Source organism: uncultured Roseobacter sp. (assembly GCF_947488185.1).
Taxonomy (GTDB): Bacteria; Pseudomonadota; Alphaproteobacteria; order Rhodobacterales; family Rhodobacteraceae; genus Roseobacter.
Map to the genome: position 1 here is coordinate 1 of NZ_CANKYM010000009.1, position 57,671 is coordinate 57,671.

The window sequence follows — 57,671 nt, forward strand, 5'->3', positions numbered from 1 at the left end:
GCGCAGGTGCGGGTGTTGGTTCCGGTGCCGGAGCAGGTGGTACTGGCGCTGGTTCCGGCGCGGGGCTTGGGGCAGGGGGTGGGGTATGCTTATCGCTATTCCCGGCGGTTGGCAGGATGTGTCCCAGACCGTTCTTATCCTCGGACCTTCCTACGCCGCCCGCGATTCCCGCGACGCCGAGCAGGCTCAGTAGTGCTGCTAACATGTTGATTTTACTTTCTTGTCCACTTTGCCGTGCTCACGGCCTATCTAGATTGCAGTTTTTGGCCAGACCGGCCGGGACATGTTACTTCTGCACTTGTTACGTTCGCCTTTATGCGGTGGCGATTTCGGATCACTCCGCGCCGCCGCCATGGTTAACGATTGGTTAATACTCATTCATAAGTGTGACTAAACTGAGAAACGATTGTGGAGGAACGGAGGCAATGCGCACGCTGATAGCGTGTGGTCGTGACGCATGATTCTCGTTCCGGATGTACCCATGAAACCCGGCTTGTATTGCCCGTGATTGAAATGATGCCTGTTCTGGTCTGTTGTTGTTGCGCGGAACCTACTGCGCAAAGAGGGGGGGTCAATCAGGCGAAAATCTGAACAAACTACAATCTAAGCGGGAATTTGCCATCGGTCAGGCAAGCTATTGAAAGTCCGTTCCAAATTTTTGCCGGCCCGTTTTTCCACAGGGGCGGAATCCTGCCAAACTCTGGGGAGCAGCCGGAATATATAAAGAAGACCCGCGCCGCGGGCGGAACGGGCCTTGGTAAAAATCGCTGGAAGAAGGTCTTATTGCCGGGCGTAAACGTCTTCGAAACGGATGATGTCATCTTCGCCGAGATAGCTGCCCGTCTGAACCTCGATCAGCACCATGGGGACCTTTCCGGGGTTCTCCATCCGGTGCTTGGCGCCCAACGGAATATAGACGGACTGGTTTTCACTGACCAGTTTCACCTCGTCGCCGACGGTGACCTTTGCCGTGCCTTCCACGACGATCCAATGCTCTGACCGGTGATGATGCGATTGCAACGACAGGGCCGCGCCGGGATGTACCAGGATGCGTTTGACCTGGAACCGGGTCCCGATCACCAGGCTTTCAAACCAGCCCCAGGGGCGGTGATCCTTGGGGAAGGCCTCCGCCTGCAGGGCAGATTTGGCCTTGAGCGCGGAGACCGCCTTTTTGACGTCCTGGGCGCGGGATTTATCGGCCACCAGCACCGCATCGGGCATGGCGATGGCAATGATGTTCTCCAGTCCGATGCCCACCAGCTCCAGATTTCCGGATTCGGACCGCAGCAATGTGTCGTGGCAGTCAATGGCCGTCGCGTTGGTGCTTGTGGCGACGCCGTCACCATCCGGGCCGGATTCGCGCCAGATGGCATCCCAACCGCCCAGATCGGACCAGCCCGCAGTATAGGGGACCACGCAGAGGTTGCCGGCCTTTTCCATGACCGCGTAGTCGATCGAGATATTCTCGGCCTGCTGCCAGCTTTCAGGCGCCAGCCTGAGAAACCCAAGATCGGCCTGCGCAGTCTCATAGGCCTTGGAAACAGGCTCTAACAAGGCCGGTGCGCTGGTCCGGAAGGCCTCCAGTATGTCACAGGCGCGGAACAGGAAGATGCCACCGTTCCATAGGTGCTTGCCGTCCTCGAACATGGCCTGCGCGCGGTCAGCATCGGGTTTCTCGACAAATCGGGTCAGGGCCGCGGGGGCCAGACCCTCTGGCGGGGCCGCCAGTTCCAGATACCCATACCCCGTTTCGGGATGCGTCGGGGTGATCCCGAAGGTGACCAGCTGGCCATTCTGCGCGGCGGGCACGCCGGCCGCGACCGCGGCGCGAAAGGCATCCGCGTCCGGGACCACGTGATCGGAAGGGGCAACCAGCATCAGCCCTTCGGGATCGCTTGCGGCGACATGCAGGGCGGCAGCCAGAATGGCGGGGGCGGTATTGCGCCCTTCGGGTTCGATCAGAATGGCACCGGGATCGATTGCCACCGCCTGCAGCTGTTCGGTGACGATGAACCGGAAGTCGGATGCGGTGACCACGACAGGGGCGTTGTAGTCCTTGCCGGACAGGCGTAGCGCAGAGGCCTGAAATAACGTTTCGTCCCCCAACAGGGCAGCAAATTGCTTGGGGTAGGATTTTCGCGACAACGGCCAGAGGCGCGTGCCAGAGCCACCACAGAGCAAAACAGGTGTTATCATTTCAGATTATCTTTCTTTGCAGAGTGCTTCTACGGATTTCAGTTTTTGGAATGCCGATCAAGGGTCAAGATCGGGTGGCCTATGACTTTCAGAGACATGGCCTGCCCGTATCGGGGATATCTGGCGCGAATTCTGGCAAAGTTTCGCTATGGAATCGTGAAGCTTCGCAAGTCTGCCTCATTGCGGCCCCATAGCAGTTGCATCAGGGGGCAGATGGCGGATAAACCGACACAGGCTTATGCCGCCCGTGCGTGGTGTTTTATATCTGTTGTTTGTTTGATTTATTGAAGGTGGGGCCGCCGTGCAGAAAGTAAGAGTTGCCGTTGTCGGGCTGGGTAAAATGGGTCTGAGCCATTTTGCGATGGTAAATGCCCATCCGGATGTCGAAGCCATCGCCTGTGACGGGGCAGGGTTCATGGTCGATGTGCTGGGCAAGAACATCGATACGCCGATCTACAAGGAATATGACCAGATGCTCGCGCAGGCCGAGCTCGACGCGGTGGTGATTGCGACACCGTCCCGGCTGCATGCGCCAATGGTCAAGGCGGCTCTGGACAAGGGGCTGCATGTGTTTTGCGAAAAACCGTTCTGTCTGGATTGGCAGGACAGCCAGCGCCTGACCGAGCAGGCCGCAGAGGCGGGACGCGTGGCGCAGGTGGGGTATCATTACCGCTATGTCGGCGCGTTCCAGGAGATGAAACGACTGGTGGAGGCCGGGGCCATTGGCCGGATTACCCATGTGCTGGCCGAGGCTTACGGCCCTGTGGTGCTGCGCCCCAAGCGCGCGACCTGGCGGACGCAAAAGGCTGAAGGCGGTGGGTGCCTTTATGACTATGCCGCGCACCCGCTGAACCTGCTGAACTGGTATTTCGGCGCCCCGGCGCAGGTCATGGGGTCGCATCTGGGGCAGGTGTTTTCGGACGGGACCGACGACGAGGTGTTCTCGACGTTGCGTTGGGACAACGGGCCGACGGCCCAGCTGTCGGTGAACTGGTCCGATGAGAGCCACCGTAAGATGTCCACCAAGATCAGCCTGATTGGCACCAACGGGCGTCTCTATGCCGACCGCCAGGAATGCCAGGCCTACTTGCGCAAACCGGTCGAGGGCCTGCCGGAATATACCGATGGCTGGACGGTGAAATACACAACCGAACTGACCGGAGATCGGTGGTTCTACCTGCGCGGCGAAGAATATTCGGCCCAGCTGGATGAATTCATTCAGGCCGTGAAGGCCGGGCAGGGGGCGGCAAGAGAGAATGATTTTGCCTCGGCCGTGCAGACCGACCGCACCATGGCGATGATCATCGAGAATGCCGAAACCGGTGTTTCCGTTGGCGAGGCTCCGATTGTCAATGCGCCTTCCAAACCGGCCAAACGTGGCTGGTTTGGGCGCAGTTAGAGACTGTTTTAAAGGAACGAGTGACGATTATGGACAGGCTTCTCTTTGGCGATAACCAGTTTTTCGGCATCAATCACATGTCCGAGGAAAAGGCCCGCGCCCAGGCCATGCGGTTTCAGAAAGCCGAGGCCATCATGGACGTGCTGGACGTGGCCTATGATGCCGGCATCCAGACCTTCATGTGCACTACCCATGACCGGATTGCCGATATCGCCAGGCGGGTGAAGGCGGATCCGGCGCGCTATGCGGATTTCACCTTCTACCCCTGCATGCCCTATGCCCATAAATACGCCAATGCGGTTACCGAACACGGCATGGTGGGGGCGCTGAAGGAATTCATGCCGAAGGATGGGCTGCTGTCCACGGCGCTTGCGGGCAGCAAGGCGCTGGCCACCAAGGAGGTGGACGGGATTGCCCGTGTGCTCATCGATATGGAAATGAAGATGTTCGAGGGCGTGCGCGCGCCGGTGGTCTTCATCCAGAACGTCTTTACCGATCTTCTGCTCGGAATGGGTTTCACCCGCGCGTTCCGGATTTTCGACGATCACATCCGGGAAAAATATCAGGCCGAGCCTGCCTATATCACGATGAACATGCCGGCTCTGCTGAACGCGCTGGAAGCGGAAGGGATCGAGCACCCGATCATCTGTTCGAACATCAACAAGATCGGTTTCCGCATGTCGGGGGGCTTTGACGCCTATCTGGATGCACTGAAATCCGGTAGAGTGCGCGCGGTTGCGATGTCCGTCTATGCCTCGGGCGCCATTCCTGCGGATGAGGCGATCCATTGGATTTCGGAACTGCCCGGCGTGGAATCGATCGTGTTCGGCGCCTCTTCGGCGGGCAATATTCGCGGGACCAAGGCGTTGGTCGATAAATACATGGCCGCCCCGGCGTGATCGCCAGGACGGCCATTCCTGAGCGAGGTGGTTATTATGAATAAGATTACCGAGATTACCGAAGACAATATTATCTGCAATCTATGCGGCTCTGAAGACGTCGATGTCGTCTTTCCCAAGGGCAAGGCGCAACCTGCGCAAATCGTGGCATGCAGCAAATGCAGGCTGATGTATTCCAGTCCGCGCGCGCGTTTCGTGGATCACGAGGATTATGAACAATGGGAAGCAGAGGGGCTTCTCAAGGGGGTGACCACGGATACATCGCACCCCTTTCGCTGGCGCTATGAAAAGGAATCTGGTCAGGTCCGGGATTTTGAACCAACCCGCCAGGTGATCCGCAAGCTCTACCCCAACGGCGGCCGCGTGGTCGAAGTGGGCAGTGGCCTGGGCTACCTGCTCCGCAGTTTCAAGGATGAGGGCTGGGATGTGCTGGGGGTCGATCCCTGGCGTGAATTACCTGCCCATACGCAGGAAATCCACGGTATAGAGACGATTCCGATGACGCTGGAAGCTGCCAAGCTGCCGGATGCGTCGGCGGATGTGGTCATCATGCTGCATGTCATCGAGCATTTGCCCGATCCGGTGGAGACGCTGCGCGAAATTCACCGGATTCTCAAACCCGGCGGTCACATGGTGATCGAAACGCCGCGCTATGACACGTTGATGTTCAAACTGCTGCGCCACCGCGAACGCAGCGTGAAATGCGAAGGCCATACCTATTTCTTTACCTTCGACACCCTGCGGCGCACCTATGAAAAGGCGGGCTTTTCCGAAGTGGATACGCGGGCGGTGGGCCGCACCCTGTCGATGGAACGGTTCCTGTGGAACGTCGGCACGATTTCGGGAAGTGAAAAACTGCGCTCTGCCCTGGGCAGCCTGTCCGCAGCCACCCGGCTCAATCGGCTGCGGTTCACCCTCAACCTGCGTGACATGCAGCGCATCGTTGCCCGAAAGGACCCCGATTGACCATGAAACATGAGCCGACCCTCAAGGCCGAGGCATCCCGCGGCGGGCTTGCTGTTGGCAAGCGCGTGCAGATGCTCAACGCCTATGTGCACGATATTGCCATGGATGATCTCGTCGCGGATTTCACCGAAGGCGCCATGCTGACCCTGCATGTGGATATGATCATGAAGTTGCAGAAGGATCGCGCCTTCTATGACATCATCGACAACTTCGATGTGATCACCTGCGACAGCCAGATCATGTATTTCGCGACCAAATTTCTGGGCACCCCGGTGCGCGAGCGGGTGTCCGGCTCCGACTACTTCCCCAAGTTCTACATGCACCACAAGGACAACCCGGATATCACCGTGTTCCTGTGCGGCGGCAAACCCGGTATTGCCGAACTGGCGCGGGACAATGTGAATGCCAAGGTCGGGCGCGAAATGATCGTGGGTGTGGATGCACCGGATTTTGATTTCGACACTAATCAGGCTGAAATTGAGCGGATGATCGAGGCAATCAATGCCTCGGGTGCGACCGTCTGCGTGGTGGGGCTTGCCGGTGGGCGGCAGGAGAAGTTCATCATGACCTACCGTGACCGGATGCCCGGCGTGAAGCTGTGGCTGCCGCTGGGAGGCACAATCGATTACGAGAGCGGCACTTTTGACCGTCCGCCCGTCTGGATCACAGAATGGGGCTTTGAATGGCTTTATCGTCTGCTCAAGGAACCACGCGCACGGTTTCACCGCTATGTCGTGCATGAGCCGCCTTTCCTATGGGCGGTGCTGAAGCAGAAGATCGGGATATATCGGGACCCGTTTGGATAACAGGATGATCTATCCCACCTTTCTGATCAATCTGGATCATCACGTCCGGCGCCGGGCTTTCATGGAAGAGCAGTTTGCAGCACTCGATCTGCCGTTGACCCGGTTAGGGGCCGCGCTGGGGCGTGATCCGGCGGTCCGCGCGCAGGCCGCAGTGGCCGGCTATGCGACGCTGACCCATGGGGAGATCGGATGCTTTGAAAGCCACAGGTGGTTCTGGCGGCACGTGGTGACCGAAAACCTGCCCGGTGCTTTCGTGATCGAAGATGATGTGGTGATCGCATCGGATTTTGGTCAGATCCGGTTTCCCGACACGCTGTTGCAGCAGGCCGATGTCATCAAGATTGATCAGGGGGTGCGGAACATATGTGCCTATGGCACGGTGCCTGTCGGTCTGGAAAACGGTCGCAACCTGTATCGTTTGTTGGGAACGGAGTATTCGACCGGGTGTTACTTCGTGACACAGCGGGGCGCGCGCCGCCTGCTGGAAGCCTCGCGCGGGTATTTCGTGCCGGTGGACCGGTTCATGTTTGATCAGGACAGCAAGGCCTTCTGGTCGTTTGATATCTGGAAGCTGGACCCCTCGGCGGCGGTTCAGTATCGCCTGTTCGACCCTGACGATGATGTCCAGACCGAAATCGATGACAGTATATCGGCCAACCGGTTGTCGGGCCGCGATGAGACACCGGGCATGAATATGATCAAGCAGACACGGCTGCGCATGCGGCGCCTCGTTGACTGGGATTTCCGCCGTATCCGCGAGGCCCGCAAAGCCCGTAAACTCGAAGAATTTGCCCGGTTAGAGCCTATTGAAACGCGTAAGGTTGCCTTCCACTCGGCCTCCAGTTCACATGTGGAGCCCGCCCGGAAGGCCCTGGGATCAGAGGTGTCGGCAGAATGAGAAACATGACATCATGACGAGCCTTTCCGCTCTGCTCAGCCCTTTCCGCGGCATGTCCACGCGCGCCCGTGCCCTGCGCGGTACGGGTTTTACCATTCTCAACGTGGGCGGGCGCGATTTCCTGCGGCTGTTGGCCAACCTGGTCCTGACGCGGTTGCTGTTTCCGGAAGCCTTTGGCCTGATGGCGCTGACACAGGTGTTTATCTACGGTCTGCAGACATTTTCGGACGTGGGCATCCACGCCATGCTGATCCAGCACAAGCGTGGCGGCGAGCGGGTGTTTCTCGATACGCTCTGGACGATGCAGATCATTCGCGGAGTGATCCTGTGGGCCGGGGCCTGTGCGCTGGCCTTTCCGGCCGCCTATATCTACGACCAGCCACTCTTGACCGTGCTGTTACCCGTCGCGGCGCTGTCGCTCTTCATCGAAGGGTTCAAGACGACCAAGGAAGCCGAGGCCAATCGCGAAATCACCATCGAACGGGTCGTGGTGCTGCGCCTGTGTACACAGTTGGCCGGTCTCATCGTCACGGCCCTGCTGGCCTATTGGCTGCGTTCCGTCTGGGCGCTGGTTGCCGGTACGCTGGTGGCGTCGGTCATGCGTGTCATCGTCATGCATATGGTGCTTCCGGGCAAGAGCAACCGGCTGCACTGGGACTGGGCAATCGTGAAAGAGACCCTGACCTTCGGATTCTTCATCTTCCTCAGCACGGGCGCCTCTTTCCTCATCAACATGGGCAACCGGATAATCCTGGGGGCTTATCTTCCGATCGCTGTTTTCGGTGTGCTGAACATCGCCATCATGCTGGGGGCCGCCCCGGGTCAGATTAGCCGGGCGATTGCACAAACGGTGATCTTCCCGCTCTACCGGATCAAACCAGCGCAGCAGAGCACGGATAACCAGCGCAACCTGTTCCGGGCCCGGCGCATGGTGGCGCTGATGTCCATGGGGATGTGCGCCGTGCTGGCAATCCTGGGGGTTTGGGTGGTCGATGTGCTTTACGATCCGCGTTATGCGCTGGCGGGACCGATGATTGTGCTGATCGCGCTGCGCGGTATTCTGATCAGCCCCTTTGTCGGGGCACAGGAGGCGCTGATCGGCAATGGCGACAGCAAGCGTCATTTCTATCTGAACGGGAGCATGGCAGCCCTTCAGCTTTCCATCATCTTTGCGGGGATCACATGGTTCGGCGTGGCCGGCGCCCTGATCGCGCCCGCTGTTGCCAACTTGCTGCTCTATCCGATGCGGGCACGGTTCATTTCCCGTTACGCGGCCTGGGATATCAAGGGAGACCTGATGCTGATGACGTTGGGCCTTGTGCTTGTGCTGGCGATCTCCTGGTTCAACTGGGACGCTCTGCTCCTTGCGTTTGACCTGAACCTCCTGCAATGAAGTAACAAGGAAACCGAGCAATATGACACCTGATACTCTGGATGCTGCTGGGTCTTTCAACAGGCTGAGCGATGTCTACCGGGACGCGGTTTCCCCCTTTATAGAGCCTGATCAGCCCTTTGCGCTGATGGACTTTCCGAACCACAGCAACGTGGGCGACAGCGCGATCTGGGTTGGGGAGATGGCGTTTTTCGATGCCTATGTGCGCCGCCCGGCCTCTTTTGTGAACACCTATGCGGAAGATCCGGCGGAGGTTGCAGAATATGTGCCCGAGGGGCCGGTGTTCATCCATGGGGGTGGTAATTTCGGGGACATCTGGCCCCAGCACCAGACCTTTCGATTGCGGGCCATGGAGGTTCTGAAGGGGCGGCCCCTGGTGCAGCTGCCGCAATCGGTACATTTCGACAATGAGAAGGGGCGGGATGAAACGGCCCGGGCCATCGCGGCCCATGGCCAAGTCACCCTGTTGGTGCGGGATCAGCCCAGCCTGGAATTTGCCCAGGCCCATTTTGACTGCGCGGTGCAGATGGCGCCGGATGCGGCGGTGAATATTCACCACCTGCCGGCAAACGACCCGGTGACCGACGTGATCAGTTTCATGCGGGGGGATCGGGAATCCGTCTGGGGGGATGCCATCACCTACCTGGAAACCCTGGGTGAGATCACCGACTGGCCTGCCCCCGATGTCTGGACCATGCCCGACAGGATCCGGCAAAAGCTCTATGCACCTTTTGCCCGCCCCGCCATGGCGCATCGGGAGGCCATGTATCGCCGCCAGGCACAGATGCGGGTGCAGGCGGGAGTGGCGCATATGGCGCCGGCCCGCCAAATCGTGAGCGACCGGCTGCATGTGCATCTGATTGCCGCGCTGATGCGGCGCCCGCATGTGGTGCTCGACAATGTCTATGGCAAGATCGGCCGCCACATCGAGGCCTGGGGCGACTTCGGCCTGGCCCGCCGGGTCGCAGATGTCGATACGTTGCGGGCGGTGATGTCCGAAAGGGCAGGGGGGTGAGATGTGCCCCAGCGCTACTGCCGCTTCAGAAGACGGAAAATGCGGCGGGGTGCGTTGCGTAATTTGCGCTGTATCTTGGTGAGAGCCATTTTCGCCTTGAAAGGCCAGGGATCAAGGATGCGCGGCTTGTGGCCGTGAAACCAGCCGTAGACCTCGTCGCGGGTCACGTTCATGCCCTGGGCCGATTTGAAAGCATCGCCACTGCCGCCTCCAAAGTGATGCAGGTAGGTTTCATGTTCGAAAAAACCCTGCACCGAATGGCCTGCCGTTAGCAGGTTGCCCTGCAGTTTGGTCACCGACCACCACCATTGGTGCGACTCGTCCAGTTCCTCAGCCCGGTAAAGCGGTGCATCTATCAGCAGGCAGTAGCCATCCACCCGCAGCGGGTCTTGCTGCATTCCGAAAGCGGTGACCCCACTGGTATGGCGCGCCAGCAGCGTGCTCAGCCAGTCAGCCTGCCTGATCTCGATGTCGCTGTTGAGAAGACAGAAATGCGTGGCCTGGGAGGCTGCGGCGCGGGCTGCGATATTGTTGCCTTCTGCAAAAAGCGTATTGCGCTCGGACAGGATAAGCGTGTCGATGTCCCCCGACGCCTCATAAGCCTTGACCAGTTCCACGGTTTCCGGGTCGGAAGCATTATCGACGACGACAAGCTCATAGGTCACGCCATCGGTTTTTGCGCGCAGCGTATCGATCGTGATGCGCACCAGATCGGGGGCGTTGTGGGTCAGCATCAGGATGCTGACGAAAGGCGGCTGCTGCATGGGTCGACGTCCTTTTTATCCGCCCTTCTGGCCGGATAGATGCGTTAAAAGACCTGTGCAGTCAACACGCATGTCCCGGGTCCAAAGTGTCCCTAATCCGTGGCTTCCGGGCGTGATATTCATGAAACATGCCACGATTTCGATGCGTTGATCCGCGCGCAGGCGCAAGCGGGCATTCCGCCCGGCGATGCAGAGGATCCCGGTTGAGGCCGCACCGTAAATTGTCACTGTCGACCGGGGCGTATCTCCTGCAGGATCTGCAGGGCGGCGTGGTGGTCGAGAAAGAGTTCTTCAGATGCCGGACCTCCACACAATTCTTTTAAGGGGGCATTGCGATATCCTTGGTCTGATATCGCATATTTCAATGATTAGACTCTTGAACTAGGGTCGCTTTACTGCACTGGATCGAATTTGATAATGAGTGCTGAATTCGTGCAATACTCTGCCGGACAGGCGCGTTGAGTGAGTGATATCTGAAATGTCTGCGCCTTCTCCCCGACCCAAGCTGACATATATCGAGACGTTGCGCGGGGCTGCCTGTTTCGGGCTGGTGATGTATCACGTGGTCGGGCCGCACCCGCAGGCGGGTATGGAACTGCCGTCAGGGCATTATCTCTTCTTGTCGATGCTCCTGTTTGTCGATTTCCGGATGCCGCTGTTCAGCTTTATCTCGGGGTATATCTTCCGGGCGCATGTCGACAGTATCGCGCAATTTTCAAATGCCGTGGTGCGCAAATTCCGCCGATTGATGGTGCCGATGATATCTGTCGGCACCGTGTATTGGCTGGTGCATTTGTCTATGGGGCGGTCGGTCCCGCCCTATGTCGAGCTGTTCTATCTGCCCTATACCTATCTGTGGTTTCTGCCCGCGACCTTCCTGATCATGACGCTGTTTTACGGCTTCAACCTGATCTCCGGGAACAGGGCGTTGCTGATTGCGGGGGCTGTCATCGTGCTGGCGGGCGGGTTCTGGGTGGCGCGGGTCATCTGGACGCCCAACCTGTTTGCCAGCCTGAACGCGCTCTATATCGCGCCCTATTTCATGTGCGGCTACCTGTGGGCCAATCAGACACACATGCAGGCGCTGGTGGACAGGGCGTATCTCGTCAAACGGGTCAGGAGGGGGCTGTGCGTACTGCTGGTCGGGCTGTTACTGGTGAAACTGGCCAGCATCCTGAACGTCTTTGAACCGAGTTTTCACCAGCAGCGTTTGCTGCGGTTGTTCATTGGCCTGTCGGGATGTTCACTGCTGCTTTTGGTGCGTCCGGAGATTTCGTTCCTGGCCCGTATCGGCCAGCATTCCTATGCCATCTTCCTTTTTCACGTGTTTTTCACCGGCGGGTTTCTGGAGGTTGTGCATCGGTTCTGGCCCACAGCCCCCGATTTACCGGTTTTTGCAGCAGGGGTCGCGGTAGGCCTGATCGGCCCAATCCTGACCTCGGCGCTGATCCTGAGGCTGCCGATTGCACCGCTGCTGTTCCTCGGGATCAGGATGAAAAAGAAAACCCCGCCTGTATCGCAAGGAAGGGTGTCCTGAAGCGGGCCGCGCCCGGATGCGGGACGGATGGATCAGTCGACCGGGATAAATCTCGGCAGCGCACCCTGCATTTCCCGCAGCATGTCCTGCAGGCGCCCTTCGGCGCTTTCATTGCTTTCGCCGGGTGTGATCAATGTGGTCAGGCGCACCAGCGCCCCATCTGTCCGGCCCGTGGTGATCCCATCCACCATCAGCCAGTATTTGGCTGCGAAGTCCCATGCGATGCGGCGGTCGCGCTGCTGGAACCAGTAGTAGACCATCATACGTGTTTCACCCTTTTGGATGATGGCACGGTTGAGGCGGAAAGGCGTGTCGCTTCCCATGATCTCGGTCACGTCGGACCGTTCCAGCCAGGCAATTTCCCAGCCCGCGCCGGGCAGGCAGACTTCGGGAGAGTGCACGCCGCCATTGCTCTGGTCATCGTACCAGGCCATGAACAGATTTACGTTCTGTTGTTCGCCAGCCTTGGTGAAGGTGACCTGATGATAATCATCAGCGCCCAGGTTGATTTCGATTGCCTTGGTCAGAAAGGCGCGTGTGCCTTTCTGTTTCCAGTCGCCCAGGGTGCGCGGGAACAATGCAAAACTGTCGCGTTCCGGCGCGCTGTTGCCCCGTTCGGGCAGCGCCTGCAGACCTGCGGCAGCGATGACGCCGCAGAGCGCTGCGACGATCAGGGCCTTGGAGGGCATGACATACTGCAACCGCATGGCCTGTGTGCCCAGGCCGTCGGTGTCGAGATCCAGTGCTTCGACCAGAGACATCCGGTCCCGCCGCAGGAACAGCATCAGCCAGGCCAGGAAAAAGAGCAGAAGGATGCAGGCGAGGAAGATCACCCAGCCCTCAAAGAAATGCGTGAACCCTTCGAGCCATTCGATGCCGTAATACTGCACGATGACGCCTGCGACCGCGATGCGCACCGAATTCATCAGGATTGCGATCGGCACCGCGGAAATCAGCAGTACCGCCTTGTGCCACATCGGCCCGCGGTAGAGCACGGCGAAGATGTAGGAGAAGCTGAGGATGGGGAACATGTAGCGCAGGCCCGAGCAGGCCTCGGCCACGTGTAGTTTGAGCACACCCAGGTCAATGATGTTGCCATCCAGGAAAACCGGGATCGACAGCAATCTCAGGAACCACACGCCCATTTCCGACGAGATGAACTGGAGCGATGTGGTGGTCTTGTAATAGATCGTATCGGGCAGGGGCAGCATGTAGACCAGGTGCAGCACCGGTGGCCAGAAGAGCTTGCCGGTCTGCCAGCCCCAGCTGACCAGCAGCACGCCCCCGATCCACAGGATCAGGGCATAGGCAACGATGTCATGGATGTTGGACAGGATGCCCAACAGACCGAAAAGCAAGGAAAAAACGATCAACAGGACACCAGGCCAGCGGTCGTTCTTGGGACCGGGCTGGAAAGGGATTTCCTTGAGCTGGCGCAGAAAGAGCAGCGCCGAGAGGACAGGGATAAGGGGTCCGTGGCTGTATTCGGGTAATTGCCATGCAGTCAGCAGTGCATTGATGCCATCGGCGAAAAAGACGCCTGCACCAAGCAGCGCAATCAAGAGCCAGAACATGCCCCCGTTGAGCAGTTTGCCTAAGTCTGTGCGACCTTGAAAATCTGTACTGGAAAGAGACATGCTGAAACTCGGAAATGACTAATGGACAACTGATAGCAAAAATCTTGTCGCAGGGGATAGCAGATAGATCAGTTATAACGAAATCTTTATTCACTTTATGACACGGAAATCGTGGTTTTGCAGAAACAATATGCGGCCGCTCAGAAATTCGTTTCCATCGCTGGGGGGACATCAGGCTCTGATCTTGAAGAAGCCGTCTGATTGTCGCACAAGAATTCAGGCGTCCCTGCGCGCCAACCCTCAAGGAGCCCGCTTGTGTCGTCCAAACGCTATGTCGTGATTTCCCCGTGCCGCAACGAGGCGGAGTACATGCGCCGTACGCTCGACAGCATGGTCGCCCAGACGGCTCAACCTGGTCTCTGGGTCATCGTTGATGACGGCTCTACCGATGAGACGCCCGCGATCCTTGCGGAGTATGCGGCAGCCCATGACTGGATCCGCGTCGTGCAAAAGCCGGACCGCGGGCACCGTGCGGTGGGTCCGGGCGTCATTGAGGCCTTTTATGCTGGGTTAGACACTGTTTCGCTCGATGATTTCTCATATCTGTGCAAGCTCGATCTCGATCTCGACCTGCCGCCCCGGTACTTCGAGATTCTGATCGGCCGGATGGAAGAGACCCCCCGGATCGGGACGTGTTCGGGCAAGGCCTACTTCCGCAATGCCGCCGGTGAGCTGGTCAGCGAGCAGATTGGGGATGAGATGTCCCTGGGCATGACGAAACTCTATTCGGTCGCCTGTTTCCGGCAAATCGGGGGCTTTGTGCGCGAGGTGATGTGGGATGGCATTGATTGCCACAAGGCGCGGCAGATGGGGTGGGCCCCGGTCAGCTGGGACGATCCTGACCTGCGGTTCGAACACCTGCGGCCCATGGGATCCAGTCAGCAGAGTATCTTCACCGGCAGGCGGCGGCACGGGTTCGGGCAGTACTACATGGGCACGCATCCGTTGTTCATGCTGGCTTCGGCACTCAACAAGGCCCGTCAGCGCCCCTTTGTCCTGGGGGGGCTGGCCATGCTGGTGGGATACTTCGGCGCCTGGATGCGCGGTGCAGAACGCCATGGGGATCAGGACCTGATTGCCTTTATCAGAGCCTATCAGCGCCGGGCTCTTGTGGTCGGTAAGGCCCGGGCCGTGGCCGAGATCGAGGCGGCGCGGCGTGACGTGTCCCACAGGGCGGGAGAGGCGTCACAGAGTGAACTTCACCAGCTTGAAAAGCCGGAAGGATCGTGAAAAGGCGCAGACCATCATGTGTCCGCCCTCTTGCCAAAGGCTGTTCCAACCGGCGATGACACGCCCCGGTACCGCCCAAGATCAAAGATGAGTACAGTCCGCGTGCAACAGACCTCCCCCTCACATGGTTACAGGCCGGAAATCGATGGCTTGCGTACGATCGCCGTCGTGCCGGTTGTGTTATATCACGCCGGGGTCTCCTGGATGTCCGGTGGATTTGTCGGTGTGGATGTTTTCTTTGTCATCTCCGGCTTTCTGATCACGGGTATCCTATTCCAGGATATCCAGCGCGACCGGTTTTCCCTGCTGACTTTTTACGAGCGCCGGATCCGGCGCATCTTCCCTGCCTTGTTCACCGTTTTCGCGGTCTCAATGGTGTTGGCATCCGGGTTGTTGCTATGGGATGAGTTCAACGAATTCGCGCGCAGCCTGTTTTTTTCAACCTTCTTTCTGGCCAATCACTACTTCATGGGAGACACGGGCTATTTTGCCGGTGCTGCCGAAGTCAAACCATTGCTGCACATGTGGTCGCTGGCAGTGGAAGAGCAGTTCTACATCGTCTTTCCCGTCTATCTTCTGATCGTCGCCAAGTACCGGCAGAGTTGGCTGCTGCCGCTGACGGCGCTGCTGTTGGTTCTGTCCCTGGTGTTCTGTATCATCCTGACCGGACTTAACCCCGATACCGCCTTCTACATTGCCCCCACCCGCGCCTGGGAGCTTCTTGCGGGGGCCTTGCTGGCGATCCTGCCACGTCGGTTCTTTGCAACCGGGCTGGCTGCGCAGATCATCGGCGCACTGGGGCTTGGGGCCATCTTCTACGCGATCCTGAATTTTGATCATGGCACCGTGTTTCCGGGCAGTGCAGCCATTGTGCCGGTGCTGGGAACGGTGGCGATCATCTACAGCTCGACCCGGCAGGTCACCGCCGTTGGGGCGTTTCTTTCGCTGGCGCCGATGCGGTTTGTCGGGCTCATTTCCTATTCGCTGTACCTGTGGCACTGGCCGTTGATCGTGTTCTACCGGTTCTGGCGGCTTGAGGAGCCTGAGCCGGTAGAGATGTATGGGATCGTCTTGCTATCGGTCGTCATGGCGACGCTGAGCTGGCATTTCGTCGAGCGGCCTTTCCGGACCCGGTCCCTGTTGGCGACCCGGAAATCGACCCTGACCTTCGGGGTGGTGCTCATGATGGTTTTCGGCGCTGTTGCCCTGGTGGTCGATCTGAAAGACGGGTTCATCAACCGTTATCCACCGGCGGTCAATGCGGCGCTGTCGCTGCGCCACGACAGTTGGCGGCGGGACAATTGCAGCACGCTTGGCGGAGAAGGCCGTGCCGCCCATCAGGTCTGTACCTTTGGCCCCGGCGCGCCTGACTTCGCCGTTTGGGGAGATTCGCACGCCGGGGCGCTTTTGCCGGCCTTTGTCACGGCAGCAGAGCAGGTATCGCGCGCCGGGGCCTCTGTCGGCAACAGCGGGTGCCTGCCCTTTGTCGGTGTCCAGCGCCGCAACCCGGAATTTGCCAATTGCGCCGAAGGCAACCAGCTGTTCTTAGAATATATCCGCGACACGCCGACCATCGAACAGGTGTTCCTGGTGTCACGCTGGGGCATCTACGCGCAGGGCAGGCGGTTGGGGAATTCCACCAGCGCGCCTGTTACGCTGTGGGATGCGGAGCAGCCTGCGGAGGCAGCAGGCAACCATCCGGTGTTCGAACGGGGCCTGGTCCGCACGATCGAGGCGTTACAGGCCGCTGGCAAACGTGTGATCCTGGTGTCGCAGGTGCCTGACAGCCCCTTTGATGTCCCCAGCACGGTGGCCCGTGCGCTGTGGCTGGACAGGCCGTTGCCCTCCGGGCCGCTGCGTGCGGAGGTGGCCCATTACGAGGCCTTTGTGCGGGATCGATTTGTGCAGGCCGAGCAGGATTCCGATGTACGGTTGATGCGGCTGGGCGACATCTTCTGCCCGGGCGAGCGCTGTGTCGTCTGGGCAGAGGGTGTGCCCTTCTACCGTGATGGGAACCACCTGACGATTGCCAGAGCCCGAAGCCTTGCCCCCGTGATCAGACCCTATCTGGTGGGGGCCGGGGAATGAGACCGCCGTCATCCGGACACCGAGGCCATGCCCGTGTCTCCTAAGATGGCATATCGCCCGGATATCGATGGCTTGCGTGCCGTCGCGATCCTGCTGGTTTGTATCTTCCACTTCAGGCTTTTGCCGATCGGCGAGGCCGGTTTCATCGGCGTGGACATCTTTTTCGTGATCTCGGGTTTTCTGATCACCCGTATCATCACCGACGGGCTGTCCGCGGGCAAATTCCGTCTGGGCACGTTCTACTATCGGCGGGTACGACGCCTGTACCCGGCCATGCTGGTTGTGCTGGTCCTGTATCTGCTTGCCGGGTGGATTCTGTTTCTGCCCGCGCTCTTTGAGGAACTGGCCTGGGAGACGCTGTTTTCCTCGATTTACGGCATCAACATCTATTTGTGGCGGTCGGTGAACTATTTTGGCGTACAGGCCGACAGCAAGCCGCTGCTGCACATGTGGTCACTTGCCGTGGAGGAGCAGTTCTACCTGTTTTACCCGTTGTTCCTGATCGGGCTTTACAGGCTGTGCCGCGGCCGGTCCGGGCAGCTTCTGGGTATTGTCGTGGTTTTTATGCTGGGGTCTTTTGCACTGGGTTGGTTTGCTTCCTACTGGAAACCGCAGGCAGCCTTTTACCTGTTGCCGACCCGGGCATGGGAATTGATGGCAGGGGGCGTGTTGGCCATGGTGGTGCAGCAGGGCCCGCTGCCGAAGGCTTTTGTGCGTCTGGCCGGTCCGGCAGCTGTCCTGTTGCTGGGGGCGGCCATGGTACTGCACCACGGCCAGATCGCCTTTCCAGGCTGGTTTGCGGCGCTGCCGGTCCTGTCAGGTGTTCTGTTCATCGTGGCGGGGCAGGACATGCACACACCGCTCAGCCGTCTCTTGTCGAGCCGGCCAATGGTCTTTTTCGGAAATATTTCCTACCCGCTTTACCTGGTGCACTGGCCGGTCAAGATCATCCTGCAGGACGGGTTTGCAGAGGATACGCTGATCCTGAGAGCATTGGGGTTCGGCCTGTCGATCCTGTTGGCAGCGGTGATCTACGCTTGCGTGGAAACACCGGTGCGTACGGGCCGGTGGCTTCCTGCGCCGCAGCGCTTTCTGGGGCTGACGGCGGGACTGCAGGCCGGTGTGCTGGCGGTTTGCGCGCTGATCTTCACCACCCAGGGTCTGCCGGAGCGTTTTGACCCGCAGGTCCGTCAGGTGCTCAGCTATACATCTGATGCCCCCCGGGAGTTTATCGGATGCGAGTACTCCAGTGGCGGGGTCCGGTTTGATTGCATTGTCGGGGATCCGGATGCGGTTCCCGAGACATTGCTGATCGGGGACAGCCATCTTTATGCCCTGTCAGGCGCACTGGATCTTATGCTGCGTCAGCAAGGGGCCTCGGCAGTGCTGTCGTTTGCTTACGGATGCCTGCCCGTGCGTGACGCAGGCCGTTTTCAATGTCGGGACTTTGTGCGCGATGTCTTTGCCCGGGCTGAAAATACGCCGCAGATCAGGACGGTACTGATCGCCTCCGCCTGGACGCGCCCCTATTCTGCGGGTGGTAGCTATTTCTATGACGGTGTCCTGCTGCAGGGGGCCAGCGGTCTGAAGATGTTCGAGACAAAGCTGGCAGAAACGGTTGTGCGTTTGCAGCAGACGGGCAAGGTGGTCATTCTGGTCGACCCGATGTACCGCGCCCGGCACCCGGTTCCTCAGGCGCTGGCGCGGGCGGCCGCCTTTGGCACCCAATGGCCGCTGGATATGCCCCGGGCCGATTACGACGCGCAATTCGCCCATCTCTTTGCCCAGTTCGAGGTTTTGCAGGAGCGTGGTGTGCGCCGTGTGTCGCTGGTGGATGATCTCTGCCGGTCGGGGACCTGTCCGGCGCTCTGGAACGGCAAGCCGGTCTTTACCGATGCCACGCATATGGCGCGGCACATGCAGGGGTATTTTGCACAGGTGCTGGCAGACAGTCTGGCAGACATGTTCTAGGAGGCCCCACCAGGGGTGCTGCTGCGTCTTAGCCGGGCTGTCTGCGCATCTTGCGCCGCAGCGCGCCAAGCTTCTGCCGGGTGGTTGGAGACAGGCCATTGCGCCAGACGCGGCGCAGGCGTTGTTTCAGCCAGGTTTCCGGGGCAACGAGGCCTTTCTCAAGCATCAGGTTGTAGACATCGAGATCGGCCGGTTTGTTGTTCATGGCGCTGTCACGGACGGTATTGAAATAGATAGTCCTGTCGCGGTGGTAGCGATCGACGTCGAAGACCGCGGAGAATGCATCCAGCGCGCCGCACAGATCAAGAGAGACCATCGTGCGGGAGCATTTCCAGCACTTCGAGCAATTCTTGTAAGGCAGGGTCATCCGGATGCGGGCACCGGTGGCGCAAACGTCCAGATGCGACATCGCGGGGCCATAGCCGGCAACGATCCGGGTCTTGTCCATCCGTGTCAGGCCTGCGCCCGCCGACAGGACTCGCATGTTTTCCGAGGCCAGCAGGGGCAGCAGGATGGGTTCGATATCGGCAATGGCGTAGTGGCCCTTATTGATCTGGGGAAAGGGGAATGCAGAGGAATAGAGATAGGTCTGGAAGACATCCCCAAAGAAGTACGCAGCGGCGGTGTTGCGCAAAATATGGGTCTTCTCAAAGGCGCAATCCGGTCCGGAGTAGAAATCCGCAATATTCGTCGCCAGCGTGAACCATTCCAACCCGTTCTCAATGGCGTAGGTGCGCACGCGGGTGCAGTATTCGCGGTAGAGTGGTTCGGATTCCGACGTGTCCCCCATGGCGCCCACATCAAACGTGGTCAGGCTGTCGAGGCGCAGCGCGGGGGGCATGTCGGCGCCTTCGAACATGGCCAGGGTGGTGAAGGAATCCACACCGGCAGAGAAACCGGTTGCGACGCGCGTACCCGGCGTTGGGGTGTCCTGCGGCGTCGCCGTAATCCGGATCTGCGACAGGTTCGCGTTATAGACGGTCAGAAGGTGCTGAATGTCGTTGTTCAGGTTGTAAAGCAGCAATGGAGAGACAGGCGCATCGATATGCAGGTCTTCTCCCATGGCCATTGCGGGGATCAGCAGGGAGAGGACGGCCCAGTTCCCATTGGGGTGCCGCTCGGGAAGGGTACGGGCCTCGCCCGTGAAAATCAATTCATCGGGCAAGCCTTTGCCCGTCACCGTACAGCGAAATTCCCGGCGGACCGCAGGAATGCCGCCAAGGCCTTCGATTTCCTGATCACCGATCTGATTGAATTCAAATTGTGTTGCGGTGATCATCGCTTAGCATTTCCCGGATGGCAGATGTGTGCCTTTATATCCGCAGCGGGCAGTGCCTCAAGGCCAAAGGCCGTGTGTCCTCCCGGCAGGGGCGGATCTCAGGCGCGGAATATCCCGCGCGTCCGCCGACGATACCAGAGCCAGGGCACCAGAGCCGAGCCATAAAGGATCACGCCCGGGGGCAGGGGGTTGGGATAGATGGGGATGTCGGGGTTGGTGATCCGCACGTTGGCCAGATCGAAGCGCGCCCCGGGGCCAAACCGCTGAAAGTGAAGATTGCCCGATATACCATCGCTGAAGTCCTCGCCGAAGATATCTCCGTCGTCAAAAAACGTCAGCGTGCCGTTCCCATCCTCCAAAAGACCGAGAGACCATTCCCATGGCCCTCCCAATGCCCCGCGAAAGCTCAGATCCACCGGGTCAAGGGCGACGCTGTGCAGGCGTGGGCCAAACCCATAGATGAATTCACCCGGAACCGGCCCGCACAAAATGCCCGACAGGCAGCTGAGCCTGCCGGTGTCGGTGCCCACATCCGCCGAGAAGCCCAGGCGCACAGTACCGGTCTGTCCGGCGAGGCTACCCAGAATGTGGTGGTGCTGGATGGCAAGTGCGTGTTCTGCGGGGGTCGGCTCGGAAGCCCTGGGGGTGCCGTCCATGGTTGAGACATCTACCGACGTGAAATGTATGTCGCTGCCGGTGATATCGAAGTCATAGTACAGCGTTTTCGCAGACGCGGCGGTAATTGCCATGCTCTGGACGACAAAGAGGGACAGACAGAGCTGTCGGATGCGGGCGTAAAAGGACATTTTAAACAGGCTTTCAAAAAGACAAATCACAACAAATTACGGCGTCATGTTAACTCTTTTTTAACTGAACCCAAAGCTGACAAGCGTGTTTTCGGAGTGCCTGACGGCGCTTTATGCCTCTGCGTACACCCTGGCCGGGAAGGCATAAATTTTTTGCCCGGATAGGGTGAAATTCTGCAGGCAGGTGATGTCAGACGGCAGCCCCGAGCTGCGCGTCCAGTGCCTCCAGACGTGCCGTGATGCGGGACATCTCCCCGGTCAGTTTCGGGGCATCGATGCCAAGCTGATCCACAAGCGCCTTCAGACGCCATCGCCAGTCGAGCCGGGCCAGAGCCATGCGGTGATTGAGCAGCGGAATCCGGTCTGTCCAGTTGGCCCGTGCCTGGACCAGCCTCTGAACATTGGCAGTAAGATCTATGGCGTCGAAGGTCAGGAGCGCTTCGGGCCACAGCAGATCGACTGATCGATCCTGATCCGGCGGGATGCCGGCCACTACGGCCCCGGCGGCCAGGGCATCAGTCCAGCGGGCCGTAATGTAGTCCTGGGTCGGATGCGTATAGTGGGCAGGTGCGGCCAGGTTCGAATGCGCAATGACATAGCGTACCTGACCGACACAGCGCATCAGGGCCGCGTGATTTTCGAGCGGATTGTCAAAAAACGGGGGACGACCGGAAAAGCTGAGCCCGTGATCGGCACAGACCCTGGCCGAGCGGTCGTCATCGTCCCAGGCCGGGGGCTGGCGGCCCAGGCGCAGCACATCGACAGTCCGGTCCGTGGCGGCCGACCCCAGCCCGAGTGCATCGGTTCCCCAGTTCAGCACGATAACCGGCTTGCCGGATATGCGGCGGTAGATCTCTTCATCATTGGGACGGGTGACGGCCAGAAGATCGTAAGGCCCCATCCGCCAGCCAGCGGGGATATCTTCGTGACGGAACCCGTCAATCACCCAGGCGATCATGAAGCCGTAGTGGCGCATCAACTCCGGCGGCAGGAGGCTGGCATGCAGGTCATGCGGACCACGTGCAATGACAAGCAGACCCTTGTCGTCATTTCCTTTGGGTCGACGCATCAGGGACGTGAGTTTTTCCAGGGCGCTTGGCTGATGTGCGAGGATGCTGCGGGCCTCGCCGCCCATCAGATCGGCGGCCAGCGCGGCGAGCCGGTCTATCGGATACCAGCCAGCGGTCGTCACGCCGATGTGGATCACGTCTATCTTTGTCATATGCGCGGCCTGTGTGTTTTGCGTCTTATGGCACAAGAAAAAGATAATATGCATTTAATAAACAGGGGCAGTTGGCTAATGTGCGCCAAAGCGTCCAGGACCGCCCCTGGCGGCATATGAACCTGTCCAAAGGGTGAGCGTAATGAGTGCAAGGCTGGTCCACTACAAAGCGGATTCCGGAAATGTGGGAGACGACTTCAGCGCGTGGATGTTTTCTCGCCTGCTGTCGCAGCCGCTGGATGACACGTCCGGGACAATCCTGTTCGGTGTCGGGTCCATTCTGGATCAACGGTTCGTGCCTGACGTGCCGGACAGTGCTCTGAAATGCTGTGTGTTTGGCAGCGGGGCCCGCGGTCCGAACAAGGTTCCTGACATATCACGGGGCGATTGGCATATCTATTGTGTCCGTGGCCCGCTGACGGCACGTGCCCTGGGCGTGTCCTGTGACCTGGCGGTTTGTGATCCTGGTATTCTGGCCCCGGTACTTTACCCGGCTGAAAAAACGTCCCGGGGTCCGATCGGGATCGTGCCCTATTTTACGGCGTCGCATGCACTTTGGTCCCAGGTCGCGGAGAAGGCGGGATGGAAAATCGTTTCACCGCATCTGGGGGTGGAAGACTTCATTCATGCGCTTCTGGGCTGCGAAAAGGTCTTTTGTGAAAGCATGCATGGTGCGATTTTTGCAGATGCCTATGGCATTCCCTGGTGCCCCTTGTCGGCGACGGGGGCCGCAGGCGAAGGCAGGACCCATGCCTATAAGTGGACGGATTGGACTGCGTCGGTGGGGCTTGGATTTGACAGTATCAAGTTGCCGAACATGGCCTCGGGCGGGCGCCCCGGTCTGCAGCAGTCGCTACGGGAAAAGGCCAAGGTCACATTTGTGGCGCGCCGGTTGAAACAGGCCGCGAATGCGGATGTCTTTCAGGTGTCCGATCGGGCGCTGTTGGCCGCGCATCAGTCGCGGCTGCAAACGCTGGCCACACAGATGCAGGACGATCTGGCCCGGGATCCCTGAGCCAGGGCGGTCGACGGCGTCAGCGCTTGTATTCGATGATCCTGCTTTGACGGCGACCCAAGCGCCGCCAGAGATAGGTCAGCACGCCCTGCGCCTCGGGGAGTTTGCCCAGGGTGAGAAAGATCGCCTGCGGCCAGTCCATACCGCGCAGGCGCAACCGCAGCACCTGCAGCGGCCAGACCAGCAACGTCCCCAGAAACCACGGCGATATGATCAGCCCGGCCAGATGCAACAGGGGCATGCCGATCCCCCAGAGCACGGTGCGCAGCAGTTCGGCACGTTTGTGATGGTCGGGGGCGCTGCCATGCATGGCGACGCCTTCGGCGTAGGTATAGCCCGCGCGCCGCGCCCGCTGCCACCACTGGCTGAACCGCGTGATATTGGCGTCATGCAGGGTCATCTCCGCGTCCAGTCGCCAGATCTGCCACCCGGCGTGGCGCAACCGCAGACACATCTCCGGTTCCTCTCCGGCAATCAGATCGGGGTTGTAGCCCTCTACCGCGCGCAATGCCTGCGTCCGCATGAGCGCATCGCCGCCACAGGCCAGCGCCCTGCCAACGGGCGTGTCCCATTCGGCATCGATCATCCGGTTGTAAATCGTGGCCTCGGGAAAGCGTTCGCGTCGTCGGCCGCAGGCCACGGCGGCCTCCGGATGTGCTTCCAGAAACGAAAAAGCCGTCTCGATCCAGCCCGGTTGCAGGGCGCAGTCCCCGTCCAGAAACTGGATATAGCGCGGAGGGGTCTCCGATTTGACCGCAAGGGCCAGCCCGGTATTGCGCGCCCGGGCTGCGGTGAAGGGTTTCGACATGTCAAGCTCAACGACCTGCGCGCCGCGTGCCCGCGCCGCTGCCTGGCTGCCGTCGGTCGAGCCGCTGTCCACATAGATGACCTGGTCCGCCTGTCCCGCCAGCGCATCCAGGCAGTCGATCAGGCGGCTCCCCTCATTGCGCCCGATAACCACCGCATGGATGTGGACATCCCGGCTCATTGTGGCGCAAAGGGGTAGCACAGGTCGAGCGCGGGGTGGTCGGGGAATATCGCCGCCAGTCTGTCGCGGTCTTCCACGAAGCGGGTTTCAATGCGATTCTGCAGGTCCTTGGGGATTTCCGGCCGGGTGGTCATGGTGCGTTTGGCCCGGATCCAGGCGCGCAAGGATTTGGGCACCAGCCTGCGCCGCAGGGCCGCTGCTACGGGGTGATCGATCAGCAGCCCCTGCAGGGGCAGCCGGCGCATTCGTTCTGCCGAGATATTCTGTGCGGGCAGATCATGCACCCAGGCGGCCGTGTCGGGCAGACCCAGAAAGGCTGCGATCCGGGTGAATTCAGCGTCTGGATCCGCCTTGATCTGTTCCAGGCTGGTGAGATGAATATGCGCTGCCCCATAGGCCTCCACGAAAGGTGTGATTTGCATGCCGTAGCATCCGTAGGAGGTGATTTCCTCGCTGCTTTCGAAGGCCTGGACCGGATCGGATGACATGCGCCCTTCTGACCATTCGTGAATGTAGTGAGACACGGCACGGGTCATGGGGTTGCGGATCATGTAGACCAGCCTGGGCGCTGCGAGCAGGGCCGTCATGCGGGCCACGGTGTCAGGATAGGTGGGCAGCTTGGTATAATGCGTACTGGCCTCGCCTTTCAGATCACCGGGGGCGGCTTCGGCATAGAGGGCGGCATACCAATCGGTTCCCCGTGCATAGATATCATCGTCGGAAAAGAAGTTAGGTTCCTTGGGCGTTGTCATGAACACCCCGTCCTGAAGCCCAAGCTGTGTGGCCAGCGTGGATGTCCCGCATTTCATGGCACCAATGAGCAGGAAATCCGGCTGCGCCATGTTATTCTCCTGGTGCATGGCGCGGGCCCATCGGGTGCAGCGCGTTGATCCAGATGTCCCGGCCTTCCGATTTGACCGATGGGGGAGCTGCCCGCCCCACGAGCCCCCGGATCCGGGCAATGACCCGCCCCAGATACCACATCAGGTTCGCGGCCCATGGCCCGGTGGCCCCATAGGCCTGCCGGAAGAACCGCGTCCGCGAGGCATAAAAATAAGTGGGAAGGCGCTTGCGCTCTTTTTCCAATGTCTTCACCGGGCCGCTGCCGCCGCGATAGTGAATGGCAATGGCCTGCGTGTCCTGTACGATACCCCAGCCCGCACGGCGCGCGCGCAGGCAGTATTCGGCATCCTCGAAATACAGAAAATATCCTTCGTCCATTGGCCCGATATCGTCGATCATGCGCGCATTGAGCAGGATGCAGGCAAAGCTGGCCCATTCAACCCGGCTGGTTTCGACCGGAGGTTCCAGCGCGACGACATACCGCCTGAACAGATGTGTTACCGGGCGGCTGGAGGCTGCGCGGATCAGCTCGCTTTGCGGGCTGTGGAACCGAAAACAGCTGACCTGAATGTCGCCGTTGTCCGTTTCGATCTGGGGCGCGACCAGCCCGGCCTCGGGATGCGCCTGTGCCGTCTGCAGGATACTGGACAGGAAGCCCGATTTCAGGACCGCATCCGAGTTCAGCAGCAGGTAATGATCGGCTTTCACGGCCGCGATTGCGAGATTATGCCCCCCGGAAAATCCGGTATTGGTTTCGGAACGGATCATCGTCACGGGCGTGTTCGCTGGCTGGCCATCAATCCAAGCGGCGATCTCTTCTGCGGATCCATCCCCGGAGGCATTGTCGACGATTACGACCTGAACGGCCTGAGATCCAATATCGGCAAGGACGGATTGCAGGCAGTTTAGTGTCAGCGTCTTGGTCTTGTAATTGATAATCGAAACAACAATCTGGGGGGTCATAAAAACGAGCTATCCTGCCGTATTTTTCTTACGTTCAATACGTTTGCGCTGCCGGGTGTAAACAGGTTTGGGCTGTGTTCCGGTATCGACCTCCTCTTGGCCGAACCTATCGTTTGATCTGCCTTGGTGGTTTGCATGCGCCTTGTTGGGTGTCAACTCTGCAGCCCCTTTTGCGCCCAGCTCAAGACGCCCCCAAAGCGCGCCAGCCAACAGCCAGGTCAAGGGCGTCATTCCAGAATTGGGGATCAGGTCGATGAGATTGGCAATGAGCAGCAATGCGCATATCGACGTCTCGATGCTGATCTTGTAGCGATTTTTGTGGATGAAGAGCAAAAAGATCGGGACCGTGAGCAAACCGACCTCGAGAAGATAACCGACCCATCCGCTGACGCCGATCGTGATCACCCAGTAACCATCGGCGAGAACCAGATCGCGCCCGCGTTCGTCAAAGACCCGTGAGCGACCCCACAGGCCCCAGCCAAAGACCGGTTTGCGGGAGGCTTTTTCAAGCAGCAGGTCTTCGTTTCGCAGGCGCACGTTGAGCGATTCCGCCCGCACGGGATCAATCCGGGCGACCATGCTCGAGACCCGGTCAACCGGGATGAGCCCGGCCCCGCGCAAGAGTGGGTAGGAAAGGAATATGCTTGCGATGATCACGGCAAAGAGAAGCTGAGTGCGCGCACCGAACAGTAAGGCAACCGGCAAAATAATGATCGTGATCAGGAATGCGCCCAGGTTATTGGAGATGATCAGCGTCATGAAGAGCCATCCGGCCAGCACCAGATATTTCACCCTCTGTTGCGTTATCGCCCGGGACAGGCCTGCCGCCGCCAGCGTTGCCATTGCAAGGAAAAGGCCAAGCAGCAGGCCGTGGGATAAAAAGACGATCGGGCGCCAGTCGCCGCCGCGGTAATGCTGCCGCCAGCTGTGCGGGAAAAAACCGTAGACCCAGCTGTTCAGCTGTGGGGACATCCGGGCTTCGAACAGGGTCAGGAACGAATACCCGAAGGCTGCGATGCATAAGACCCAGAGCAATGTCCGCTGAGCATCGGGGTGGGCCAGAAATTTGCGGGCCAGCGCCAGGGGTACAAGGACGATTGCCAGGCTCAGGATTTGGGACATCCCGTCGTAAAGAGACATCCCCTGCAGATATCGGGTTCCATACCTCAGCCCGGTTTGATTATCGAAGACAGTGGCCAGGATGCCGAGGACCATGCCAACGATCATGATCCGGACCCACCAGGAGCCGGGCCACAGACCGTCAAGAGATCGGATTCCTGCCTGGGTTTTGGCAAAGATCAGCGCCAGCCCGAGAGCAGTCAGTGCCGGGATCGAGTGCTTGTCGAAAGCCGGTAGCATCGGAAGATCAAGCGATGTTCCCGTGGGCAGCAGAAGATATCCGCAGACAATACTGAGCACGATGGCCAGCGGGACACGCATCTTCACGAAGAAGACGTGACACACAACGGGCCATAACAGGAGGGCAGCAAGAGGGGGCATCGATGGCGACCGGCTTTAGATCTGGATAATCATGGGCGGGCTGTTCTCCTACTAGATCCAGTCCTGATGACAGCTTCGGGGCCTCTACTCCAAGACTATACCAAGCCACCGCACGATTACGCCACCCAATCTTAATAAAAAGCGAAGAGTTTGCTCAAGTGCTGGCGACCGCCGGTAACCATTGGCGGAAAACAAAGGCATTTTGTTTTCTGGCATTATGCGACGGGAGATACGCGACATGACAGATAACTTCAGAGATTTCACAGGTGGTTTGGAAAGTCCGGCAACACATCTGGTCGAGACCTCCCCCAGCGATACCGGTGATCTGCCCATGACCAGCCGTGCGTTGAATGTCGGGACGGCGGGCACATTACGTGTCACAACCATCGGAGGCACCACCGCTACCGTTTACATTGCAGCCGGGATTCCCTTTCCGGTGCGGGTGACGCGGATCTGGCAAACCGGAACAACGGCCACTGGCATCGTGGTGATGTACTGATGACCAGCATTTCAATGGGGATTGGTCTGTCGAGCCAAAGCAACTGGGTTCTTCTGGAAACACCTGGTGGAGGGCCCGTCGTTCGTATTTCCCTGTTGGAGAACGGGACGGCCGAAATCGAGGCCAATGGCGGCGGACAGGTGACGATCACCGTTGCCGGATCGGCCAGTTATGACGGGGAATACCTGATTGATACCGCAGATCTTGCAAGTGGCCCGGTCAATCTGGTGCCGCCCGCCTTGTCTGGCAGCGGTACGACCGCCGCGGGCGATACGCTTCCACTCGTTCCGGGTCTCTGGGTCTATGGCGGCGGAGATATCGCGCCGACAATCTCGTATTCTTCGGGCAGCACGAATGCCGTGGATACAAGCAACCCTGCCATGCCGACCCTGTTGGTGGATGTAGCTGACGCAGGGACTGTCATTGCGGTCAGTGAACAGGCAGCAGGTGTGAGCGGGACACGTACCGCGGCCAGCAACAGCGTGCCCATTGCTGCCCCACCATTGGAAATCGACCTGGTGTTCAGCGGAGCGGGATCGGGAAGCAGTACGTCAAGTTATACCTTCCCGGGTGCCACATTGGGTGCGGCAGATGCCGACAGGGAACTCTACATTGCAACCGGAGGCTTCCGGACGGGTTCGTCGTCATCGAATGTGTTCAATGTGACTGTTGGAGGCGTAAGCGCCACGCGGGTGGCGGAAGTTATAGAGGCAGGGTCGAACCTGACTGTTCTGAACCTTCATAAGGTCGCTGTCCCGGTCGGCACAACAGCGGATATCGTTGTCAGCCTCAGTGCCGGATCAATCTCCCAGTCCCGGATCGGTATTCAGGTCGCCCGGGTTCTGAAGACAGGCGGTACCACCGTCACGGAGGTTGCCACGGCGAATGTCGCCCAAGATGTGCACCCGGTTGATGTGGATGCAGTTGACGGGGGGTTTGCTCTCGCGGCAGCGTTCAAATCGGGCAATACGACGCAACCGACGATTACCGGGCTGACCGCACGTGGAACACCTTATGTGGACATTGACAGTGGCGAGTTCTTATCCATTGCCTTCGATGTGGTCACAACCACCGGAACAAGGTCCATCAACACGCGCGTGAATGAGGCCGCCCCCGGTCGCCACATTGCCGCTGCAATCGCTTTTGAATAGAGACATAATATGAAATTAAGGTTCATTTCTGAAGCACTCGGCGGTCAGGCCATTACACTGACAGCTGCGGAAAACGGTGTCGTCGCCGGTCCCCTGACGGCTGGCAACTGGGGGGGAACCGAGGTTTCCACAGCAGGTAACATCCGGATCCTGACGGACAGGACAACCTTGCAGGTTGCTCCGGAAAGTGTGCGATTTACCGTCGATCTGAGCAACGCGCTCTTTGACAGTACCGAAACTTATTCTGCAGTTACGGGGCAAACCCATGCGAATGCCTACGACCCGCGTCAGCATGACCTGATTTTTCTGTGGGATATGGGCGATGACATGCAGTGGACCGCGCCCGTCAATATCCTGCCGAAATGGAAATCCAAACGCTATGCAAAAGGGCCTTTTGTCTCGCATTGCTATACTCAGCCAGGATCATACAGGGTCAAGCTGACAGTGATCGAGCCTTCCAGCGGCAAGGTTGCCGAGGCGCCCGAGCTTGTTGTCAATGTATCTGATCCGGATGCGGCTTATTACGGGGCGGATACGATCTGCGTGAACCCGGTGGGAGACAATGATTTCGCAGGCGCGCCGACAGGGGCGCAGCGGGTGAATACAAACACGCTCTATACCGAGGATGCGCTCTGGCAGAACAACCTCATGGGGAATAAAAACCGTTGGCTTTTCAAGCGCGGCGGGACTTATGACGTGGGTGTTCAGATTACTAATACCACGCGCGACGGTGTCTATTTCGGGGCCTATGGCACAGGGGCCAGACCGATCCTGCGAAACTTCAATACGGCTAATCAGGGACGTATTTTCGACGTCAAGAACCAGCATGCCGCGGCCGGTACGAAATCCGATTTCCGGGTTGTCGGCATTGAGGCAAGAGGGGGGTTTGACCCGTCTTCAATGATCGTGAGTACCACGCTGTACCCCGACAGGGGGCGGGCCTTCATGACCTGCGGAGACCCGCTTGATCTTGTCGTGAGCGACTGCCGTATTTCCGGCTTCATGCTGACCACCTGCGGTTTCAATCATGGGGACGTGGATAATGCGACCCAGATCAATCATCATTTTGATGATACCTACATCACCGATTTCGGTGGCCAGTACGTGATCATCACCGAAGCCAATATCCATCCGAAAAGCAGTTTTTCAGCAACGGGGCTGGCCATTGTGCAAAACATTGATGCCAGCAGCGATGACAATCAGCTTCGCGCGCCCATCCGGTCGAACGGCGTGTATTTTACGCACGGCAGAGGATGCGATCTGTTCCATACGTCGGAAGCAGGTCAGCCGTGCTGGAAAGTCGAAGAACGGCCCACGAAGGGTACATCGGCCAACCAGGATGGCCATATCATCAATATCCATTCCTCAACGATGGAAGGCGGCTACCCCGGACCTGTGCGGATCAATGGCAACATGAGCATCTACCCGCGCAGTAACATTCAGAACGCGATTTTTGACGGCAATATATTCGTCGGAAATTACCAGTCGGAATGTTTCATTTCCGCCGAAGGGCAGGGGCTGACGGTCAGAAACAATCTCGGTGTCAAACCCGCGTCCACCACGACGGGGATCGCCAACCGGCTGTTGGCCTTTGTGGCAACCAGAAACGACAATGACGCTATTGCTGCAGGAGAAACCGCGCCGATACGTGTGTTCAACAACACGATGCTGATTCACAGCACCAGCCAGCAGCATCTTGATTTTGTATCCCCCTTCACCCGTGATGATCCAACCGCTTCCGGGCTGGGTGCCTATCCGGATGTGACCCAGGATAACAACCTGCTCCATATGTATGCCCTGGACGCGGCATATGTGCCCTTCGCTCCCGTTACGGAGAACGTGCTGTTCGCTCCACGGTGCAAGGGGCGGCGCCTGAATGCGACCTTTACCCTGGATACCACCTTTGCAAGCGTCGGTGACGTGCTGGATACAAAGCCTGCGCCGGGTTCACCCGCGCTTGGGGCGGCACTGAACGGGCTTGTGTCGCATCTGGATATCTCCGGTGATTTACGCCCGGCCTACCCCTCCGTCGGTGCCTGGGAAGGTGACTAGCCTGGCGCTATCGAGCCCATGGTTCTCATGACTTTACTCAGTTTAAGGGAATAGGCATAACGCACAGGCACCGTCAGAGGATTTTGTACCTTCGTGTCTCGTTTGCCCCGCCTTGCCTATCTGACCGCGCTCTACCCGGCCGCATCGCATACTTTCATTCTGCGCGAGGTTACCGCCTTGCGCGCGCTTGGCTTCGAGGTGCACACCTGCTCCATGCGCCGCCCGGGTCCTGAGCATCTGATCGGGCCGGAAGAAGATACAGCACAGGCGTCGACCTTCTACGCCATCGAGACCGGCAAAAAACCTGCAGAGATGCTGCGGGCACTGGCCACGGGGCTTGCCCGTCCGGGGCGGTTTGCGACAGCGCTGCGGCTGGCATGGCAAACAGCGCCGGCAGGGCTTACCGGTTTTCTCAAGCAGATGGCCTATCTGGCCGAAGCGATTGTGCTGGCGCGCCATTTGCGGGTGCAGGGCGTCGATCACCTGCACAATCATTTTGCCGATCCCTCCGCCAATGTCGCGCTGTTGGCCGCGACCCTTGCAGATATACCGTTCAGCTACACGCTGCATGGCCCTGCGGAGCTTTACGCGCCCGAGAAATGGCACCTGCGGACCAAAACCGCGCGCGCGGCTTTCGTGGTCTGTATCAGCCATTTCTGCAGGGCACAGGCGATGTATTTCTCTGATCCCTCGGATTGGCACAAACTGAGGATCGTACACTGCGGGGTGCTGCCCGATCGCTACACGGGCCGGGCCACTGATGAAAACACCGGGACACGTCTGGTGTTCGTCGGCCGATTGACCGCGATCAAGGGGGTGCGGGTATTGCTCGACGCTTTTGAGCGGGCTCGGGCGACACGACCGGATCTGGCTCTGACACTGGTTGGCGACGGCGATGACCGGGCGCATCTGGAACAACTTGCTGCGCCACTGGGCGAGGCGGTGCATTTTGCCGGGTTTCAATCGCAAGATGGCGTGGCGGAAGCCCTGGCCAAGGCTGATATCCTGGTGTTGCCCAGCTTTGCCGAAGGGTTGCCCGTGGTTCTGATGGAAGCTTTTGCCGCGGCAACGCCGGTAATCTGCACACAGGTCGCCGGGGTTGGTGAGCTGGTCGAGGACGGGGTATCGGGCTGTCTGGTGCCAGCAGGCGATGTTGACAGCCTGGCAGACCGGATTGCCTATCTTGCCGATCACCCGGCAGAGCGTACGGAGATGGGAGCAAAGGGGCAGCAAAAAGTGCAGGCGGAGTTCGATGTTCGCCTTGAAGCGGCCCGAATTGCATCACTATTTGCAGGCACAGCGGGTTCCGACGTGCGCCCCACCCCTTATACCGAGACAGTCTGATGTGCGGCATTACCGGATACCTTTGGACAACGGGTGCGGGACCCGCGCCCGATCCGACCATCGAAGCCATGATGTCTGCCATCGCGCACCGGGGCCCGGACAGCCAGGGCCACTGGTCTGACACGGAGGCGGGGATCGCCTTTGGGCATCTGCGTCTGGCGATTGTCGACCTCACCCCGGCCGGACATCAGCCGATGCAGGCGGCTTCGGGGCGATATGTGCTGACCTTCAACGGCGAAATCTACAACCATCAGGATCTGCGGGTTGAACTGGAGGCGGCAGGGAAGGCGCCACCATGGCGTGGAAATTCTGATACAGAGACGCTTTTAGCCGGGATCGATGCCTGGGGGCTGCAGGAGACCCTGACGCGCTGCGTGGGCATGTTCGCGTTTGCCCTGTGGGATCGGAAGACCCGGACGCTCAGCCTGGCGCGGGACCGGATGGGGGAAAAGCCGCTCTACTACGGCTGGCAGGGCCGGGGGGAGGCGCGCAGCTTTCTGTTTGGCTCCGAACTCAAGGCTTTGCGGGCACATCCGGCTTTCGAGGGCGAGATTGCTCCGGCCAGCCTGGTGGAGGTGTTGCGGCACGGACATGTTGCAGAGGATCGGTCGATCTACGCGGGCATTGCCAAGGTGCGCCCCGGCCAGATCGTGACCCTGAATGCCCAGACGCGCGAGATGGAAACCGGGCTCTACTGGGACGGGGCTGCGGTTGCCGCAGCGGCGAAACCGGCGCGGATGTCGGATGTGCAGGCCGTTGACCGGCTGGAAGCGCTGTTGCTGGATGCCGTGGGTCAGCAGATGATGTCCGATGTGCCGCTGGGGGCGTTTTTGTCGGGGGGTATCGACAGCTCTACCGTTGTGGCGTTGATGCAGAAGCTGAGCGATACACCGGTGCATACCTTTTCCATCGGGTTTCACGAAGCGCGCTACGATGAGGCCGATTTTGCCCGTGCCGTGGCCGCGCATCTGGGGACCCATCACACGGATCTTTACGTCTCTGATCAGGATCTGCGCGATGTCATTCCGCTTTTGCCGCAGATGTATGATGAACCCTTTGCTGACAGTTCCCAGATTCCGACCTATCTGGTTTCCAAGCTGGCGCGGGCGCATGTGACGGTGTCGCTGTCGGGCGACGGCGGCGATGAGCTGTTTTGCGGCTACGGGCGGTATGCACATGCGGCGAAGCTGCGGGCGAAACTGGCCGCGATCCCGCAGCCGTTGCGCAGCCTGGGAGGCACAGCCATTCGCGGCCTGCCCGCGCGCGGGCTGACGGCTTTGCTGTCGGGGCTCATCCCTACCCCGCAGGGCAAGGAGCCTATTGGCCAGCGCCTGCACCGTCTGGCCAATTATGCCAAACAACCCGATTTAGAGACACTGCACCGCACGATGGTATCTGTCTGGCGCTTCCCCGAGGCGGCGGTGCCGGGCGCTACGCAGGCCCCGTCGATGCTGGCAGAGGCCCTGCCGCCGCGCGGCGGTCTGGGTGATATCGAGCGGATGATGCAGCTCGATATGCTGACCTATATGGTCGATGACATTCTGGCCAAGGTGGATCGCGCCACGATGGCGGTTGCGCTGGAAAGCCGCGCGCCGCTTCTGGATCACCGGGTGGTGGAATTTGCCTGGGCCCTGCCGGAGGACATGAAACTGCGCGGCGATCAGACGAAATGGGCCCTGCGGCAGGTGCTTTACCGCCATGTGCCACCCGAGCTGATCGAACGCCCCAAGATGGGGTTCGAGGTGCCCATCGGGTTATGGCTGCGTGGCGGGTTGAAAGACTGGGCCGCGGCGCTGCTGGATCCCACGCGGCTGCGCCGCGAGGGTTATTTCGACGCCGCCCTCATCGGGCGGATGTGGCAGGAGCATCTGTCCGAACGGTTCAACTGGGGTCCGCAGCTGTGGTGCGTGTTGATGATACAGGCGTGGCTCGAGACGCTGCCTGAGAAGAAGAATGGGTAATCCATGGTAGAGATCACGTCACGATCTGTCGTTGTCTACGGGGCCTTGCGGTCGGGGACGACATTGCTCAGGCTGATGCTGGATGCACATCCCCGGCTTTCCTGCCCGGGAGAGACCGATTTTATCTTTGACCACCTGCGTCCCGGGGCACAGTTCTCGGGGTATGATATGGACGCGTTGCAGCGCGAACGTATCTACCGCAATCACGAAGCGCTCTATCCGGAGAACCCCTTGCCCGCGCCGACACCGGATGCCTTCATTGACAGGATCGCCCGGGACGACAGCATTGCGGTGCTGATGCTGCACCGCAACCTGCACCGGGTGCTCGAGCTCTATCCACAGATGCGCGTCATTCACATGCTGCGCGACCCGCGTGACGTGGCGCGGTCGAGTATTGGCATGGGCTGGGCCGGCACGGTCTATCATGGAGTGGATCATTGGATCGGCACCATGCAGAGCTGGAAGGCAGCGCAACCGCGGTTGCCTTCTGAACAGGTGCTGCAAATTTCCTATGAACAGCTGATCAAGGCACCCGAGAAAACTCTGGAAGAAATCTCGACATTCTGCGGCCTGCCTTACGATCCCGGAATGCTGACCTATGACGCCAACAGCACCTATGACAAGCCGGATCCCAGCCTGGTCACGCAGTGGCGGCACAAGCAGACGCCCTATGAGGTCGGATTGGTCGAACATAAGATCGGTGCGTTGCTGACCGAGGCTGGCTATGCGCCCAGTGGCTTTCCGGCACAGGATCCGGGTCTGCTGGAGCGGTTTTCCCTGGGGCTGCGCAACAGGCGTGCAACATGGGCAAAACGGATCAAACGTTATGGGCTGCGTGACCCGTTGATCGTTGCGCTGTGCCGCCGATTGGGTATGCCCCACTATGCCGCGGGCGCGCAGCGCCGCATTGATGAAAAGCTGACCAGACTTTTAAAATAATCCGGTTTTTAGGCAAAGCGCTACGATGATGTCACACAGCACCTATCTCAACACACGGCATTTCGGCAGTCTCGACGGGCTGCGGTTTCTGTGCATTGCCGCCGTGCTCTGGCACCATGCGCCCGGCGCGCGGGCCTATCACCAGCTGGATATTCTGCTGGTGCGGGGGCATCTGGGTGTGGATTTCTTCTTTGTGCTTTCGGGGTTCCTGATCACGACGCTGTTGCTGCGCGAAGACGCGGCAAAGGGGACCATCAGCCTGCGTGGTTTTTACTGGCGGCGCAGCCTGCGCATTCTACCGGTCTATTTTTTGGTGATCACGCTGGCCGGTTTCAATGATATCGTTCTCAACGGAGAGACGGAAAAAGCGGCGATCCTGCCCTATTACTACCTGTTTATGGCGAACTTCATCATTCCTGAACACATCGGCTTTCTGCATCCCACATGGTCGCTGGCCATGGAAGAACAGTATTACCTGATCTGGCCGCTGTTGCTGCTGCTGCTTCCGCGGCGCGCGATTGTGCCGGTGCTGCTGGGGCTGATCGCGGTTAATGTCATCGCGGCGATGGGTCTGTTTTCTTATATCGGGATCACAGCGGTGACCGTTGGGGATTTGCGATTTTCCATCGGGGGGGCAACCTATGCACCGATCCTGATGGGATCCCTGGTGGCGGTGATCCTGCAATCGCGGCGCGGGTTCGACGCGATTGCACCTTTGTTGCAACATAAGGCGGCGCCGTGGCTCTGCCTGGCATTTCTCATCTTTATCCTGTCGAGCCTGCCGAAGGTGCTGGAAGGGCTGCCCAACCTGCTGATCCATACGGTCATGTGCCTGATATTGATCACCCTGGTGGTGCGGGAAGACAATGGTCTTGCGGGGCTGATGAAGCTGCGTCTGATCGCCCGGATCGGACAGATCAGCTATGGAATCTACCTCTATCACCTGTTTGCCCGCGGCGTTGTCGTGCCGGTATCTATGGCGACAGGACTGGACAACTTCTGGCTTGTGCTTGTGGCCTATTCCGTTTTGTCGATCATTGTCGCCGAGCTCAGCTTCAGGTTCTTCGAAAGCCGTTTCCTGGCGTTGCGCCACAAGAAGGCCGAGACCGTCAGTTGAAATACATCCGGTAGATCCGCACGGCGATATAGCCCATCAGCAAGGTGAAAACTCCGACCGCCAGGCCGAGCGCTGCCATGTCGGGCATGCCAAGCAGGACCATGCTGTCGCGGGCCGGGCGTACGATCTGGTGGAAGGCATAGATCGGCAGGGCCATACCGCCCAGAACGATCAGCCCGCGCAACGGCAAACACAACAGCAGCGGAATGCGGTGCCAGACGGCGGTGACATACAGGAAAACGCCCATCAGCAGGGTACATAAACACCCGTAAAAGGCCAGTCCGGGCAAAGAGGTGAACTCGCCGGCATTGCGGAAGAATATGCCGACACCATAGGCCTCGCTGAGCAGCCCGATGCAGAAGACGGTGCCAAGACTGCCCACGAACAAGAGGCGCCGTGCAATCAGTTCGGGTGAGTTTTGCGTGTATATCCAGCTGCCCAGGGCGACACCGGCCAGCGTCATCGCGCCAAGCTTGAAGATACTGTAACCCGCGCTCAACATCAGACGAGGCAGTTCCAGCAAGGAATACTGCTGGACGTCCGTGATCAGGTCACGTGCCACGATCCAAGAGAGCCACATGCCAAAGGCAAGCAGCAGACAGGTTTGCACAGGAGCCTTGATCCGCGCCAGAAGCGGCAGCCACAGCCGCCCCGTTGCCAGCACGATCGCATAGTAGGTCAGGACCCCGTAAAAGACGTTGGAGATCAGCAGACCGCTGACCGGATTGCCCAGCTGAACGCCCCGCAGCCCGAAAACGGCAGCCTGTAGAACAACGCCGATCATGACCAGCCAGAAGGCCCGATGCATCCGGTGATACACCGCCTGCGGCCGACTATCGGCATAGGGCAGCATGTAAAGCCCGATGCCCAGCCCAAAGACAAAGGCAAACCCCGGCGTTCCCATGCGCAGGAATGTCCACATCGATGCGACAATATCCGATGGGACGGACAAGGCATTGAACAGCCCATGGCCCCAATGCATGAGCAGCACGGATATGACGACAATGCCCCGCGTCAGCGTCAGCGCCCAGCTGATCTGGGTCTGTGCAGGCAGTTGTGCCGTGCTTGAGGTGCCCTCGCTGGCCTCGGCCATCCGGGCGGTTTCCGCAAGCGTGCGGCCCGCCAGCGTGGCATTGATGACAGCGCGGGAATAGCCTTTGCTCTCCATCGCCAGACCCAGCTGCAACCCGCTCAGGGAGTCGCCACCGGCATCGTAAAACGTATTGCGGGCGTCGAGGGGAATGGATCCGACGATGCTGCACCAGATTTCGGCCAGTTTAGCCTCTGCCTGGGAAAGCGGGGCTTGCGCCTCGCCCGGGTTGGCGGGAGGAGTATCGTCTGCCGGGTCGGTGCCCTGTGTGCGCAGCGCGGCGCGGCGGATCTTGCCCGTCGCCGTGCGTGGTAGTTCATCCAGCAGGCATTTGCGCAGGCTGGCCCCGGCACTGATCCCTTTCTGGGTCAGGGCATGCAGTGTCGCGGCCTCCAGTACGGGCATGATGTCCGTTGCAGGGGCCTCTGCCGCCAACAGGACAACCTCGCCGCGCAGCGCATCTGGCGTCGATGTAATGGCGAAATGTCCCTTTGCCGCGGGCACGATTTGCAGCACCGCGGCCTCCAGCGCCTCGGCGCCGATCTTGATCCCGCCCAGATTCATCTGGTCGTCGACACGCCCCAGGAAATAGAGATGCCCGTTCCTGATCTCGCCCCGGTCCTTGGTGGTCATCCACCCTGTGTCATCGGTCAGCGGTACTAGGGCGCCGGTATCGTCAAATCGGCCCAGGGCGACATGTGCACCACGCAGGCGGATCGCCCCATCGCCGGTGATCTCGACATGGTGCGCCGGGCCAACCGATTCCAGAACATCGGGGTCCTCGTGATCCGAGATGACGAGAAAAGTGCTCCGCGAGGCCTCTGTCATGCCGTAGTGCTGCACGATGCGGGCATTGGGGAAGAGCTGCACCAGCTGCGCCTTTTCCGCGGCGCTCATATACTGGCTGCCGATCTCGATCCAACGCATCTGCGCGCCGGCCTGCCCGATGGCCTCGGGGGCCTGCAACAGCAGGCGCAGCAGGCTGGGCACGGCGGAAAGCGCATTGATCTCTCCGGCCTCCAGCATGCGGCGGATTTCCAGCGGGTCGAACCGTTCGGGCAGGTAGAATCTGCCGCCCGCGGCGCTCACGGCCCGCACCCGTCCCAGACCAAAGGAATAGGTCACCGGAATGCCGATGTATTCGCGAATTTCGGAGGTGACCTGCATCACGTCGTTCAGTCGCCCGACCACATCCGCAAGGTTGCGGTGGCTCAGCACGATGGCCTTGGGCTTGCCCTCGGTGCCGGAGGTGAAAACGATCTGGGCAGGGGCATCGCTTGTAGAAGGGGTATGGTCGAATGCCCCCCATCCCCGCGTTGTCGCATCATGGCTGCGGGGCACCACAGTACCGGCGTATTGCGCGGGGTCGATATCCGGCCGGGTGATCGCAAAAAGCTGCTGCGAGTCATAACAGGCCAGTACGGCAGACAGGAACTCGAGTGAATTGGCCGCGTCGATCGCATGAATGACCCGCTTCGCGGGATCGATGGATATGGGGTCAGACACATTCATGAAACTGTGGGACGTTATCCTCTAGACCGTCTGCCCGTATTCTTGGCGTCCGACGACCCTTTTACAGTATAGGCATTCAGGTCTTCATATGTGCGGTTTGGCTATTTTTGACAATTGCAAACTGCCTCAGGGCCGCGAAAACACGCAAGCGTGTCAGTTTTATGGCCCGGATCTTGCGCAACTCCTTCGGTGTGATCACTTCCCGGTCATCAGGCCAAGAGCACTTTCCTTTCCGGGTGCATTTACCGCATAAGACGAAAACACCTGCACCGGCGTGGTGAAAACAGAAGGCTTATCTATGCAAAAAGTCCTGATCACGGGTACGGCCGGGTTCATCGGGTATCATTTGGCGGCGATATTGATCCAGGAAGGGATCACCGTTCACGGGTTCGACGGGCTGACAGATTATTACGACGTGCGGCTAAAGCAGCGCCGGCACCAGATGCTGTCACAATCGCCTCATTTCTCGATGACCGAAGCGATGCTGGAAGATACAGACGCCTTTGCCGCGGTCGCGGAACGGTTCCAGCCTGACGTGATCGTGCATCTCGCGGGGCAGGCCGGGGTGCGTTACAGCCTCGAAAATCCAAGGGCCTACCTCGACAGCAATATCACCGGTACCTTCAATGTCATGGAGGCGGCAAGGTCGCTCGGGGTCCAGCACCTGCTGATGGCATCGACGTCATCGGTGTACGGGGCAAACGAGCAAATGCCCTTTGTAGAGACCGATAAGGCCGACACGCCGCTCACCTTTTACGCAGCCACCAAGAAAGCCAACGAAGCGATGGCGCATTCCTATGCGCATCTTTGGGGGCTGCCCACGACCATGTTCCGGTTTTTCACGGTCTACGGCCCCTGGGGGCGGCCCGACATGGCCCTTTTCAAATTCGTGGATGCAATCCTCGATCACCGGCCCATCGATATCTACAACCACGGTGAGATGTATCGTGACTTTACCTATGTCGGGGATCTCGCGCGGGGTATCCGCCTGCTGATGGATGCGGTCCCCGAGCGGCCCGAAAGCCCGGATGAGATCGTTGCCGGGGACAGTTTGTCGCCGGTTGCGCCGTTCAGGGTGGTCAATATCGGCAATTCCGACAAGGTACGCCTGTTGGATTTCGTCGAGGCGATCGAGGCTGAGCTGGGGATCGAGGCCCTGCGCAATTACATGGACATGCAAAAGGGCGACGTCCCGGCCACATGGGCGGATGCTGCCCTTTTGCAGCGGTTGACCGGGTATCGTCCTGCCACGGATATCCGCACTGGCATCGCGGCATTCGTCAGCTGGTTCCGCGAATACTACGACAGGTGACACCCGTGAGTGAAAACGCGCTCCTCGACGATATGAACAGCCGGAAAATCGCCGTTATCGGGCTGGGATATGTCGGCCTGCCCTTGGCCGTGGCATTTGCGGGCCACCGTCCGGTTCTGGGGTTTGATACGAATCCGGCCCGTATTTCCGAGTTGCGTCAGGGGCAGGACAGGACCGAAGAGGTCAGCGCCGGAGATATTGAAGCCGCGCGCCATCTGGATCTGAGCGCGGATTCCGAGGCGCTGCGGAGCTGCAGCATTTTCATCGTGACGGTCCCCACGCCGATCGACAGCCATAAGCGCCCCGATCTGACAGCCCTGCTGGCGGCTTCCGCGACCGTCGGGGCGGTGCTCAAGCCCGGGGATACGGTGATTTATGAAAGCACCGTTTATCCCGGTGCCACCGAAGAGGATTGTGTCCCCGTGCTGGAACAGGCGTCAGGCCTGACGTTCAACCGGGATTTCTTTGTCGGCTACAGCCCCGAGCGGATCAACCCAGGCGACAAGACCCACCGCCTGAGCGACATCGTGAAAGTCACTTCCGGCTCGACACCGCAAGCCGCCAAAATGATCGATGCGCTTTACGCTCAAGTCATCCGGGCCGGGACCTACAAGGCCCAAAGCATTCGTGTGGCCGAGGCCGCCAAGGTGATCGAGAACACGCAGCGTGATCTGAACATTGCGCTGGTCAATGAACTGGCGATCATTTTCAACCGTCTGGAGATCGATACGCAAGCGGTGCTGGATGCGGCCGGGACAAAGTGGAACTTCCTCAATTTTCACCCGGGCCTCGTGGGCGGGCATTGCATCGGGGTAGACCCTTATTACCTGACCTCGCGCGCCGAGGCCGCAGGGTATCACCCGCAGGTTATCCTGGCCGGGCGGCGGATCAATGACGGCATGGGGGCCTATGTCGCCCGCCAGATGGTCAAGGCGCTGATTGCACGACGCGTTCATGTCAAAGGAGCGCGGGTTCTGGTATTAGGCCTGACTTTCAAGGAAAACTGCCCCGATATCCGGAACACGCGGGTGATCGACGTGATCCGTGAGCTTCAGGACTATGCGGTTGACGTTGTGGTGCACGATCCCGTCGCCAACCCGGTTCGGGCGCAGACCGACTATGGTGTCACCCTGATGGATACCCTGGATGAGGGCCCATACGACGGGCTTATCCTGGCGGTTGCCCATGATTGTTTCCGCACGATGGGGGCGCAGGCGCTCCGTGACATCGGTGGTCCGGACATGGTCTTTTTTGATGTGAAATCCGCCTTTGAACAGGACGAGTCGGATTTGCGGCTCTAGGCGTCCGTCCCTGCCACCCTATCACGTCGCCCGATGGACAAATAGCTTTCGAAACCTGCCTGACCGGCTTCGTCCAGAGAGTAGATGTTGCGCAGGTCCGCCATGCGTGGCTGCGCCATGCTGCCAGCCAACCGCTTGAGATCCAGCGCCCGGAATTCATTCCATTCGGTCAGGATCACCACGGCATCGGCCCCGTGCGCAGCGGCATAGGCATCATCCATCCAGCGTACGCCGGGCAAAAGCGTTTCGCCTTCGCGGAAACCCTGCGGGTCGACCACCCGCACCTGCGCGCCATTGCCCACCAGCGCAGGCACGATGGTCAGGCTGGGCGCATCGCGCATGTCATCCGTGTTGGGCTTGAAGGTCACCCCCAACACCGCCACGGTCTTGCCGTTCACCGAGCCGCCGCAGAGGTCGAATACCTTCTCTACCATGCGGCGTTTGACTTCGGCGTTGACCTTGATGACCGTTTCGGTCAGCTGCATCGGCACGCCGTGTTCCTGCCCGATCCGCGCCAGCGCAGAGGTATCTTTGGGAAAACAGCTGCCACCATATCCGGGGCCCGCGTGCAGGAATTTGGCGCCGATGCGTCCGTCCATGCCCATGCCCTTGGACACCATCTTCACATCCGCACCGGTGCGCTCGCACAGGCTGGCGATTTCATTAATGAAGGTGATCTTGGTGGCGAGAAAGGCATTGGCCGCGTATTTGATCATCTCGGCGCTTTCCAGATCGGTGATCATCACCGGGAAATCGCGCAAGTAAAGCGGGCGGTAGATCGCCTGCATCACGTCCGCCGCACGGTCCGTCTCCACGCCCACAACAATCCGGTCAGGGCGCATGAAATCATCGATCGCCGCGCCTTCCCGCAGGAATTCAGGGTTGGAGGCCACATCGAAATCGGCATCGGAATTGGCCGCGCGGATCGTCTCGGCCACACGGGCGTTGGTGCCCACGGGCACGGTGGATTTGGTCACCACCACCGCGTAGCCGGTCAGGGCACGCGCAATCTCTTCGGCCGCCGCCATCACATAGGTCAGGTCCGCATGGCCATCACCACGCCGTGTCGGCGTACCCACTGCAATGAAAACCGCATCGGCCCCATCCACGGCCTCTGCTAGATCACCGGAAAAGGTCAGACGCCCGGCGGCAACGTTCTTGGCCATCAGCTCATCAAGTCCGGGCTCGTAAATTGGCACCTCGCCCGCGGTCAGCTTGGTGAGCTTGGCAGGGTCCTTGTCGACACAGACGACCTCATGTCCGAAATCCGAGAAACACACGCCTGATACAAGACCTACGTATCCGGTGCCGATCATCGCAATTTTCATCTACCCGTCTCCTGAACCATACCTGGTTGCGTGATGCGGGATGTGCCTGAGGCTGTCAACAACTGCAATTCCTTGCCACACAAGTGCTTTATGCAATCCGGTAAGGGGTTTGTGGATGACAGTTGCGGAGGCGCTTGGTAATTGGTGGGCGAATTATGGTTGCGTAAAGGTATTGGTTTTGCAGATTGAAAAGACAAAACTGGAGGGTGTGGTCATCCTGACCCCCAAACGGTTTGGCGATGCCCGCGGTTTTTTCAGCGAAAGCTGGAGTAAACGGCAGATGGCCGAGGCCGGGCTTGATATCAATTGGGTGCAGGACAATCATTCGCTGTCCATGCAGGTGGGCACAGTGCGCGGCCTGCATTTCCAGTCGCCCCCCCATGCGCAGGCCAAGCTGGTGCGGTGCGGGCGGGGCGCGCTTTACGATGTGGTGGTCGATATCCGACGCGGCTCTCCCACCTATGGGCAATGGGTGGGCGAAGAGCTGAGCTTTGAAAATGGCAAACAACTGCTGGTGCCCACAGGGTTCCTGCACGGCTTTGCGACACGGGCACCCGAGACAGAGATCATCTACAAATGCTCCGATTATTATGCGCCCGAGTGTGACGGGGCCGTGCGGTTTGACTGCCCGCAGATCGGAATTGACTGGGGTTTGGGTAATTTAGAGCCTGTTTTGTCTGAAAAAGACGCCGCCGCCCCCGGGTTGGCGGATTTCGACAGCCCTTTTGTCTATGAAGGATGAACGCATGAAATTGCTTGTGACCGGCGGGGCAGGGTTCATCGGCTCTGCGGTGGTGCGGCTGGCCGTGGCGCGGGGGTACAGGATCGTCAATCTGGACGCGCTGACCTACGCCGCCTGCCTGGAAAACGTGGCGGAGGTCGCGGAAAACCCCAATTATGCCTTTGAGCAGGCCGATATCCGGGACCGCGCGGCCCTCGACAGAGTTTTTGCAAAACACCAACCCGATGCGGTGATGCACCTGGCCGCGGAAAGCCATGTGGACCGCTCCATCGACGGGCCGGGCGATTTCATCGAGACCAATATCACCGGTACCTACCAGATGCTGGAGGCCGCGCGGGCCTATTGGACGCAGGCCGGCAAGCCGGCGCATTTTCGGTTCCACCACATTTCCACGGACGAAGTCTTTGGCTCGCTGGGCGAGACCGGGCAATTCACCGAAGAAACGCCCTACGATCCCCGCTCGCCCTATTCCGCCTCCAAGGCGGCCTCTGATCATCTGGTGCGCGCCTGGCACGAGACCTACGGGCTTCCGATCGTGATGACCAATTGTTCGAACAACTACGGCCCCTATCACTTCCCTGAAAAGCTGATCCCCGTGGTGATCCTGAATGCGCTGGCGGGGCAGGAGATCCCCGTCTACGGCGCGGGCGAGAACGTGCGCGACTGGCTGTATGTCGAGGATCACGCCGACGCGCTGCTGACCGTGCTGGAAAAAGGCACCCTTGGGCGCAGCTACAACATCGGCGGCGAGAACGAGGCCCGGAACATCGATATCGTGCGCACGATCTGCCGCATTCTCGAAGAAAAGCACCCGAAAAACAGTCCCTATGAAGATCAGATCCGTTTTGTGACCGACCGTCCGGGCCATGATCTGCGCTATGCGATCGATCCCACGCGCATTGCCACGGAACTGGGCTGGCGGCCGTCGGTCACGCTCGAAGAAGGTCTGGAGAAAACCGTGCAATGGTATCTCGATAACGAAGACTGGTGGCGTAGCTTACAGGATCGTCAGGGTGTGGGCACCCGGTTGGGCGTGAAGACATGAAGGTTCTGGTCTTTGGCAAGACCGGGCAGGTGGCCACGGAACTCGCCCGCTTTGACGGCGTGACCTGTCTGGGGCGCGCAGACGCCGATCTGACCGACCCCGGTGCCTGCGAGGCCCTCATTGCCGAGACCGATGCCGATGCGGTGATCAATGCCGCCGCCTATACGGGCGTCGACAAGGCCGAAGAAGAGCGCGACACCGCGATGATCGTGAACGCCATGGCCCCCACGGCGATGGCCGCCGCTGCCACCGCACGTGATCTGCCTTTTGTGCAGATCTCCACCGATTACGTCTTTGAGGGCGGCGGGACCGCCCCCTGGCAACCGGATGATCCCACCGGTCCTCTGGGCGTCTACGGTGCCAGCAAGCTCGGGGGGGAGCGAGGTGTTGCCGGGGCAGGGGGGCGGTACGCCATCCTGCGCACCTCCTGGGTGTTTTCGGCCCATGGCAACAATTTCGCCAAGACCATGCTGCGGCTCGGGGCGGAACGCGACGCACTCACTATCGTGGCCGATCAGATCGGCGGGCCGACGCCTGCACGCGACATTGCAGCGGCCTGCATGAAGATGGCGCAGGCCCTCAAGACGGATGCGAATACATCCGGCACCTATCATTTCAGCGGGGCCCCGGACGTCAGTTGGGCCGATTTTGCGCGCGAGATATTCACGCAAGCGGGGCTTGCGGTCGATGTGACCGATATCCCGACCGCCGACTATCCCACCCCGGCAACGCGCCCGCTGAATTCCCGGCTTGATTGCGCCACCACCGAGACCGCCTTCGGCATTGCGCGCCCAGATTGGCGCGCCGGGCTGGCCGAGGTTCTGACGGGCCTGAAAACCTGACAAGGAGATTTCCATGACCAAACGCAAAGGTATCATTCTGGCGGGTGGCTCGGGCACGCGGCTCTATCCGATCACGCTGGGGGTCTCCAAGCAGCTTTTGCCGATCTATGACAAGCCGATGATCTACTATCCGCTGTCCGTGCTGATGCTGGCGGATATCCGCGAGATCGCGATGATCACCACCCCGGAGGATCAGGAGCAGTTCCAGCGTATGCTGGGCGATGGGTCGCAATGGGGGATTTCACTTACCTATATCGTGCAACCCTCACCGGACGGGCTCGCACAGGCTTTCATTCTGGCCGAGGATTTCCTTGATGGCGCGCCTTCGGCGCTGGTGCTGGGGGACAATATCTTCTTTGGCCAGGGCCTGCCCGCCCTGATGGCTGATGCCGATGCGCAACCGCAAGGCGCTACCGTTTTTGGCTATCAGGTGGCCGATCCGGAACGCTATGGCGTGGTAGATTTTGACGCGGATGGCATCGTGCGCGGCATCATCGAGAAACCGGAAGTGCCACCCTCCAACCACGCCGTCACCGGGCTTTATTTCGTCGATGGCACCGCCCCTGCCAAGGCGCGCAGCGTCAAACCATCGGCCCGCGGCGAGGTCGAAATCACCAGCCTGCTGGAAATGTACCTGGCCGAAGAGACCCTGACCGTGCAGCGCATGGGCCGCGGCTATGCCTGGCTTGATACCGGCACCCATGGCAGCCTGCTCGATGCGGGCAATTTCGTACGCACCATCGAGAAACGGCAGGGACAGCAGATTGGCTGCCCTGAGGAGATCGCCTTTGAACTGGGCTGGATCACCCGCGAGGACCTTGCGCGCGAAGCGGAAAAATACGCCAAGAATGACTACGGCACCTATCTGAACAGTCTCTAAACCAGGCAATCCAACCCAACGGAGGGCATCCCATGTCTGTCAAATTCGGCACAAGCGGCCTGCGCGGGCTGGTCACCGCCATGACCTCTGAATTGATCTCCCGGCATGTGCAGGCCTTTATTGCCGCCTGTGACACCGGTGGTGTGCTCTGCGTCGGGCGCGACCTCCGGCCTTCCTCTCCGCGCATCGCCCAGGATGTGATCAACGCGGCCCGCGCCATGGGGGTTCGCGTGATCGATTGCGGCGAGGTGCCCACGCCCGCGCTGGCCCTGGCCGCACAAGCCGCACACGGCGGGGCCGTGATGGTGACCGGCAGCCATATCCCCGCGGATCGCAACGGGCTGAAATTCTACGTGCGCAGCGGCGAAATCAGCAAGGCAGACGAGGCCGCGATCCTGTCGCATCTCGATGCCCCCCATGGGGCTGCGCACCCCGGTGCGTTGGAGTTGGATACAGGTGCCAATGATCGCTATATTGCCCGCTTCGTCGCGGCCTTTGGGCCGGGTGCGCTCGCAGGTCAACGCGTCGGGCTCTACGCCCATAGCGCCGTGGGCCGCGATGCCCTGGCCCGCATCCTGACCGACCTCGGCGCCGAGGTGATCGAGCTGGGCCGGTCGGAGACTTTCATCCCCGTGGATACCGAAGCGGTGGACCCGGAAGTCCGCGTCCAGATTGCCGATTGGGTGAAAACCCACGGTTTGCACGCGCTGGTCTCCACGGATGGCGATTCAGATCGCCCGCTGCTGGCCGATGACACCGGGCGCGTGATCCCCGGCGATATCCTGGGTCAGATCACCGCGGAAACCCTGGGGACCGAGGTGATCGCCACGCCGATCTCCTCTAACAGCGGGGTGACGATGAAAGGGTTCAAAGACGTCCAGCTGACGCAGATCGGATCGCCATATGTCATCGCCGCGATGGAAAATGCGCAGGGCCGGGTGGTCGGCTATGAGGCCAATGGCGGCTTCCTGCTGGGGTTCGAGGCGCAGGGGCCTGCGGGCGTGCTGGCACCGCTGGTCACCCGCGATTGTACCCTGCCGATCCTGACCGTGCTTTATGCGGGCCGCAAAGAGGGCATCGCCGCCCGCGTCGCTCAGGAACCGCCGGTTGTCACGGTGGCAGACCGGCTGCAGGACATTGAACAGAGCAAGAGCCGCCCGCTGTTGGAGACATGGCAGAATGATCCCACCGCCCGTGCTGCTTTCCTGACCCCGCTGGGCAAGCAGGAGCACCACATGGACCTCACGGACGGGCTGCGCATGACAATGACGGACGGCGACGTGATCCACGTACGACCGTCGGGCAATGCCCCGGAACTCAGGCTCTATATCGAAACGAAAGACCCTGTTTCAGCCGAAAAGCTGCTGACCCAGGCGTTGGCACAACTCAACCACGCACTCTAACCCTTGTTCTGTCGCGCTGAATGGCCGGTCGTAGAAGGTTCGAAATACACCGCTTTGCGATCGTGGTGCAGCGCAGGTAACGCGGCTCTCGACATGTTGCCTGCCAGCGTTCTGAACCCTGACACCATGGGAGCCTCGGCGGAGCGCGCTTGCCCAAACGGACCCCGAAGACTATCAAGCCAAAGGCGCCATCAGGTGCCAAAACAGGCTCTGAAAACTGGAATAGACACATGCCTCTGAACAGAAACGTTTTGGTTGTCGGGGGCGCGGGTTACATCGGCTCTCACACGGTGCTGGCCCTGCAGGAGGCGGGGTTCAATCCGGTTGTCTATGACAATTTCTCCAGCGGGCACCGCGATGCGGTCTTCTCGGACCATGTGGTCGAGGGCGCGCTTTCAGATCACGCGCGCCTGAGCCAGGCGATGACCGACCATCAGATCGGCAGCGTGGTGCATTTCGCGGCCCTCATCGAAGCGGGCCAATCCGTGATCGAGCCTTTGCTTTTTTACCGCAACAACGTGGCCTCCACCGTATCGCTGCTCGAGGCCATGCAGGCGGCAGGCGTCGACCGGCTGGTGTTCTCCTCCACTGCTGCAGTGTACGGCAATCAGGCCGATACCGGGCTGCTGCATGAAGGGCTGCCCGTCCAGCCGATCAACCCCTACGGCCAGACCAAGGCCGCCGTGGAAGCGATGCTGAAAGACGTGGCTGCCGCCTCCGGTCTCAAGGCCATCGCCCTGCGCTATTTCAATGCCTCGGGTGCGGATGCCCGCGCGCGCACCGGCGAACGGCACGATCCGGAGACCCATCTCATTCCGCTTGTGCTGCAGACAGCCGCGGGGGAGCGCGACCAGATCACTGTTTTCGGGACCGATTATTCGACCGAGGACGGCACCTGCATCCGCGACTATATCCACGTCACCGACCTGGCGCGCGGTCATGTGGCGGCCCTTGAAAAACTGCTCTCGACCGATGAAGAGGCCGGGGCATTCACGCCTATCAACCTCGGCACCGGGCAGGGCTATTCAGTGAGCCAGGTGATCGAGACCGCCCGGCGCGTCACAAACCGCAGCTTTACGGTGGTGGAAAGCGACCGCCGTCCGGGTGATCCCAGTACATTGGTCTCTGATCCATCACGCGCGCATGCGGTGTTGGGCTGGCGCGCGGAGCATTCATCCCTGGAAAACATCATCACCGATGCGTGGAATTTCATGAACCGCGGGATAGGATGACGGCACGGGAATATAATGATGATTATGCTAAATTAATTGCAGAAATCGCTTAATCTATTCATCCTGCATAAAGTCACTCGTGTTCATATGTGCGTTCAACACAACGCCCAGAACATTCGTATGTTCGCTCACTTCCCGTTCGCATTTGTCGAATTGTTTGTACCGCGTCGTGTTGGCGCGGATCACGATGAGCGCACAATCGACGTTCTTGAGAAACGCCCGCGTGTCGTCGCGTGGCAGAACCGACGGCAGATCGAAGATCATGATGTCGGGCTTATATTCCTCTTCGATACGCGCAATGACATTGGCCGTTTCCTCAGCCAGCAGCATACGTGTCGGATCGCTCTCGGGCTGGATGGCCATGGAGCATGCAACATTATCGCCGATGCGCACGGCCTGTTCCTCAAAGCCCACCTGACCGCTCAGAAGTTCGCCGATGCCGTGGGACGGGATGGTCTGAAAGAACTCGTGAACTGACGGATCACGCAGGTCGGTATCCATCAGGATGGCCCGCAAATCGCGCTGACGTCCAAGCCCCAGAGCGAGATTGCAGGCTGTGGTGGTCTTGCCGGATTGTGGCATTGGAGACGTGATCCCAAGCCGCGTCCAGCCGTTCTGGCGCATCTGCAAAAGCACCTTGGTGCGCAGAATATCGAACGGGGCCGCGGCAGATGTCGCCTCACGCGTCACAACCCGGTGGCGCAGCAACTGTTCATCCGTCACATCGAAGGTACTGAGGTTCTGCCACATGGCATCAAGCGATGTCGGCCGCGCCACCTTCCGGGGCGGCAGGCTCACGGATACGGCATCGGAAACTGCGGTTTCCTTCTCACGGCTCTTTCGGGCCTTGTCCAATGCAGCCTGCAATTTTTCCATGCTTGCTCTTATCCTGTTGCTTACAGTGAAGTGCGGTTCAGCCCAGTCCCAGCTTGTTCAGCCCCTTCTGAACCACAAGCTCCAGCGGTAGATAGTGGGTGTCGATATACCAAAGCAGTGAAGGAACCATAATCAAGACCGCAAGCGTGGCTGTCAGGATACCCGAACGACGGATGATGCGACGGCGGCGGCTTTCCATATAGGGGATGGCCGTGATCGGTGTGACATTGAACCGCGAGACCAGTTCGCTCGGGCGCCGGATCGTCCGGTTGAGAATTTCCAGCAGCATGAAGTAGCCGAAGGCGGCCATCAGTCCGGCCGCGGCACCCGCCAGGGCAATCTTGGGGCGATCCGGCCCGGTCGGGACCCGCGGAACATTTCCGGTTTCAATCACGGTGATTTTCTGGCCCTGGGCGGTTGTCTCGACCCGCTCGCTCATGCGCGCACCGCTGAGGCTGTTTACCGCCCGGTTATATCGCCCCTGGATGACTTCGAAATCACGCTCCAGTTTTGCAAGTTCAATGCCGTTGGACGAGCTGCGGGAAATATCCCGCTGCAGTGTATCGAGCTCCTCAGTGGTTGCCTCGATATCGCCCCGCAGGCTGCTCAGGCGGTTGTCGATCTCCAGCAGCGTGGATTGCAGCAAGGCCTGCTCCGCCGTGATTTCCGGTGCATCGGTCCCGACCGTTCCTGCCTGTTCGGTAAGGGTCGCCTCAAGACGGTCGATCTGGGTCTGGAGCTGGATAATCCGCGGGTGCTGTTCCGAATAAAGCAACCTGGCCTGATCCAGATCAGCCTGTGCCCGGGCCAACCGGCTCTCGACCGGGCTGAGCTGTCTTTGCGAGCTGCCCTGCTCCACGCGGCCCGTGGATTCAAAAATGGTCAGAATATCCTGGCGTTGCTGCTCCCCGGCGCTCAGATCGCGTTCCAGCCGCGACAGGCGCTCCTGCAGCAGGGTCTGACGGCCCAGCCGATATGGCTGATTTTCAGGCAGGGCAGTGGCATTATCTGCCTTGAACTTGGCAATGGACGCGCTTTGACTGTCCAGATCATCCCCGAGACGTTCGACCTCCTGCTCGAAGAAATCCAGCGTGCTTTCCGTGCGGGACCGGCGGAACCGGGCATTCTCCGCCAACACCAGCGTTACGTATTCATTGACGACATTCGCCGCGATCTGGCCTGACCGGGCCTCGAAGGAAATGCGCAGCAAGGTCGCCCTGCCCCGGCCCGCGGTCCGACGGATGCTGGTCGCGGACCGCATCTGCTGCACAACGGTATCGGGATCCATGCTTCGCAGATCTTCAAAGACGTTGAAACGGTTGGCAATATCGATCAGGTTGGCCCGGGTAACCAGTTTTTGTTCAACGATATCAAGCTGTTCCAAAGCATCTGTCTGAACGATCGATGTTACCATACTGTCCGGGATCTGCGGCTCTTCCAGCAACAGGCGGGCGGTGGTGGAATAGGTATCCGGCAGCTTCATCGCCGTGATCACGCCAAGGCTGGCTGCGATCAGGATGAACAGCATCATCACCGGCAATCTGCGCCAGAACAGTTTCCAGTAAAACCAAAGCTCAAGATTCATTCGGCCGCTTTCTTATGCACATCGATACGATCGGTCAAAATCAGAGGAGGCTCCGCAGGCTTCAGCACCAACCCATCCCGGAAGAGTTCGCGAATGGTCGGTAAACCTACCTTATTCTGGTCACCGCTGGCCGCGTAGACCAGCGCAAGATCGCACAGTTTGTTGATCATCCGCGGGATACCGCCTGTCTCCTCGAAGATATGGCGCATGGCGGAAGGTGTAATTTCATCTCCGTTCCCGCCGACATGAGTCAGCCGGTGCCGGATATAGGCACGTGTGGTCGGCAGGTCGAAAGGCTCCAGATGGTACGTCGCCGTGACCCGCTGTGCGAACTGCCGCAACTCAGGCCGGGTGATCAGCTGGCGCAGTTCGGGCTGCCCCGTGAGGATGATCTGCAAAAGCTCATCCTTGCCGGAATTGATATTCGTCAGCATGCGCAGTTCTTCGAGCATTTCCGCGCCGAGGTTCTGGGCCTCGTCAATGACGAGAACCACGTACCGTCCAGCGGCATATTCGGACAACACGAAGTCCAGGAAATGCTGGAACAGAGACACGTAATCCATCGCGGGCGGCGCCGGTACATCCAGCGCATTGAGCACCCAGCGCAGAAGATCGCCGCGGTCCCCCTGCGCATTGGAGATCAGACCCAGCGTGATCGTGTCATCCGCATGTTGCAGCAGGGCCTGGATGAGCATTGTCTTGCCAGTCCCGACCTCGCCGGTGACCACGGTCAGCGGCGCGCGCGAAATAAGACCGTACTCCAGAACCGCAAAAGCGCGGCTATGCGCTTTGGACCAGAACACGAAGTCTGGATCGGGCAAAAGCGTGAAGGGTCGCTCCCGAAAACCAAAGTGTTCTGTATAGAACTGTGTGCTCATGTCCTAACAGGTATCCGCTACTCGATTAAAAAAACTACAAACATGCCCACCGTTCTGGTGTCTATTTACAAAGTATGCAGTTTTCAAGGCGACGTGGTTTTTGCTTATTGCCTTACATTCTATGACAAAACTCCCGGCGGCGATAGGCGATCCAGTCTGGGGCCCCGCGGTGGGCGATTCTATTTTTTCAAATGTCGCTGCAATCTTCAGCACATCGCACGATGAAAGCGGCCTGAGAAACAATTTGTTGATGGCCTGCTGGGCATTCGCACAACCAAAAGGCGAAACAGCGTAACAATTTTACGAAAATCAACCATTTCGGAATCGTTAGTTTGCACACGAATTAAATCAGTGATAAATTTTAACGGTCGCCCATGTTGGGGTTTGGTGCGGTAAAGAAGTCTGCCGATGGTTGGCTAGCATTGTAGTTTATTTTCTGAGGGCAGGTATTTCACCTGATTTAGGTTCCATGACAGTACATTTTCCAATCAGTTCCACGGAAATCGAACAGAATAAGACAGTACGGGTTGTACCGGCACATATTGCCGAACGTCCCTATGGCATTTACCGGCATTTCGCGAAACGCGCCTTTGATATCGTGATCGCGCTTGTCCTGCTGCCGGTTGCCTTTCCTATCATTGCCCTCTTCGCGCTGCTGATCGCGCGTGATGGTCACAATCCCTTCTACTCGCAAATGCGCGTCGGACGGAACGGTGACAGCTTCCGCATGTGGAAGCTGCGGACCATGGTCCACAACGCCGACCAGAGACTGGCGGAATGCCTGGCACAGGATCCGAGAGCCCGCCAGGAATGGGAAACCACGCAAAAGCTCAAGAATGACCCGCGCATCACATTGATCGGGCGTATACTACGCAAGATTTCCGCTGATGAGCTGCCGCAGTTGCTCAACGTGCTCAACGGGACCATGTCCCTGGTTGGCCCGCGGCCCATGATGTTGTGCCAGCGGGACAGCTACACCGGCAATTCCTATTTTGATCTGCGGCCAGGCATTACCGGGCTGTGGCAGGTTTCCGACCGGAACGAAGGGGCCTTCATCGACCGCGTGAAATTCGACGAAGCCTATAACCGGGCCCTGTCGCTGAAAACAGATTTCGCGATCCTGCTGCGGACCGTTGATGTCGTGTGGCGCGGCACCGGGTACTGACGCAGGCACACGGTCGAAATCAGTGTTGATGGCCTGTACAGACAGCTGCCATCAACAAAGAGTGTTTCTTTCGAAATTTTAAGTTCTGGTCCCGGCCCCGGCAGTATCGTAAAATTACGTAGCTGCAGGGATTGCGCAGCCTAGTGAAGGACATCATGTCATGCGTCTATTTCGTTTCCTGAGACCCGCGCCGCTCATGGTGCTGCTGCTACTGGTACTGGTCGGGTGTAAATCGGTCGAAGAACAGGCTGAAGAGCATTTCCAGAGCGGGCTCGCCCTGATGGAAAGCGGTGACTATGATCGTGCAATCATCGAGTTCCGCAACGTGTTCCAGCTCAACGGCAGCCACCAGGAAGCCCGGCACAAGCTGGCCGAGATTCATCTCGACCACCGCGATGACATGCGCAGCGCCTACGGTCAGTACCTGCGGCTGGTCGAACAATATCCCGATGATTTCAAAGCTCGCATCGCACTGGCCGAGCTCGCCTTCATGGTGCAGAACTGGGAAGATGTCGAACGCCATGGCGCCGCGGTGGAACGTCTGAACCCCGAAGACCCCCGCAGCAAGGCAATCATCATTGCCCGCGCTTATCGCGCGGCAGCCCTGGCAGAGAACAACAGCGATCTGCGGGCACAGGCGCAGGCCGCCAAGGCCTTGCTGGAAACGCAATCCGACAGTGTCATCCTGCGCAGCATCGTGCTCGACAGCCATCTGCGCGACAGCGACACGACCGCTGCCCTGGCCCAGATCGACTGGCTGCTGGAACGCGACCCCGACAACCTGACGTACTGGCGTCAACGCCTTCTGGTGCTGTCACAGCGCGATGACATGGAAGGGATCGAACAACAGCTCCGCGAAATGGTCGAACGCTTCCCGGAGGACACCAACAACAAGCAGTCTCTGATCCGGTTCTACATGTCGCGTGGCCAAACCGATGAGGTGGAAACCTTCCTGCGCCAGCAGGTGGCCGACGCCGGCGATAATGAAACCGGTGCGCGGGCTGATCTGATCCGCTTCCTGGCCGAGGTTCGCGGCAGGGCGGAAGCGCGCGAGGAAATCGACAAGGCCATCGAGGCGGGTGTCGATACCGTGGTTTTCCGTGCTCTGCGGGCGGGCATGGATTTCGAAGCCGGCGCGCGTGAAGCAGCTGTGAAAGAACTGCAGGATGTCTTGGAAACCGCCGAGCCGTCCTCCGAAGTCAACGATGTCAAAGGCGTGCTGGCCAAGATGCTGCAGACGATGGGCAATGAGGTCGGCGCCCGCGCTCTGGTGGAAGAGCTGCTGGCAGAAGAGCCCGGACATGCCGAAGCGCTGAAAATGCAGGCCACATGGTACCTTCAGGCGGATGATATTGATGCGGCCATCGCCTCTTTGCGCAGTGCGCTGGACACAGATTCCGATGACGCCGAAGCCATGACGCTGATGGCCCAGGCCCACCAGCGGGCCGGCCGGCCCGAACTGGCACGCGATTTCCTGTCGCTGGCGGTTGACGCTTCTGGCAATGCCCCGACAGAAACCCTGCGGTATGCCAGTCTCCTGATAGAAGATGAGAGCTATTTACCCGCCGAAGACATTCTGCTGCAGGCGTTGCGGCTTGCGCCGCAAAACACCGGCATCCTGCAGGCACTGGGGGAAATCTATCTCCGAACCGACGATGCGGGCCGCCTGTCGCAGGTGATCGAAAGCCTGCGCCGGATGGACAACCCCGATGCGGTGCGCAGCGCCAATGGGCTGGAAGCCGCGCGCATCAACTCGCAAAGCGGCATCGAGGAGGCCCTGCAATATCTCGAAGATCTGGCGAACTCTGCCGATGCTTCGCTGTCTTCACAGGTCGCGCTTGTGCAGGCGCTCTTGCGCACGGGAAATACAGACGCCGCCCTGGAAAAAGCGCGTGATCTGCAACAGGAAAACCCCCAGAACGAAGTGATACAGGCCGTCCTTGCGGCGACCGAGACGGCCAATGGAAATTTCGACACTGCCGAAGCATTGTACCGTGACTTGCTTGCAACGGATGCACAACGCGCCGGCGTCTGGGGCGAACTTGCAAAACTGGCCATGCGGCAGGGCGACCCCGACGCCGCCAGGACCGTGATCGATGAAGGTCTGTCAGCCGTACCGGGCGACCCGGCACTTTTGTGGGCCAAGGCAACATATGAAGAGCGTAACGGGAATATCGATGCCGCCATCGAGATTTACGAAGATCTCTACGCGACACGCCCGACTTCTTCCATCATCGCAAACAACCTCGCCAGCATGCTGGCGACCTACCGCTCCGATGAAGAAAGCCTGGAACGGGCCTGGACCGTCGCGCGCCGCTTCAAGGAAACGGATGTCCCCGCGATGCAGGATACCTACGGCTGGATTGCCCATCGGCGCGGCGACAGTGCGGAGGCCCTGCCCTATCTCGAAGCCGCGGCAAGAGGTCTGCCGTCCGATCCGATTGTGCAATACCATCTGGCCCAGGTTTATCTCGCTCTGGAGATGCCCGCCAAGGCGCTGGCCCAGTTCCGGATTGCTGTAGAGGTCGCTGGTCCGATCGATCAGCGGACACAGATCGAAGAAGCCAGGGCGCAAGTCCAGACGCTGGCTGAAACAGTCGAGAATTGATCCGTGATCAGGCGCCCTGTTGCGGGGCGTCCACGATCTCCAGCGCTTTCGTGACAGAAGCCGGATCAACCTCAAAATGCTGCAGGGAATGTTTCTTGTAGGATTGATCCAGGCGGTAAATCTCCCTGAGATGTTCCGCCTGGAGTTTACCCCGCACCCCGCACCAGTGCCCGGCAATGGCAGAAGTTGCTGCCCGGTAGACATCCGTGACGTGCCCCACGGGAAAAAGCTCCACCAGTTTCAGCGGTGCCGCGGCGGCTGAACGGTAGAGAATGGGCGCCAGCGCTGCCCCGTGCACCGCAACAATACTCTGCGCATGCATCACGGTGCCGATCTGCTGGGCAACATCCATGTCCTCGGGGTAGATTTTCTCGAACCCCGAAGCACTCAGCAGCGTTGTGATCTCATCTTCATTTGCCAGCCCACGCGTGGATTTACGTGAAAGAAACAACCGTCCGGGCATCGCGGGTACCGGGATTCGCCCGGCCTCGAGCGCTGCGACAACCGGGCTGATCCGCGCATCACGCAGCAACGCGTGGCGTTCGCCGCGGATTGCTACCCAATTGTCATATGTGACACGGATGCCCCGGGCCTCGATCGCGGCATCCGAATAGAAAACATCCAGCTCCAACACCTCTGCGACCGCCCGGATGTATCCGGGTGTCTTGCCGGGCAGTACCAGCGTGAACCCGTCCCATCGGCTCTCCAGCGTGCGGCAGATCAGCGCCAGCACGGCCAGGTGATTGTTCAGAAAATGCGCCCAGTTTTCCGGGCTGTTGACACGCAGGTCGACAATCGGCCTGGGGCCATCCCATGACATCCTGCCGCGGGGTTTGACCTTTTCCTTGAGCCAGTGACGGGAGGGGGGCGCAAACACATGGTGACCGGGCGTAAAGGTAAATTGCCCACCGCCGCTGGTCTTGGCGGGCAGATGCACATGCTCCAGACCTGCGACGATCCGGTCCACCAGATAGGATCGCGGGCCGATCATCCACCCCGGCGGCACCGCATGCGCCTTCAGGTCGACCACGTGGCTGTCCTTGTCACTGCTGCCGAGGCCCTGCTGCATCCCATACCCCTTGCCTGGTTTTCCGATCCCGGTCCCGCAGGACGGGACCCTGCTTCAAGAGCACGTAATAAATCGGTTTGTCGATAGCCCTGATCAGGTGGCGAAAAGCAGCCTGCATTCCGGTTTCTGTCCGTTACTCCAACAGCACACTTCGCAAAAGATACGCATGAAATATACAGATCGGCCTTTCCTTGTAAGTGCTCTGCGAGGAGATTAAGCTAAATTCTGTGGAAAGGACTGTTCTCCCCATGCAGGCACTGATGCGTATCATAGCTGGTCTTGTCCTTGCCGTTTTCGCAACGGCAGCACTGGCGCAGTCCGAATA

Annotated in this window: 46 protein-coding genes (1 of these 46 running past the window's edge); 30 read left to right on the forward strand and 16 right to left on the reverse strand. The window is 59.7% G+C overall.

Going from position 1 to position 57,671, the window contains the following annotated elements; all coding sequences use genetic code 11:
• Nucleotides 1-780: 780 nt before the first annotated feature.
• Nucleotides 781-2,196, reverse strand: a complete 1,416-nt coding sequence (locus Q1A52_RS22005) for a mannose-1-phosphate guanylyltransferase/mannose-6-phosphate isomerase (RefSeq protein WP_300019900.1) — start codon at nucleotides 2,194-2,196, stop codon at nucleotides 781-783.
• A gap of 301 nt (nucleotides 2,197-2,497) precedes the next feature.
• Here Q1A52_RS22005 and Q1A52_RS22010 point away from each other — a divergent pair, with 301 nt between their 5' ends.
• From Q1A52_RS22010 to Q1A52_RS22040, 7 genes are read left to right on the forward strand one after another with little or no spacing between them, the layout of a single operon-like run.
• Entirely contained in the window at nucleotides 2,498-3,595 is a 1,098-nt protein-coding gene (locus Q1A52_RS22010) for a Gfo/Idh/MocA family oxidoreductase (RefSeq protein ID WP_299832316.1), read from the forward strand.
• Between the two features lie 29 nt (nucleotides 3,596-3,624).
• On the forward strand, nucleotides 3,625-4,494 hold the full coding sequence (locus tag Q1A52_RS22015) for a hypothetical protein (protein ID WP_300019901.1): 870 nt from the start codon (nucleotides 3,625-3,627) through the stop codon (nucleotides 4,492-4,494).
• 36 nt (nucleotides 4,495-4,530) lie between these two features.
• Nucleotides 4,531-5,460 (forward strand): class I SAM-dependent methyltransferase, encoded by a 930-nt coding sequence (locus Q1A52_RS22020; RefSeq protein WP_299784466.1) that lies wholly within the window; start codon nucleotides 4,531-4,533, stop codon nucleotides 5,458-5,460.
• 2 nt (nucleotides 5,461-5,462) lie between these two features.
• Complete coding sequence (locus tag Q1A52_RS22025) at nucleotides 5,463-6,266, forward strand: WecB/TagA/CpsF family glycosyltransferase (RefSeq protein ID WP_299784468.1); 804 nt, start codon at nucleotides 5,463-5,465, stop codon at nucleotides 6,264-6,266.
• Between the two features lie 4 nt (nucleotides 6,267-6,270).
• Nucleotides 6,271-7,164: a glycosyltransferase family 25 protein gene (locus tag Q1A52_RS22030; RefSeq protein WP_300019902.1), complete on the forward strand. Its 894-nt coding sequence runs from the start codon at nucleotides 6,271-6,273 to the stop codon at nucleotides 7,162-7,164.
• 13 nt (nucleotides 7,165-7,177) lie between these two features.
• Nucleotides 7,178-8,557 (forward strand): oligosaccharide flippase family protein, encoded by a 1,380-nt coding sequence (locus tag Q1A52_RS22035; RefSeq protein WP_300019903.1) that lies wholly within the window; start codon nucleotides 7,178-7,180, stop codon nucleotides 8,555-8,557.
• Between the two features lie 22 nt (nucleotides 8,558-8,579).
• Nucleotides 8,580-9,572, forward strand: a complete 993-nt coding sequence (locus Q1A52_RS22040; RefSeq protein ID WP_300019904.1) for a polysaccharide pyruvyl transferase family protein — start codon at nucleotides 8,580-8,582, stop codon at nucleotides 9,570-9,572.
• Between the two features lie 14 nt (nucleotides 9,573-9,586).
• Here Q1A52_RS22040 and Q1A52_RS22045 read toward each other — a convergent pair whose 3' ends face one another.
• A complete protein-coding gene (locus tag Q1A52_RS22045; RefSeq protein ID WP_300019905.1) occupies nucleotides 9,587-10,336 on the reverse strand; it encodes a glycosyltransferase in 750 nt (249 codons plus the stop codon).
• 478 nt (nucleotides 10,337-10,814) lie between these two features.
• Between Q1A52_RS22045 and Q1A52_RS22050 the strand changes: the two genes are divergently transcribed.
• Nucleotides 10,815-11,873 carry an acyltransferase gene (locus Q1A52_RS22050; RefSeq protein ID WP_300019906.1) on the forward strand — a complete coding sequence of 353 codons (1,059 nt, stop codon included), beginning with the start codon at nucleotides 10,815-10,817 and terminating at the stop codon, nucleotides 11,871-11,873.
• A gap of 32 nt (nucleotides 11,874-11,905) precedes the next feature.
• On the opposite strand, the gene xrtD is transcribed toward Q1A52_RS22050, so the two are convergent.
• Nucleotides 11,906-13,447 (reverse strand): VPLPA-CTERM-specific exosortase XrtD, encoded by a 1,542-nt coding sequence (gene xrtD, locus Q1A52_RS22055; protein ID WP_367278084.1) that lies wholly within the window; start codon nucleotides 13,445-13,447, stop codon nucleotides 11,906-11,908.
• 318 nt (nucleotides 13,448-13,765) lie between these two features.
• Here xrtD and Q1A52_RS22060 point away from each other — a divergent pair, with 318 nt between their 5' ends.
• The 3 genes from Q1A52_RS22060 to Q1A52_RS22070 all read left to right on the forward strand — a co-directional run bounded on the left by Q1A52_RS22060 (nucleotide 13,766) and on the right by Q1A52_RS22070 (nucleotide 18,799).
• Complete coding sequence (locus tag Q1A52_RS22060; RefSeq protein ID WP_300019908.1) at nucleotides 13,766-14,740, forward strand: glycosyltransferase family 2 protein; 975 nt, start codon at nucleotides 13,766-13,768, stop codon at nucleotides 14,738-14,740.
• 87 nt (nucleotides 14,741-14,827) lie between these two features.
• Nucleotides 14,828-16,828 carry an acyltransferase family protein gene (locus Q1A52_RS22065; protein ID WP_300019909.1) on the forward strand — a complete coding sequence of 667 codons (2,001 nt, stop codon included), beginning with the start codon at nucleotides 14,828-14,830 and terminating at the stop codon, nucleotides 16,826-16,828.
• A gap of 45 nt (nucleotides 16,829-16,873) precedes the next feature.
• Nucleotides 16,874-18,799 (forward strand): acyltransferase family protein, encoded by a 1,926-nt coding sequence (locus Q1A52_RS22070; RefSeq protein ID WP_300019910.1) that lies wholly within the window; start codon nucleotides 16,874-16,876, stop codon nucleotides 18,797-18,799.
• Between the two features lie 28 nt (nucleotides 18,800-18,827).
• Here the strand turns inward: Q1A52_RS22070 and Q1A52_RS22075 are convergent, their stop codons facing one another.
• From Q1A52_RS22075 to Q1A52_RS22085, 3 genes are all read right to left on the reverse strand, one after another.
• A complete protein-coding gene (locus Q1A52_RS22075) occupies nucleotides 18,828-20,078 on the reverse strand; it encodes a hypothetical protein (protein WP_300019911.1) in 1,251 nt (416 codons plus the stop codon).
• 98 nt (nucleotides 20,079-20,176) lie between these two features.
• Complete coding sequence (locus Q1A52_RS22080; RefSeq protein ID WP_300019912.1) at nucleotides 20,177-20,884, reverse strand: hypothetical protein; 708 nt, start codon at nucleotides 20,882-20,884, stop codon at nucleotides 20,177-20,179.
• 190 nt (nucleotides 20,885-21,074) lie between these two features.
• Complete coding sequence (locus tag Q1A52_RS22085; protein WP_300019913.1) at nucleotides 21,075-22,106, reverse strand: hypothetical protein; 1,032 nt, start codon at nucleotides 22,104-22,106, stop codon at nucleotides 21,075-21,077.
• A 142-nt stretch (nucleotides 22,107-22,248) separates the two neighbouring features.
• Between Q1A52_RS22085 and Q1A52_RS22090 the strand changes: the two genes are divergently transcribed.
• Nucleotides 22,249-23,121, forward strand: coding sequence for a polysaccharide pyruvyl transferase family protein (locus Q1A52_RS22090; RefSeq protein ID WP_300019914.1), 873 nt, complete (start codon nucleotides 22,249-22,251; stop codon nucleotides 23,119-23,121).
• Between the two features lie 19 nt (nucleotides 23,122-23,140).
• On the opposite strand, the gene Q1A52_RS22095 is transcribed toward Q1A52_RS22090, so the two are convergent.
• Genes Q1A52_RS22095 through Q1A52_RS22110 form a run of 4 tightly spaced genes read right to left on the reverse strand, consistent with a single transcriptional unit; the run spans nucleotide 23,141 to nucleotide 27,415 of the window.
• Nucleotides 23,141-24,109 carry a glycosyltransferase gene (locus Q1A52_RS22095; RefSeq protein WP_300019916.1) on the reverse strand — a complete coding sequence of 323 codons (969 nt, stop codon included), beginning with the start codon at nucleotides 24,107-24,109 and terminating at the stop codon, nucleotides 23,141-23,143.
• Nucleotides 24,106-24,951, reverse strand: coding sequence for a sulfotransferase domain-containing protein (locus Q1A52_RS22100; RefSeq protein ID WP_300019918.1), 846 nt, complete (start codon nucleotides 24,949-24,951; stop codon nucleotides 24,106-24,108). The genes Q1A52_RS22095 and Q1A52_RS22100 overlap by 4 nt, the downstream gene beginning before the upstream one ends.
• 1 nt (nucleotide 24,952) lies before the next feature.
• Nucleotides 24,953-25,915 carry a glycosyltransferase family 2 protein gene (locus tag Q1A52_RS22105; protein ID WP_300019919.1) on the reverse strand — a complete coding sequence of 321 codons (963 nt, stop codon included), beginning with the start codon at nucleotides 25,913-25,915 and terminating at the stop codon, nucleotides 24,953-24,955.
• 9 nt (nucleotides 25,916-25,924) lie between these two features.
• Complete coding sequence (locus Q1A52_RS22110) at nucleotides 25,925-27,415, reverse strand: hypothetical protein (RefSeq protein WP_300019921.1); 1,491 nt, start codon at nucleotides 27,413-27,415, stop codon at nucleotides 25,925-25,927.
• 238 nt (nucleotides 27,416-27,653) lie between these two features.
• Between Q1A52_RS22110 and Q1A52_RS22115 the strand changes: the two genes are divergently transcribed.
• From Q1A52_RS22115 to Q1A52_RS22145, 7 genes are all read left to right on the forward strand, one after another.
• Nucleotides 27,654-27,914 (forward strand): hypothetical protein, encoded by a 261-nt coding sequence (locus tag Q1A52_RS22115; RefSeq protein WP_300019923.1) that lies wholly within the window; start codon nucleotides 27,654-27,656, stop codon nucleotides 27,912-27,914.
• Nucleotides 27,914-29,065, forward strand: coding sequence for a hypothetical protein (locus Q1A52_RS22120; protein WP_300019925.1), 1,152 nt, complete (start codon nucleotides 27,914-27,916; stop codon nucleotides 29,063-29,065). Before Q1A52_RS22115 ends, Q1A52_RS22120 begins: the two co-directional genes overlap by 1 nt.
• A gap of 9 nt (nucleotides 29,066-29,074) precedes the next feature.
• Nucleotides 29,075-31,117: a PKD domain-containing protein gene (locus Q1A52_RS22125; RefSeq protein WP_300019927.1), complete on the forward strand. Its 2,043-nt coding sequence runs from the start codon at nucleotides 29,075-29,077 to the stop codon at nucleotides 31,115-31,117.
• Between the two features lie 93 nt (nucleotides 31,118-31,210).
• Nucleotides 31,211-32,461: a glycosyltransferase family 4 protein gene (locus Q1A52_RS22130; protein ID WP_300019928.1), complete on the forward strand. Its 1,251-nt coding sequence runs from the start codon at nucleotides 31,211-31,213 to the stop codon at nucleotides 32,459-32,461.
• Nucleotides 32,461-34,422: an asparagine synthase (glutamine-hydrolyzing) gene (gene asnB / locus Q1A52_RS22135; protein WP_300019930.1), complete on the forward strand. Its 1,962-nt coding sequence runs from the start codon at nucleotides 32,461-32,463 to the stop codon at nucleotides 34,420-34,422. The genes Q1A52_RS22130 and asnB overlap by 1 nt, the downstream gene beginning before the upstream one ends.
• Before the next feature lie 3 nt (nucleotides 34,423-34,425).
• Nucleotides 34,426-35,361 (forward strand): sulfotransferase, encoded by a 936-nt coding sequence (locus Q1A52_RS22140; RefSeq protein WP_300019932.1) that lies wholly within the window; start codon nucleotides 34,426-34,428, stop codon nucleotides 35,359-35,361.
• 25 nt (nucleotides 35,362-35,386) lie between these two features.
• Entirely contained in the window at nucleotides 35,387-36,478 is a 1,092-nt protein-coding gene (locus Q1A52_RS22145) for an acyltransferase (protein WP_300019934.1), read from the forward strand.
• On the opposite strand, the gene Q1A52_RS22150 is transcribed toward Q1A52_RS22145, so the two are convergent.
• Nucleotides 36,471-39,080: an AMP-binding protein gene (locus Q1A52_RS22150; RefSeq protein WP_300019936.1), complete on the reverse strand. Its 2,610-nt coding sequence runs from the start codon at nucleotides 39,078-39,080 to the stop codon at nucleotides 36,471-36,473. The two genes, Q1A52_RS22145 and Q1A52_RS22150, sit on opposite strands and share 8 nt — an antisense overlap.
• 298 nt (nucleotides 39,081-39,378) lie before the next feature.
• Between Q1A52_RS22150 and Q1A52_RS22155 the strand changes: the two genes are divergently transcribed.
• Both Q1A52_RS22155 and Q1A52_RS22160 read left to right on the forward strand, forming a co-directional pair.
• Nucleotides 39,379-40,392 (forward strand): NAD-dependent epimerase/dehydratase family protein, encoded by a 1,014-nt coding sequence (locus Q1A52_RS22155; protein WP_300019938.1) that lies wholly within the window; start codon nucleotides 39,379-39,381, stop codon nucleotides 40,390-40,392.
• A gap of 32 nt (nucleotides 40,393-40,424) precedes the next feature.
• Nucleotides 40,425-41,693, forward strand: a complete 1,269-nt coding sequence (locus Q1A52_RS22160; protein ID WP_300019974.1) for a nucleotide sugar dehydrogenase — start codon at nucleotides 40,425-40,427, stop codon at nucleotides 41,691-41,693.
• Here Q1A52_RS22160 and Q1A52_RS22165 read toward each other — a convergent pair.
• Nucleotides 41,690-43,021 carry a UDP-glucose/GDP-mannose dehydrogenase family protein gene (locus Q1A52_RS22165; protein ID WP_300019940.1) on the reverse strand — a complete coding sequence of 444 codons (1,332 nt, stop codon included), beginning with the start codon at nucleotides 43,019-43,021 and terminating at the stop codon, nucleotides 41,690-41,692. The two genes, Q1A52_RS22160 and Q1A52_RS22165, sit on opposite strands and share 4 nt — an antisense overlap.
• A 178-nt stretch (nucleotides 43,022-43,199) precedes the next feature.
• On the opposite strand from Q1A52_RS22165, the gene rfbC reads away from it, so the two are divergent.
• The 6 genes from rfbC (at nucleotide 43,200) to galE (ending at nucleotide 49,165) form a co-directional block, all read left to right on the forward strand.
• A complete protein-coding gene (gene rfbC, locus Q1A52_RS22170) occupies nucleotides 43,200-43,763 on the forward strand; it encodes a dTDP-4-dehydrorhamnose 3,5-epimerase (RefSeq protein WP_299832349.1) in 564 nt (187 codons plus the stop codon).
• A gap of 4 nt (nucleotides 43,764-43,767) precedes the next feature.
• Nucleotides 43,768-44,808 (forward strand): dTDP-glucose 4,6-dehydratase, encoded by a 1,041-nt coding sequence (rfbB, locus tag Q1A52_RS22175; protein WP_300019942.1) that lies wholly within the window; start codon nucleotides 43,768-43,770, stop codon nucleotides 44,806-44,808.
• Nucleotides 44,805-45,650, forward strand: a complete 846-nt coding sequence (gene rfbD / locus Q1A52_RS22180; protein ID WP_300019944.1) for a dTDP-4-dehydrorhamnose reductase — start codon at nucleotides 44,805-44,807, stop codon at nucleotides 45,648-45,650. Before rfbB ends, rfbD begins: the two co-directional genes overlap by 4 nt.
• A gap of 13 nt (nucleotides 45,651-45,663) precedes the next feature.
• Nucleotides 45,664-46,530 (forward strand): glucose-1-phosphate thymidylyltransferase RfbA, encoded by an 867-nt coding sequence (gene rfbA / locus Q1A52_RS22185; protein ID WP_300019946.1) that lies wholly within the window; start codon nucleotides 45,664-45,666, stop codon nucleotides 46,528-46,530.
• Nucleotides 46,531-46,562: 32 nt separating this feature from the next.
• Complete coding sequence (locus tag Q1A52_RS22190; RefSeq protein ID WP_300019948.1) at nucleotides 46,563-47,933, forward strand: phosphomannomutase; 1,371 nt, start codon at nucleotides 46,563-46,565, stop codon at nucleotides 47,931-47,933.
• Between the two features lie 230 nt (nucleotides 47,934-48,163).
• Nucleotides 48,164-49,165: a UDP-glucose 4-epimerase GalE gene (gene galE / locus Q1A52_RS22195; RefSeq protein WP_300019949.1), complete on the forward strand. Its 1,002-nt coding sequence runs from the start codon at nucleotides 48,164-48,166 to the stop codon at nucleotides 49,163-49,165.
• Between the two features lie 54 nt (nucleotides 49,166-49,219).
• Here the strand turns inward: galE and Q1A52_RS22200 are convergent, their stop codons facing one another.
• From Q1A52_RS22200 to Q1A52_RS22210, 3 genes are read right to left on the reverse strand one after another with little or no spacing between them, the layout of a single operon-like run.
• A complete protein-coding gene (locus Q1A52_RS22200; RefSeq protein WP_300019951.1) occupies nucleotides 49,220-50,041 on the reverse strand; it encodes a CpsD/CapB family tyrosine-protein kinase in 822 nt (273 codons plus the stop codon).
• 37 nt (nucleotides 50,042-50,078) lie between these two features.
• Entirely contained in the window at nucleotides 50,079-51,626 is a 1,548-nt protein-coding gene (locus Q1A52_RS22205; protein ID WP_300019953.1) for a chain length-determining protein, read from the reverse strand.
• Nucleotides 51,623-52,504: an AAA family ATPase gene (locus Q1A52_RS22210; RefSeq protein WP_299784532.1), complete on the reverse strand. Its 882-nt coding sequence runs from the start codon at nucleotides 52,502-52,504 to the stop codon at nucleotides 51,623-51,625. The genes Q1A52_RS22205 and Q1A52_RS22210 overlap by 4 nt, the downstream gene beginning before the upstream one ends.
• 469 nt (nucleotides 52,505-52,973) lie before the next feature.
• On the opposite strand from Q1A52_RS22210, the gene Q1A52_RS22215 reads away from it, so the two are divergent.
• Both Q1A52_RS22215 and Q1A52_RS22220 read left to right on the forward strand, forming a co-directional pair.
• Nucleotides 52,974-53,669: a sugar transferase gene (locus Q1A52_RS22215; protein WP_299784533.1), complete on the forward strand. Its 696-nt coding sequence runs from the start codon at nucleotides 52,974-52,976 to the stop codon at nucleotides 53,667-53,669.
• A gap of 160 nt (nucleotides 53,670-53,829) precedes the next feature.
• Complete coding sequence (locus Q1A52_RS22220; protein ID WP_299784534.1) at nucleotides 53,830-56,277, forward strand: tetratricopeptide repeat protein; 2,448 nt, start codon at nucleotides 53,830-53,832, stop codon at nucleotides 56,275-56,277.
• Nucleotides 56,278-56,284: 7 nt separating this feature from the next.
• Here Q1A52_RS22220 and Q1A52_RS22225 read toward each other — a convergent pair whose 3' ends face one another.
• A complete protein-coding gene (locus Q1A52_RS22225; protein ID WP_300019955.1) occupies nucleotides 56,285-57,346 on the reverse strand; it encodes a DUF563 domain-containing protein in 1,062 nt (353 codons plus the stop codon).
• Nucleotides 57,347-57,606: 260 nt separating this feature from the next.
• On the opposite strand from Q1A52_RS22225, the gene Q1A52_RS22230 reads away from it, so the two are divergent.
• Nucleotides 57,607-57,671 carry the beginning of a polysaccharide biosynthesis/export family protein gene (locus Q1A52_RS22230; RefSeq protein WP_299832335.1) on the forward strand. Its footprint extends 538 nt past the window's final position, so the window shows 65 of its 603 coding nt (coding positions 1-65); it begins with the start codon at nucleotides 57,607-57,609; its stop codon lies beyond the right edge, outside the window.

What these genes read in the sequence shown, in the direction of transcription:
- Q1A52_RS22005 (WP_300019900.1), bottom strand. Translation starts at nt 2,196, where the DNA reads ATGATAACACCTGTTTTGCTCTGTGGTGGCTCTGGCACGCGCCTCTGG.
- Q1A52_RS22015 (WP_300019901.1), top strand. Translation starts at nt 3,625, where the DNA reads ATGGACAGGCTTCTCTTTGGCGATAACCAGTTTTTCGGCATCAATCAC.
- Q1A52_RS22020 (WP_299784466.1), top strand. Translation starts at nt 4,531, where the DNA reads ATGAATAAGATTACCGAGATTACCGAAGACAATATTATCTGCAATCTA.
- Q1A52_RS22025 (WP_299784468.1), top strand. Translation starts at nt 5,463, where the DNA reads ATGAAACATGAGCCGACCCTCAAGGCCGAGGCATCCCGCGGCGGGCTT.
- Q1A52_RS22030 (WP_300019902.1), top strand. Translation starts at nt 6,271, where the DNA reads ATGATCTATCCCACCTTTCTGATCAATCTGGATCATCACGTCCGGCGC.
- Q1A52_RS22035 (WP_300019903.1), top strand. Translation starts at nt 7,178, where the DNA reads ATGACGAGCCTTTCCGCTCTGCTCAGCCCTTTCCGCGGCATGTCCACG.
- Q1A52_RS22040 (WP_300019904.1), top strand. Translation starts at nt 8,580, where the DNA reads ATGACACCTGATACTCTGGATGCTGCTGGGTCTTTCAACAGGCTGAGC.
- Q1A52_RS22045 (WP_300019905.1), bottom strand. Translation starts at nt 10,336, where the DNA reads ATGCAGCAGCCGCCTTTCGTCAGCATCCTGATGCTGACCCACAACGCC.
- Q1A52_RS22050 (WP_300019906.1), top strand. Translation starts at nt 10,815, where the DNA reads ATGTCTGCGCCTTCTCCCCGACCCAAGCTGACATATATCGAGACGTTG.
- xrtD (WP_367278084.1), bottom strand. Translation starts at nt 13,447, where the DNA reads ATGTTCTGGCTCTTGATTGCGCTGCTTGGTGCAGGCGTCTTTTTCGCC.
- Q1A52_RS22065 (WP_300019909.1), top strand. Translation starts at nt 14,828, where the DNA reads ATGAGTACAGTCCGCGTGCAACAGACCTCCCCCTCACATGGTTACAGG.
- Q1A52_RS22070 (WP_300019910.1), top strand. Translation starts at nt 16,874, where the DNA reads ATGGCATATCGCCCGGATATCGATGGCTTGCGTGCCGTCGCGATCCTG.
- Q1A52_RS22075 (WP_300019911.1), bottom strand. Translation starts at nt 20,078, where the DNA reads ATGATCACCGCAACACAATTTGAATTCAATCAGATCGGTGATCAGGAA.
- Q1A52_RS22080 (WP_300019912.1), bottom strand. Translation starts at nt 20,884, where the DNA reads ATGTCCTTTTACGCCCGCATCCGACAGCTCTGTCTGTCCCTCTTTGTC.
- Q1A52_RS22085 (WP_300019913.1), bottom strand. Translation starts at nt 22,106, where the DNA reads ATGACAAAGATAGACGTGATCCACATCGGCGTGACGACCGCTGGCTGG.
- Q1A52_RS22090 (WP_300019914.1), top strand. Translation starts at nt 22,249, where the DNA reads ATGAGTGCAAGGCTGGTCCACTACAAAGCGGATTCCGGAAATGTGGGA.
- Q1A52_RS22095 (WP_300019916.1), bottom strand. Translation starts at nt 24,109, where the DNA reads ATGAGCCGGGATGTCCACATCCATGCGGTGGTTATCGGGCGCAATGAG.
- Q1A52_RS22100 (WP_300019918.1), bottom strand. Translation starts at nt 24,951, where the DNA reads ATGGCGCAGCCGGATTTCCTGCTCATTGGTGCCATGAAATGCGGGACA.
- Q1A52_RS22105 (WP_300019919.1), bottom strand. Translation starts at nt 25,915, where the DNA reads ATGACCCCCCAGATTGTTGTTTCGATTATCAATTACAAGACCAAGACG.
- Q1A52_RS22110 (WP_300019921.1), bottom strand. Translation starts at nt 27,415, where the DNA reads ATGCCCCCTCTTGCTGCCCTCCTGTTATGGCCCGTTGTGTGTCACGTC.
- Q1A52_RS22115 (WP_300019923.1), top strand. Translation starts at nt 27,654, where the DNA reads ATGACAGATAACTTCAGAGATTTCACAGGTGGTTTGGAAAGTCCGGCA.
- Q1A52_RS22120 (WP_300019925.1), top strand. Translation starts at nt 27,914, where the DNA reads ATGACCAGCATTTCAATGGGGATTGGTCTGTCGAGCCAAAGCAACTGG.
- Q1A52_RS22125 (WP_300019927.1), top strand. Translation starts at nt 29,075, where the DNA reads ATGAAATTAAGGTTCATTTCTGAAGCACTCGGCGGTCAGGCCATTACA.
- asnB (WP_300019930.1), top strand. Translation starts at nt 32,461, where the DNA reads ATGTGCGGCATTACCGGATACCTTTGGACAACGGGTGCGGGACCCGCG.
- Q1A52_RS22140 (WP_300019932.1), top strand. Translation starts at nt 34,426, where the DNA reads ATGGTAGAGATCACGTCACGATCTGTCGTTGTCTACGGGGCCTTGCGG.
- Q1A52_RS22145 (WP_300019934.1), top strand. Translation starts at nt 35,387, where the DNA reads ATGATGTCACACAGCACCTATCTCAACACACGGCATTTCGGCAGTCTC.
- Q1A52_RS22150 (WP_300019936.1), bottom strand. Translation starts at nt 39,080, where the DNA reads ATGAATGTGTCTGACCCCATATCCATCGATCCCGCGAAGCGGGTCATT.
- Q1A52_RS22155 (WP_300019938.1), top strand. Translation starts at nt 39,379, where the DNA reads ATGCAAAAAGTCCTGATCACGGGTACGGCCGGGTTCATCGGGTATCAT.
- Q1A52_RS22160 (WP_300019974.1), top strand. Translation starts at nt 40,425, where the DNA reads ATGAACAGCCGGAAAATCGCCGTTATCGGGCTGGGATATGTCGGCCTG.
- Q1A52_RS22165 (WP_300019940.1), bottom strand. Translation starts at nt 43,021, where the DNA reads ATGAAAATTGCGATGATCGGCACCGGATACGTAGGTCTTGTATCAGGC.
- rfbB (WP_300019942.1), top strand. Translation starts at nt 43,768, where the DNA reads ATGAAATTGCTTGTGACCGGCGGGGCAGGGTTCATCGGCTCTGCGGTG.
- rfbD (WP_300019944.1), top strand. Translation starts at nt 44,805, where the DNA reads ATGAAGGTTCTGGTCTTTGGCAAGACCGGGCAGGTGGCCACGGAACTC.
- rfbA (WP_300019946.1), top strand. Translation starts at nt 45,664, where the DNA reads ATGACCAAACGCAAAGGTATCATTCTGGCGGGTGGCTCGGGCACGCGG.
- Q1A52_RS22190 (WP_300019948.1), top strand. Translation starts at nt 46,563, where the DNA reads ATGTCTGTCAAATTCGGCACAAGCGGCCTGCGCGGGCTGGTCACCGCC.
- galE (WP_300019949.1), top strand. Translation starts at nt 48,164, where the DNA reads ATGCCTCTGAACAGAAACGTTTTGGTTGTCGGGGGCGCGGGTTACATC.
- Q1A52_RS22200 (WP_300019951.1), bottom strand. Translation starts at nt 50,041, where the DNA reads ATGGAAAAATTGCAGGCTGCATTGGACAAGGCCCGAAAGAGCCGTGAG.
- Q1A52_RS22205 (WP_300019953.1), bottom strand. Translation starts at nt 51,626, where the DNA reads ATGAATCTTGAGCTTTGGTTTTACTGGAAACTGTTCTGGCGCAGATTG.
- Q1A52_RS22210 (WP_299784532.1), bottom strand. Translation starts at nt 52,504, where the DNA reads ATGAGCACACAGTTCTATACAGAACACTTTGGTTTTCGGGAGCGACCC.
- Q1A52_RS22215 (WP_299784533.1), top strand. Translation starts at nt 52,974, where the DNA reads ATGACAGTACATTTTCCAATCAGTTCCACGGAAATCGAACAGAATAAG.
- Q1A52_RS22220 (WP_299784534.1), top strand. Translation starts at nt 53,830, where the DNA reads ATGCGTCTATTTCGTTTCCTGAGACCCGCGCCGCTCATGGTGCTGCTG.
- Q1A52_RS22225 (WP_300019955.1), bottom strand. Translation starts at nt 57,346, where the DNA reads ATGCAGCAGGGCCTCGGCAGCAGTGACAAGGACAGCCACGTGGTCGAC.